Consider the following 56219-nt stretch of genomic DNA (forward strand, 5'->3'; position numbering starts at 1 on the left):
TTTCTTTGCGCGAACAAGGAAAAGTCACCTGCCGTGGGTCAGCCACCCACAAGTATGCGTCGCCGCAGGCGACACAAATTAAACGTCCACCACACATTGCGCCACCCATTCACCATTACTTTCCTGCGCCACCCGCAATGCAGTGTAGGTCGCGCCCTTGATCTCGACGGCCATACGATGTTTCGCGGTATCCATCGGCTCGCCCCAGGCGCGGGCGGTGAGCACATGGTCCTGCACGCGGACCTCGAAGCGACTGAAAAGCAGTTTGCGCGTCGCCATCTCATAAACCAGGGCATTGAGCCAGTCTACCAGCAGCAATTCGTCGTCCGGCGCCTGACGCTTGATTTCCACCATTTCCGTCGCGTTCACTTGTGTCGGATCGGTGATGACCGCGGTCATGGCGAGCGCTGCCTGCTCGAAGGCCTCGTCCCGGGTATTGCCGATGCCGCGTATGCCCATGTCGGCTTCGTGCGGAAAATGTTCCCAGCGCATGCTGCTCATGCTATGTGCTGCATGTCGGGAAATGATTGCATGATCGCTGCGACCGTTGTTTCGCTTACGTCCGTCCACTGCTCGTACGCATCTGCCACGGCAAAACTCATTCCCTGGCGAATGTTGGGACAGTACAGCGAATCGACCAGAGCGGCAATGCGCGCCACGGCTTCGGCATGTCCGGTCGGTACGGCGATGCTGACCTTGTCCGCTTCAAGGCGATGCAAGGCATCGACGGCAGTCTGCATCGTGAAACCGGAGGCCAGTCCATCGTCGACCAGGATGACGGCGTGCCGCGTGACATCGGGTAGACGGCGGTCTCCGAAAAGTTGGTTTACGCGGTGTGCGACTTTTTCCTTTGTTCGCGCGATGCCGGTCTGCACCACCGTTTCCGACAGGCCCAGCGCCGCGATCAGGTCCCGGTTGAGCCGCACGGTGCTATCGAAGGCCACGGCGCCGTATCCCGATTCCGTGTTCCATGGCAGCGTGATTTTGCTGACCACGGCCAGATCGAGCGCCAGCCCGAGCAGGCTCGCGATCTCCGCCGCTACCGGCACGCCGCCGGCCGGGATCGCGAGTATTAGCGTGTCCGTTCCCCGATGCTGTTCGAGCATGCCGGCCAGCACCACGCCAGCCTGCGTCCGGTCACGGAACACCCGCCCCCGGTTGCGCATTTCAGGAAGATCGAAAATCCTGCTCGCGGAGTCCGGCATAAAAATACGTATAACACCATTTTCCCGGCTGAAACATGACGGCCGTCAAACCAGAAGCCTGCGAGAATGAAACAGCCGGAGCGAAATCAGGCGGCGAAATTGGCCAGGCGTACCGGCAGCCGCCGCGCCCCCCAGTTGCCGGGCTTGGCCTCGAACACGCCGGCACAGGGAGTGCCGCAGGCCTTGCATTTGCCCTGGGCGTCGAGGTTCCACGCGGTCATGTTATACCAGTCGCGCCCGATAAGCCTGGTGCCGCAATGATGGCAATAAGTCGAATCGCCTGCTTCATTGTGCACATTACCGGTGTACGCGTAGCGCACGCCGTTTTTCACGGCGATCTCGCGCGCCTTGATGAGTGTGGCCGCGGGCGTGGGAGGGATGTCACGCATTTTCCAGTCCGGATGAAACGCGGTGAAATGCATGGGCACGTCGGGCCCGAGATTTTCCATCACCCATCGCGTCATTTCCTCGATCTCCTTCTCCGAGTCATTGAGGCCGGGAATGAGCAAAGTCGTGATTTCAAACCATACGCTGGTTTCGTGTTTGAGATATTTGAGTGTATCGAGCACGGGTTGCAGATGCGCACCGGTGACTTTCCAATAGAATTCCTCCGTAAACGCCTTCAAATCCACGTTGGCCGCGTCCATATATTGATAAAACTCATGCCGCGGCTCCTCGCATATGTAACCCGCCGTGACCGCCACGGACTTTATTCCCAGTTCGCGACAGGCGATTGCCACATCGATCGCGTATTCCATGAAAATTACCGGATCATTGTAGGTATAGGCCACACTGCGACAATCTAGTTCCTTGGCCGCTTTGGCAATGGTTTCAGGGGAGGCCTGATCCATCAGTGTGTCGAGCTCGCGCGATTTACTGATGTCCCAGTTCTGGCAGAATTTGCAGGCGAGATTGCACCCGGCCGTGCCGAAGGAAAGGACCGGCGTGCCGGGGAGGAAATGATTGAGCGGTTTTTTCTCGATGGGATCGACGCAATAACCGCTCGAACGCCCGTAAGTGGTCAACACGATCTGACCGTGATGGTTAGCGCGCACGAAGCACAACCCGCGCTGGCCCTCGTGGAGCTTGCAATAACGCGGGCACACGTCGCATTGCACCCGTCCGTCTTCAAGCCGGTGCCAGTATTTCGTCGGGGTTAGCGATCCCGTATCGAGGTTTTCCGCTGCCATAAACCGGTTGATATAAGCGGCTGCAAAAGGTTCAAATAAATATTCATCCTACGCCGATGATGTTTCGCTTGAAATGTGTTTCATTCGGATACATTGTAATGGTAGTTCTCCGGCGGAAAACAACATGCCAAGCGTGCGAAACCCGGCGGTGGCCGGCCTGTTTTACCCCCGTGACCCGCGTGAATTGCACGCGATGGTAGGGGAGTACCTCAGTTCGGCGCAGGCGGCGGGAGCGGTTCCCAAGGCCATCATTGCGCCGCATGCGGGTTATATTTACTCCGGCCCCATCGCGGCCTCGGCCTATTTGCGCATCAAGCCGGCGCGCGGGCGCATCACGCGCGTCGTGCTGCTCGGGCCGGCGCACCGGGTCGGCTTCCATGGGCTCGCGCTTTCCAGCGCCGATTACTTCCTGACGCCCCTAGGGCGCGTTCCCGTGGACCAGGAGGCGGTCGAAAAAATATCCCGTCTCCCCCAGGTGCACGAGATGGACGCCGCCCACGCGCAGGAACACAGCCTGGAAGTGCATCTGCCGTTTCTGCAGGAAGTGCTGGGAGAGTTCAACCTGGTGCCACTGGTCGTGGGGGATGCCGAACCCGGCGAAGTGGCCGAAGTGCTTGAGCTCCTCTGGGGCGGGCCGGAAACGCTGATCGTCATCAGCTCGGACCTCAGTCACTACCACGATTATAAAACCGCTCAAAAGCTGGATCGCGCAACCTCGCAGGCGATCGAGCAATTACGGCCGGAGGATATCCAGTACGATCATGCCTGCGGGCGCAACCCGGTGAACGGCCTGTTGCACATGGCGCGAAAACGGGGTCTCAAGGCCAAGACCGTCGATTTGCGCAACTCCGGTGATACGGCCGGAACGCAGGATCGGGTGGTGGGCTATGGCGCATACATCTTTGAGTAATATTTCCTTTATACTCGCGCCGCCGCACAAACAGCAGCTTCTGGAATTGGCGGGGGATTCAATCAGGAAAGGCTTGTGCGGCGAGACCCTCGATATCCGTCAGACCGATTACCCGGAACCGTTGCGTGTTCTGCGCGCCACGTTCGTCACTTTGCATGTCGACGAAAAACTCCGTGGTTGCATCGGCACCATCGAAGCGCGCAAACCGCTGGTAGAGGATGTGGCGAGCAATGCCTGGGGCGCCGCATTCCGGGATACGCGGTTTTCGGCGCTCACTTGGACGGAATATGAGCGCCTCGACATACACATTTCCGTATTGAGCCAGCCGGAACCGTTGCAGTTTTCCTCCGAGGAAGAACTGCTGGCGCAGCTGCGTCCGCGGGTGGATGGGCTGATCATCGAGGAAGGTTATCACCGCGGGACGTTTCTGCCATCGGTGTGGGAACAGCTGCCCACGCCACATGAATTCCTGCAGAACCTCAAGCACAAAGCCGGCCTGGCCCCCGATTACTGGTCGAGCCGCATCCGTGTGCGGCGCTACACCACCGAATCCATTCCTTGAGCGTGACGCCGCGCGATATTGATCCTTATCAAGGACGGATCGCCACAAAGGAATAATCTGGTTTTTTATCCAGGCCGGAGAGGGGTTTTGCCATGCGCTTCCGGGACCGCGCCGACGCGGGCGAGCAGCTTGCGCAGGCGCTGAAAAAATATCAGCGCCAGGACGGCGTGGTGTATGCCTTGCCGCGTGGCGGTGTGGTGTTGGGCGCGATCGTGGCGCGCGCCTTGGACATGCCGCTTGATCTCCTCATCCCCCGGAAAATCGGTCATCCCCTGCAACCCGAATACGCTATCTGTGCGATCGTGGAAAACGGCGAGATGGCGTGCAACCAGCAGGAAGTCGCGCGTGTGGATCCGAGGTGGTTCCAGCAGGTAGTGGCGGCCGAACGTCACGAGGCACGTCGCCGCCGCGAGTTGTATCTGGGTGGGCGTGAGCCGGAGCCGGTCAAAGGAAAGACGGCGATCATCGTGGACGACGGTATTGCCACGGGTCTTACCATGGAAGTCGCCATCCGCGACGCCAAACGCCGCAAGCCGGCGCAACTCGTGGTCGCGGTACCGGTGGCGCCTCCCGATACCGTGGAGCAGTTGTCGCGCGAGGTGGACGATTTCGTTGTACTGGATCGTTCTCGCCATTATCTGGGTGCGGTCGGCGCGTATTACGACTATTTCAACCAAACGACCGATGACGAAGTGATCGAGCTGCTGCGGTCAGCGGTGGCGGCAGAAAGGCGTAAAGTCCATGACCGGCGCTAGCCGCGTAGAACTAGTCAGGATCACCATGGATGCTAACGTCCATGAAGGCATGCTCGCGCTCCCGTCGGGGGCCAAAGGCATTGTGCTGTTTGCGCACGGAAGCGGCAGCGGCCGCCTGAGCCCGCGCAACAACTACGTCGCCGGCGTATTGCGCGAGCATGGCGTCGCCACGCTGTTATTCGATCTGTTGACGGAAGCAGAAGACCGGATTTACGAGAATCGCTTCGATATCGATCTGCTCACGCGGCGCCTGCTCCTGGCCACGCAATGGGCCGGTCAACAGGCAGCCACGCGCGAGCTGGTAATCGGCTATTTCGGCGCCAGCACCGGCGCGGCGGCGGCGCTCAAGGCGGCCGCCAACCTCGAGCCGAAGATTCGCGCCGTGGTGTCGCGCGGTGGTCGCCCCGACCTGGCGCTCGACGAACTTCCGCACGTGCAGGCGCCGACGCTGCTGATTGTGGGCGGTAACGACACGGCTGTAATCGATCTCAACCGTACCGCGTACCGGGAGCTGCGCGCTGAAAAGGAATTGAAAATCATCCCCGGTGCCACGCATCTGTTCGAGGAGCCCGGGACGCTCGAGCAGGTTGCCACCGCTGCGGCTCGCTGGTTCGAGCGGCATCTGACTGGAACAAGAACGGAAACATGAAACCGCTATCCAGGACTGAAACTGTTTTGGATCAGGAGGCAAGGGTCGCGCTCCTCCGGCAGAAGCAAACGTATCCGGAGAAACCGGCGCGCATTGAAGTCATCGAAACCCACATGTCATGGGTTTTCCTGACGCCGCACCATGCCTTCAAACTCAAGAAGCCGGTGCGTTACGATTATCTCGATTACAGCACCCTCGCGGCGAGAAAGAAGAACTGCGAAGAGGAAGTGCGGTTGAACCAGCGCCTCGCACCGGGCGTGTATCGGGGTATCGTTGCGCTCACGTTGGATACGCGGGGTGCAGCGCGGATCGAAGGACAGGGAGAGGTTGTTGACTGGCTCGTAAAGATGCGCCGGCTACCGGCGGAGCGGATGCTGGATTATCTGATCCGGCATCAGTCACTTGGGCCTGTGGAAACACATGCGGTTGCGGAAGTACTCGCCCATTTTTACCGGGAATGCGCTGCGTTGAAGATTGACGCCGGTGAATACCTCAGTCGTTACGAGCGCAATGTCCACGTCAATCATGACGCGCTGGCTAATCCGTTATACGGCCTGCCCGTTGCATTGGTCGAGGCCGTGCATGCGGCACAGAAGAAATTTCTGCAATGCACGCCGGCGCTGCTTGACCGCCGAACCGCGGAAGAAAGAATCGTCGAAGGTCATGGCGATCTGCGTCCGGAGCATGTCTGTCTTGAGTCACCACCGGTGATATTCGATCGTCTGGAATTCAATCGCGCATTCCGGGTTGTCGACGCGGTGGAAGAACTCGCGTTTCTCGCCATGGAGTGCGAACGCCTCGGCGCGCCGCGAATCGAGGAGGAGTTTTTCGCGGTGTACCGCCGGATCACCGGCGACTATCCACCGCCGCAACTTGTCTGTTTCTACAAAGCGTATCGCGCCTGTGTGCGCGCGCGGTTGGCGATCTGGCACTTGCACGATGCTGCGGAAAACGCCTGGCCCCGCTGGCGTCACGTCGCCGAGGAGTATCTGCTTCTGGCCGAAAGTTATACCGGGAAGTTTTGAATATGTAGGGCGGGTTAGCGCCTGCTTTTTGGCGCGTAACCCGCCATAAAGGTTACGGCAGGTTACGGCAAAAAACGCCTGACTCGCCCTACGTGAGTATTAAATTTCCAACAATTCCACCAGCGACCCGCCAGTGTGAATGCGCCGGATCGCCTCGGCAAACAACGGCGCGGCGGGCAGCACCACGAGCTTTTTTCGGGACAGTTCTGCATCGAGGCGCCACGGGGGGACGCTGTCGGTAACGACGATCCTGTCGAGTTCGGTCCCGGTCAACAGGTGAAGCGAGTCGCCGGTGAACAGGCCGTGGGTGGCGGCGGCAAAGACTTGTGTCGCGCCCCGATCGCGGCAGGCGATCGCGGCTTGCAACAGCGTGCCACCGGTGCTGATCAGGTCGTCGATGATAATCGCAGTTTCGCCAACGTCTCCCGCCAGCCTGCCGGTGCGCAACATTCCCCGCGCGCGCGCCTTTTCCATGAAGGCCAGAGTCGGTTCCTGGTCCAGGGTCCGCGCCAGCGCCTGACGGAAGCGTTCGGCCCGCTTGATGCCGCCGATGTCCGGCGACACCACCGTGACACGCGGCTCGGTCTTCAACAGCGGCGCCCAATGCGCCACGAACAGTTTCGTTGCTTCCAGATGGTCGGTATGGCAACGGAAGGCGTTCTGAAACGCCGCGAGATTGTGCACGTCCAGGGTGAGCACGCGGTCGGTGCCCACGGCCTCGAACAGCTGGGCCACGTAGCGTGTCATGACCGGGTCGCGCGTTTGGGTTTTGGCGTCTTTGCGCGCGTAAGCGAGATAGGGGACCACGGCCGTGACGCACGCGGCGGAGGCGTCCCTGAGCGCGCCGATGAAAAACAGCAACCGTAACAGTTTGTCGTTTCCGCTTTCTTTGGCATCCGCGTACAGTGACTGGATGACGAAAACGTCCCGGTTGCGAATATTCACCAGCGGGCGGGATTTGTGTTCACCGTCCTCGAATTCCCTTTCCTCGTGCTCGCTTAAATTAATACCGAGTCGCTGCGCCACGTTTTCGCCGAATGCACGGCTGGCGTGAAGGGCAAAAAGGACTGGTTTGTCGTGGTTCATCGCTTTTTCCGCCGGTTGGTTCCCCTGTAGAATCACTCTACATCCGATTCTATGCACTTATCTTTGACAGGGATCAATGACCGCCCGCCGGATATATAAAATGATACGCGGACAGATTCACCGCCGAAGATGAGGAGGCGCGTTATGCCGACATCCCTCAAACCCGTGGTATTACAATGGTATCGGCACCTGGACAAGGGCCAGCAGTTCTATGTGACCGCCATCGATGAAGAGGAAGGCACCATCGAAATCCAGCATTTTGACGGCGATGTGGAAGAAATGGATTTCGATGATTGGCATAATCTTGCCATCAAGACTATCGAGCCACCCGAGGACTGGACCGGGCCGATGGATGATGTCGAACGTGACGATCTCGGTTATACCGAAACGGGCATGACACCCGAAGACTGGGCCGAACCCCTGGGAGAAAAAGGCGAATCGACGGAGGCAGAGGCGGAAGCAGAGCGCCGCGAGGAAGAAGAAGGCACGGAGGAGTGATGACCGCAATTCTCCTGGGTTGGGCGATGCCACGGGATGGGTAGGAGTGTGCCGCTGAATCTGTAAAGGTACTTGTCAAAATGCCGCAGAAATACTGCCTTGTGTATTCCCGTCACGATAGCGCGTGTATCTCATCAAGATCGTTTTGCGCCGATAAATTACGTACGGTTCTGGGACCGCGCACGTTTTGATAATAATCAATGCAAATCTGCTTTTTGTTTATTAATCTAACTAACGTAATAATGTAACAGGGAATAGATATTATCTGCATTTTCCTAAAAGGAGGTTTTGTCATGGAAACCACGAAAGAAACCAGCAAGACTGAGGAAAAAAAGGAAATGTCGGCGTCGGAAAAAAGGCAGGAAATTCAGCAGTCCAAGCCGGGACACGCCATCAGCCTGTTCGATGACATGGATCGTCTGTTCGATAACATCATGCGACAGGGCTGGATACGACCATGGCGTTTCGAATCGCCCTCTTTCCCGGAACTCACGACGCTCGAGAGCAAACTGCCCAAGATGGATGTTATTGAACGGGATAACGAGGTTGTCGTACGGGCCGAGGTGCCGGGTGTGGACAAGAAGGACCTGGACGTCTCCGTCAGCGATAACACGCTAACGATCAAGGGCTCCACACGGCATGAGGAGAAGGAAGAAAAGGGCGATTACTACCGTCACGAAATTTCGACTCGTGCCTACAACCGCATGGTGGCGTTGCCCGCCGGCGTGGATGGCACCAAGGCGAAAGCGAGCTTCAAGGACGGCATGCTGGAACTGACGCTGCCCAAGACGGAAAAGGCCGAGCGGCACAGCATCAAACTGGATTGAGTGTTTTCCGGAGATGACAAGAAGCAATCCCATGGCGAGAAAAGCAAAGTCAGCGACGAAGGATACGGCCAGCATCAATCCCGGGGAGTCCATCTCCGCCGGGGAGCGTCAACGCATGATTGCCGAAGCGGCATACTTCCGTGCCATGCAACGCGGCTTCAACGGCGGCAGCTCGCTCGATGACTGGTTGGCGGCGGAAAGGGAAATCAACCGCCTGCTTCCATCACCACAGCAGCAGAAACAGGAGCGCGCGGCTTATGACAAGCTGCGCGCGGGCGTGACGAAAGTTCTTTCCGAAGCGCGCGACACGGTGAACGCCGAGACGTTGAAGCAGGCTTTCGAGCGGGCGACGGCGGAACTCAAAAAGACCGGAGAATATACCGCGGAGACTGTCGGCAAAATCACGACCACGTTGCGCAAGGACATGACCAGCGCCGCGATGAAGATGGGACCGAAATGGGAGGCCTTTTCGGAAAAATCATCCGATCTCTTCGGGGTGTGGCGGGACCGTGGCAGCGTGTTTCTCGGGCGCGCCGCCGAAGCGGTGGCCGACTGGTTGCACCAGGCGGGAAGCAAACTGGAACAGCAGATCTATCGTACGGGCGAGATGGTCGACAGCGGTACGTTCGAATGCACCGGCTGCGGCGAGCGCGTCGTGTTGCGTACCCCGGCGCACCTTCCACCCTGCGCCAAATGCCGCAAGATGGAATTCCGGCGCGTGTAGTCGCGCACACGGCTTCGCGCGGACAGACAGCGTCGGCCGAGGTATCGATGCCGGAGATGACATCCGTGGAAAAAGCGGTAAAGGCGGCGTTTGAACGCGACCGCCGTATCAACCTGCACCGCTATCCCATCCGGTTCGAATTCGACATTACCAAGGGTGCGCTCGCCCTCGAAGGTGAAGTCGAAAACATCATTGCCAAGAAGCGCGCGTTCGAGATCGCCAGCGAGGTAGAAGGAATCCAGGGCGTGATGGACCGCCTGACCGTGGCCCCCGGCGAAAGGCGGGGTGACGGCGCGATCCGTGATTCTCTCGTACGGGAATTACTGGAAGAACCGGCGCTATTGCTTTGCACCATTCGTGTCCATAACAAGGGATCCATGGAAACCGTGCGTGAGAGCACGGATACATCCGGCAATGTGATCAATATATCAGTGAATGAAGGCATCATACAGCTGAACGGGGCGGTGCCAAGCCTGTCGCACAAGCGCCTCGCCGGCGTGCTGGCATGGTGGACACCCGGTTGCCGGGACGTCATCAACGGCATGCAGGTGACGCCTCCCGAGACCGACAACGACGATGAGATTGCCGATGCGCTGCGCCTGGTGCTGGAAAAAGACCCACTGATCCATGCCGACCGGATCGGCATTCGCGTGAAGGACAGGGTCGTCACGCTGACCGGGCTGGCCGGCAACAAGGAAGAAAAGAAGATGGCGGAACTGGATGCGTGGTATCTGCTGGGCGTGAACAAGGTCGTGAACAACATTGATATACGCCGTTAACCTCCGGACTGCACATTTCGGCATCGCCTGCGCCAACAGAGGATAAGCACATGAAACTGCCATTACAGGTTGTATTCCGTAACATGGAGCCGTCCGCGGCGATCGAGGCGGCTGTCCGGGAGCGGGCGGGCAAACTCGACCAGTTCTATGAACACATCATGAGCTGTCGCGTGGTGATCGAGCTGCATCACCGGCACCACCATCAGGGCAATATCTACCACGTGCGCGTGGATGTGAAGGTGCCCGAGGCGGAGATCGTGGCAAGTCGTGAACCGGCCGAGCACCATGCCCATGAGGATGTGTATGTCGCCATACGCGATGCGTTCAATGCCGTGCGACGCCGGCTCGAGGACTATATCAGGCGCCGACGTGGCGTGGTGAAGGTGCACGAAACTCCGCCGCACGGGCGGGTGGTGGAGATTTATCCGGACCATGGCAGGATCGAAACGCCGGATGGCCGGCTCGTCTATTTTCACAAGAACAGCGTGGCCGGCGGGGATTTCGACCACCTTGATGTCGGGACGGAAGTCCGCTTCGTCGAGGAACCGGGCGAGCTCGGACCGCAGGCCAGCACGGTTCACGTTATCGGCAAGCACCACCTTGTCAGTTAGGCCGGACAGCTTCTGTCCTGCAACGATGGTCACCGCCTGTTTGCAAGCCGTCCACGGATGGAGGAGCGGCATATGTCTCCTGGGGGTACTCGCGATGAATGTTCCAGCCTATGCCGGCCCAAGCTCCGTGACGACGCGATCGGGAGACGCGCTTTCCCTCCCGGCACCACGCCAGGACAGCGAGTTCTCCATTGAGCGCGCATTGCATGAGCGCCGTTCCGTCCGTGAGTTCGGCAAGACTGCGCTGACGCAGGATGAGGTTTCGCAGCTCCTGTGGGCGGCCCAGGGCATCACGAGCCGCGACGGTTTGCGCACGGCGCCTTCCGCCGGCGCGCTTTACCCGCTGGAACTGTATTTGGTCGTGGGGATGGTCCGCGATCTCGATCCCGGGGTCTATAGATACGCACCGGCCGGGCACAAGCTCATGAAAATCATCGCCGGCGATCAGCGTCATAAACTAGCCTCGGCCGCCCACGGCCAGGATTGCGTGGCGGACGCGGCCGCGGTGCTGGTTTTCACCGCCGTCGAACGGCGCACCACACGCAAGTACGGCAGCCGCGGCGTGCGCTATGTGCACATCGAGACCGGCCACGCCTCGCAAAACGTCTTTTTGCAGGCGACGGCGCTGGATCTTGGTACGGTGGTGGTTGGCGCCTTTGAAGACGACGCGGTAGGAAAAGTGCTCCAGTTGCCGGAAGGCGAAGTGCCGTTATATCTCATGCCGCTGGGCCGTCCTTAAAAAGATTCACGCCCACGGGGAAAAAGCCCCGCGCGTGGCCGCGGGATCAAGCGATTCTGATAGCCGACGTCTCAGCCACGGCGGTAAATACCAAGCCTCTCCGCGTCCGGCCACGGCGTCAGTTCCGCGGTTCCCGATGGCAGGATTTCGCGGCGTCCGATGACCAGCGCGCCGCCGGGCGAAAGGCGGGCCAGTAGGCGCGCCAGGATATGCCGTTGCGTGCTCTCGTCAAAATACGTGAACACCAGATTGCGGCATAGGATCAGACTGAAACGCCCGTCCGGGAGCGCCGTGCGCACATCCTGTTGCACGAACTCGATCCCCCGGCGGTATTCCGGGTGCAGACAGTAGCCACCCGCCACGGGCTCAAAGGCCCGGGCGCGCCACGCTCCGGGCAGTCGCTTGAGACTGCTGGCGGGATAGCAGGCCTGGCGCGCGCGCTCAAGCATCTCCGGTAACACGTCGGTAGCAATGATAGGCAGCGATATTTCGCGATGAGCCGGCGCGACATGAAAGTGCCATACGAGCCTGAGCGTATAAGGCTCCTCCCCGGATGCGCAGCCTATGCTCAGCGCGCGCAGATCGCGGGCGGCGTGTTGGTGCGCGTCTCGCGCCAGTTGCGGTAACAGCGCGGTGCCAAGAAAATCGAAGACCGCCGTGTCGCGATAGAAGCTGGAGATGGTGATGGGGCAGAGCTCGTCGAGCGGTTCCCATTCCGCCGGGTGTTGCTCGAGATAGTCGCGGTAGGCCCGCGGTCCGGCGAGGCCAAGCGCCTTGCAGCGCCGGTCAATGCGCTTGCAGACTTGCGCACGCACCTTGCGGAATCCGGGCCAGCGCCGGTGGAGCCGTGGCAGCGCCCACTGCAGGAATTCAACGCAATCGGAGTCTTGCATAAAGCCGTGTCCCCCGCCGGGGAGGGCGGAATTGGACTCAGTCGATGCCCGGTGGAGCGAGGCGCTTGTGCATCTCGCCCAGCAATTGATCGCGCGCGAGGCGATCGGTGCGGCTGGCGCGCAATGCCGCGTCCTCCACGGTGAAGACGGAGGATTGCCAGCCGCTGTCGCGCGCGCATTCCACGCGCACTTCCCAGCGGTCGGCGCGCGGCTCGACCTCGAAGAGGTAAGAAGTCAGCCCCAGTTGCTCGAGCAGATTGCCTACCGTCTCCTTTGCCTCGGACAGATTCCTGGTAGTCAGATTCATAACGGCTCCTAATGTGCGCACGCCGTGTCAACGTTCCCACACCACGCGCAGGATGTTGGCTTCGTCCGTGTACTGGTAGCAGAGTTCCCCTTTATAGGCGCGATGCACCGCATCGCCTATGGAGCGCGCCAACTCCATGGCGGTCGTCGTGATCAGAACGTTGTCATCCTGCTGATTCACCAAAATGATTCGTCGCAGCGGATGCCCGGCTTTCTCGCGCGCCTCGACATTCTCAATCAGGTGGACGATTTCATCGCGATGCTCCTGCTGGAACGGCCCTCGCAACGTGAGATAGCCGCCGGGATAATGATCATGTATCCGGTGGCAGGCAGGGCAAAGGGTTTCGTGCGCGCACTTCGGTTTCTTGACCCACTGCCAACGCCCCTTGCGAAACACCGCGCCGCATTCGCGGCAAGCGGTGGGTTCCGGCAATTTACCTCTGGTTTTGCAGGTATCGTGCTCGTATTCCCCGATCAGGCGGTCACGACGGGTCGGGCGGGAACTTTTCCTGTTTATTCTTATTGCAGTTGTCATGGCTGCATCCTCCTTCTCGTCATGGCTATGATATTGTAATCATGCTCCGGGTTGATGGTACCTGCTTTGATGCAAGTCAAAGCTTCATCTTTAGCTGAAAAACACGCTGCAGGAGGTGACGCATGAACGAGCAGAAATGGAAATACCGCTTGGCCACGGACGTGCGTGACGCCTGTCTGAATGCGGCGCGAACGGCATACGAAAACGCCGGCATCAGCGGATTGTGCGAGGAAGGGCGCTGGGAATGCGCCCTCGATGCGATCCGGGCCCTCGATCTCGATGCGGTGATATCCGCATGTCGTTCGACTGAGCATGTAACGAAAGACTAGATACGAAAATGCCGTGCCGGCCTGAAGTACGGCGCAACTTGTCATCGACGGAGGGCGCAAGTACCATGCGCTTTTCTCAGCAATCTTTCAGGTCTGCGAGCTATGTTTCACGGAAGTATGGTGGCCCTGGTCACGCCCATGAAAGACGACGGGGCGCTCGACTGGACGGCGCTTCGCCGCTTGGTTGAGTTTCACATCGAAAACGGCACCGACGCGATTGTCGCGGTCGGGACCACCGGCGAATCGCCGACGCTCGACATGGACGAGCATTGCGAGGTCATCAGCAAGACCGTGGAATATGCCGAGCGGCGGGTGCCGGTGATCGCGGGGACGGGCGCCAATTCCACCACCGAAGCGATCGAGCTGACGCGCTGCGCCGAGAAAGCCGGCGCCGACGCCTGTCTGCTGGTGACACCTTACTATAACAAGCCGACACAAGAGGGGATGTACCGGCATTTCAAGGCCATCGCCGAGGCGGTGCCGGTACCGCAGATACTATATAATGTGCCCGGACGCACCGCCTGCGACTTGCTGCCCGAAACCGTCGAACGTCTGGCCGCAATCCCCAATATCGTGGGCATCAAGGAAGCCACGGGCAATATGGACCGCGCGCGCGAGATTCTGCAACGATGCGGCGAAAAAATCGATCTTTATTCCGGTGACGACGCCACGGCGCTCGAATGCATCCTCCTCGGGGGCAAGGGCGATATCTCGGTTACGGCCAATGTCGCACCCAAGCTGATGCACGAGATGTGCAAACTGGGTCTCGATCGGAAGGAAAACGAAGCGCGCGCCATCAACGAGCGCCTGATGGGATTGCACAAGAATCTGTTCATCGAGGCCAATCCGATCCCGGTGAAGTGGGCACTTAATGAAATGGGGCTGATCAAAGGGGGCATCCGGCTGCCGTTGACGCCGCTGTCAGCGACGCATCACGAGACAGTGCGCCAGGCCATGCGGTTGGCAGGGGTAATTTCCCGATGACAAGTCGTTTTATCGAAACCGAGGTTTAATGACGAGACGAACCTTCGCTATCCTGGTTTGCATTCTGGCATCACTGGCCGTGGGCGGCTGCCAGACCATCGCCGAAAAACGCAAGATAGATTACAAATCGACGCGCACGCTCCCGCCGCTCGAAATCCCCCCGGATCTATCTTCGCCGGATACCACCAAGGGTCCGCTGGCGTCAGCTCCGCCGAGTACCGCAACCTACTCGGGATTCGTCACGGAGCAGGGCGCGCAGACCAAGTCGACGGTCGGCGGGGATGTGCTTCCGGATTTCAGCAACCTGCGCATAGCCCGTGACGGCCAGATTCGCTGGCTCGTGGTCAAGTTGACACCCGAGCAAGTCTGGCCCAAGGCGCGCAATTTCATATTGAATAACGGTTTGCTCATCGACAAGGAAAATCCGCAGACGGGAATACTGGAAACCGACTGGGCCGAAAACCGCGCGCAAGTCGGAACCGCCACCCAAATGATACTCGCCAAGGCGCTCGGTTCGCTCTACTCAACCGGCACGCGCGATAAATACCGCATCCGTCTTGAAGACGGCGCCGAGCCCGGCACCACCGAAATATACCTGAGCCACCGCGGGATGGAGGAAGTCATTGTGAGCAGCGAGGGCTCCGGCGTGGGCCAGACGAAATGGCAATCGCGTCCGCCGGATCCGGGCATGGAAGCTGAGATGTTGCGGCTGCTGATGGTCAGCCTCGGCGCGAAGCCAGAGCAGGCACAGACCGTGCTGGCCTCCGCCGCCGCGGCGCCGCCGCCGGCACAGCGCGCGACGTTGACCCGCGAGGGCGATGCTGCCTCGCTAATTTTGCTAGAGGACTTTGAGCGCGCCTGGCGGCGTGTCGGCCTGGCGCTCGACCGGACCAGCTTTACCGTGCAGGACCGTGACCGGTCGAAAGGCGTTTATTATGTCCGCTACATCGATCCGGACACTGCCGGGAAGAAAAAAGGCTTTTTTGGACGTCTGTTCAGCGGCAAGGAAAACGAAACAAAAAATGAGTATCAGATTCTCGTCAAGGGTGAAGCTTCCGAAAGCCGGGTGGAAGTGCTGAACAAAGACGGCACCCCGGAGCAGTCCAACACGAGCGGGCGGATATTGACGCTACTTTACGATCAACTGAAATAACGGCTGGTGGCTAAGCAAAAATCGGGAAGTCGAACGCGGGCAGTGCGGAACGGACTGCGTTTTGCGATTCTCGGCAGCGGCAGCCGTGGAAATGCCGCCCTGATCGAGTGCGGCCGCAGCCGGTTGATGCTCGACAGCGGCTTCTCGGCCCGCGAAACCGAAATGCGCCTCGCACGCTACGACCGCGATCCCGACGGTCTCAACGCCATACTGATTACCCATGAGCACGGCGATCATTGCCGCGGAGCAGCGAGCTGCGCCAACCGGTTCGGCGTTCCGGTGTGGATGACCGCCGGCACGTATTCCGCCCTGAAGCATCAGTTCGACGAAAAAGCCGATATCCGCCTGATCAATCCGCATGAACGCTTCGCCATCGGGGACATCGAGGTTCAGCCCTTTCCCGTGCCGCACGATGCCCGCGAACCGTGCCAGTTCACTTTCTCGGACGGTAACGCGCGCTTCGGTTTTCTCACCGACATCGGTTCCATCACCGCGCACGTCGTGGAGGTGTTGCGCGACTGCGCGGCGCTGGTGCTCGAATGCAACCACGACACGCGCATGCTGCGCGACGGACCCTATCCGCCGGCACTCAAGGCGCGCATCGCCGGCGAACAGGGTCACCTCGACAACGACACGGCGGCGGATCTGCTGTCGCGGGTCATGTCTCCGCGCCTGCGGTACGTGGCGGCCGCGCATCTCTCCGAGACCAACAACACGCCTGATCTGGCGCGCTCGGCGTTGTCGCAGGTAATGGGCTGCTCGCCTGCGTTCATCGATGTCGCCGAGCAGGAGGAGGGTCTCGCCTTCTGCAACGTTTCCGAAGTCTGGTTATAAACCGACCGGCATGACACGCGGAAAATCCGACGCATCCCCTACGCCGGCGCACGCGGGCCCGCCGATTCTGTCCCTGACCGGGGGCCCGGCTCTGTCGCCGTTTCGCCGCGACAAGTTGCTGGCTGAATTGCGCACGCCGATCCCCGCCCTGGAACGTATATCTGCGGTTTACCGGCATTTTGTCGCGCTTGCGGGCGAACTCGCGGCCGGCGAGCGGGCGGTGCTCGATCGCCTGTTGACATACGGGCCCCGGACGGACGCATCGGCGCTGCCGGACGGTGACCGGCTCCTGGTCGTCCCGCGGCTGGGCACGATTTCGCCGTGGTCCACCAAGGCGACCGACATCGCCCACAGCTGCGGGCTGAAGCAAATCCGCCGCATCGAACGCGGCGTAACGTGGTACTTCGGCAAAAGCGACGGCCGTCCGCTGGGCGCGACCGAGCGCGAGCGTATCGCGCCGCTGATTCACGACCGCATGACGGAAAATATCCTTTATGACCTGGCGCAGGCTGCGGCGCTGTTCCGCCATGACGCGCCCGCTACCCTGCGCGTCGTGGATCTGGCCGCGGGCGGACGCGCGTCGCTGGAACGGGCCAACCGCGAATGGGGACTCGCGCTCTCGGAAGATGAAATCGATTACCTGCTGGAGCATTTCACGCGCCTCGGGCGCCAACCCACCGACGTCGAACTCATGATGTTCGCGCAGGCCAACTCCGAGCACTGCCGCCACAAGATTTTCAACGCCGACTGGATCGTCGACGGCAAGCGCCAGGGCGATTCGCTGTTCGGCATGATCCGCCACACCCATGCCGCGAATCCGCGCGGCACCCTGATCGCCTACGAAGACAATGCCGCGGTGATCGAGGGCGGACGCACCGGCCGTTTTTTTCCCGAACCGGGCAGCGGCGTGTACCGCTATCACGAGGACGACACGCACATCCTCATGAAGGTCGAGACGCACAATCACCCGACCGCGATCGCCCCGTTTCCGGGCGCGGCCACCGGTTCGGGCGGCGAGATCCGCGACGAGGGCGCCACCGGCCGCGGCGCCAAACCCAAGGCCGGCATCACCGGCTTTTCGGTTTCGAACCTGCGCCTTCCCGGCGCGGAACAGCCGTGGGAGCAGGATTACGGCAAGCCCGGCCGCATCGTCTCGGCGCTCTCGATCATGCTGGAAGGACCGGTCGGCGGGGCGTCCTTCAATAATGAATTCGGCCGCCCGAACATCGGCGGCTATTTCCGCACCTTCGAAATGGCGGTCGACGGCGAGGTCCGCGGTTATCACAAACCCATCATGCTCGCGGGCGGGATCGGCAACATACGCGGGCGGCATATCCACAAGCATCCGGTTCCGCCGGGCGCCAAGCTCATTGTCATCGGCGGCCCGGCGATGCTCATCGGCCTCGGCGGCGGCGCGGCTTCGAGCATGGCCACGGGCACCAGCCATGAGGAGCTCGATTTCGCCTCGGTGCAGCGCGCCAACGCCGAAATGCAGCGCCGCTGCCAGGAAGTGATCGATCAGTGCTGGGCGCTGGGCGAGGACAATCCCATTCTCTCGATCCACGACGTCGGCGCCGGCGGCCTGTCGAACGCGTTGCCCGAACTGGTGAACGGCGCGGGCTGCGGCGGTGCGTTCGATTTGCGGGCGGTGCCGAACGACCAGCCCGGCATGTCGCCCATGGAAATCTGGTGCAACGAGGCGCAGGAGCGTTACGTGCTCGCGGTGGAGGAAAAAGAATTCGAAACCTTCCGCGCGCTGTGCGAGCGCGAGCGCTGCCCCTACGCCGTGGTCGGCCAGGCCACGAAAGCACAGCGTTTGGTGCTGGAGGACAGCCGGTTCGCCCAACAGGGCGGGCGCATGAGCCAGCCGATCGACATGGAGCTGTCGGTGCTGCTGGGCAAGCCGCCGAAAATGCGGCGCGATGTGAAACATCGCCGGCAGAAACTCGAGCGCTTCAACACCAAGGGCATCGATCTCAAGGAGGCCGCCTACCGGGTATTGCGGCTGCCGACGGTGGCCAACAAGTCATTCCTTATAACCATCGGCGATCGCACGGTTTCGGGCCTGGTGTGCCGCGACCAGATGGTCGGCCCGTGGCAGGTGCCGGTGGCCGACGTGGCCGTCACCGCCAGCGGCTACGACGGCTATACCGGCGAGGCCATGGCCCTGGGCGAGCGCACGCCGCTCGCGCTCATCGATCCCGCGGCCAGCGGGCGCATGGCGATCGGCGAGGCGCTCACGAATCTCGCCGCCGCGCGCATCCAGAAACTCCCGGACGTGAAGCTTTCCGCCAACTGGATGGCCGCCGCCGGCCACCCGGGCGAGGACGCGGCGCTCTACGACACTGTGCGCGCGGTGGCGCTCGAACTCTGCCCGGCGCTCGGCATTTCCATTCCGGTCGGCAAGGATTCGATGTCGATGAAAACCGTGTGGCGGCACGCCGACGGCGGGGAGCGCGAAGTGATCGCGCCGCTGTCGCTGATCGTATCCGCGTTCGCGCCGGTGATGGACGTGCGCCAGACTCTGACGCCGCAACTGCGCACCGACAAGGGCGAGACCGATCTTATCCTGGTTGATTTCGGCAAGGGCGCCAACCGCCTCGGCGGCTCGGCCTTGGCGCAGGTGTACGGCAAGCTCGGCGACGTGGCCCCGGACGTGGACGATCCGCGGGTGCTGCGGCTGTTCTTCCACGTGGTGCAGGCCCTGAACGAACTCGGGTTCGCGCATGCCTATCACGATCGTTCCGACGGCGGCCTGTTTGCCACCGTCTGCGAGATGGCCTTCGCCGGGCGCACCGGCGTGCGCATCGACCTGAGCGATTTGGGCAGCGACCCCATCGCGGCGCTGTTCAACGAGGAGCTGGGCGCGGTGTTGCAGGTCCCGCGCGCGCGGCGTGAAGGCATTACCGGCGCGCTCAAGCAGGCCGGCCTCGCGCGCCACACCCACCTCATCGGCACCCTGACCGCCGACGACATCGTCAGCTTCACCCACGATCACCAGGAAATCTTCTACGACTCGCGCGTGAACCTGCAGCGCGCCTGGTCCGAGACCACGTACCGTCTGCAATCGCTGCGCGACAATCCGCAGTGCGCGCAGGAGGAATACGACCGCATCCTGGATGCGACCGATCCCGGCCTGAGCGCGCATCTGACGTTCGACCCGGAGGAAAAAATCGCCGCGCCCTTAATCGGCCGCGGAGCGAAGCCACGCATCGCAATCCTGCGCGAGCAGGGCGTCAACGGCCAGGTGGAAATGGCCGCGGCCTTCGACCGCGCCGGCTTCACCGCCGTGGACGTGACCATGAGCGACATCATCGCCGACCACGCCAAGCTTGCGGACTACAAAGGCTTTGCCGCCTGCGGTGGATTCTCTTTTGGCGACGTGCTCGGCGCGGGCGAGGGCTGGGCGAAATCGATCCTGTTCAATTCGCGCGCGCGCGATGAATTCGCGGCGTTTTTCGCCCGCCCCGACAGCTTTGCGCTGGGCATCTGCAACGGCTGCCAGATGATGTCGAACCTGCGCGAGATCATCCCGGGCACGGAGCGCTGGCCGCATTTCGTGCGCAACACCTCGGAGCAGTTCGAGGCGCGCGTGGCGCGGGTGCAGATTCCGCAGAATCCGTCGATTTTTCTCAAGGACATGCTCGGTTCGATGCTGCCGATCGCGGTGGCGCACGGCGAGGGGCGCGCGGAATTCCGCGAGCCCGCGCACGTCGACCAGGTGATTCTGAACAAGGAAGTCGCGCTGTGTTTCGTGGATAACCGCGGCAATCTCACGCCGACCTATCCGTACAATCCCAACGGCTCGCCGCACGGCATCTGCGGCCTGACCACGGCGGACGGGCGCTTCACCATCATCATGCCGCACCCCGAGCGCGTGGTCCGCGCCATCGCCAACTCCTGGCGCCCGGATGAATGGGGCGAGGACGGGGCGTGGATGCGGATGTTTCGCAATGCACGAGTATGGGTAGGGTAATTTCCATTATTGCTTGACGGTTTGACCGAATGGTTCCAGAATAGAACCATATTGGAACCACCAATAAGGTATCCCATGTCCGTGAACCTCTCAATCAAAAATGTCCCGACGCAACTGGCCAAAAGGCTGCGGCTTCGCGCCGCGAGGCACCGACGTTCTTTGCAAGGCGAGCTTATGGTTATTCTTGAGGAAAGCCTGACGGCAAGTGAACGTCTCACCGCCGACGAGGTCCTGCGCAAGACGCGAAAACTGGGTCTGCGTACCCGGTCCGAATCCGCGGCCATGATTCGCGCGGACCGCGATGCCCGATAAAGTCATTGACGCCTCCGCCATGGCGGCGTTGGTGTTCGGTGAACCGGAGGCTGATGAGATTGGTGACCGGATTCGCGGGGTAAATTTACATGCCCCGGTTCTCATCGATTTCGAAGTGGCCAGTGTTTGCCTGAAAAAACTGCGGCAGTACTCCAAACAGCGCGCTGCTTTGCTCGCGGGCCACGCTCTGGCCAAGCAGATGGCGGTCCAAAAACATTCAGTCGATACTCAGGAGATCGTGTTGCTGGCGGAGCAAGCCAAGTTAACTGCTTACGATGCGGCGTACTTATGGTTGGCCGGATCGCTTAGGGCGGAGCTTGTAACGTTGGATAAGCGGCTTTCGCGTGTCGCGAAATCGCTTATTCGGTGAATTTTCAAATCAAAGCCGATGAAATGCCAGTTCAAGATTGAAGTCGCCAACGTCTCCAAGCATGGATTCTGGATTCTCCTGGGCGAGGAAGAACTGTTTGTTCCGTTCTCCCAGTTTCCATGGTTCAAGGATGCCCCGGTAAGCCAGCTACTCAACGTCCAGTGGCCGCAACCGCACCACTTGTATTGGCCTGATCTTGATGTTGATTTGGCCGTGGAATCCATTCGCCACCCTGAAAAATTCCCACTGGTATCGAAACAGATCAAATGATTAATGGTGTGCTTGGCGCACCCCGGTCATTCAAGCCATGAAAATCCAATACTTCCAGGACACGGACACGCTTTATATCGAGCTCAAGCCCGTTGAGGTTAGCGAAACCAAGGACTTGGATGAGGACACCTTGCTTGACCTCGACCGCAACGGAAACATTTGCGGCATTACCATCGAGCACGCCAGCAAACTGACTGACATTCCCCACTTCACGTTCGAACAGATAGCGGCGTAATCCGCCCGCAACGCAATGTTGTCGTCAGCCCGGCGAAAGCCGGGGTCCAGGTAGTGAATGAACAAAAGCCGCCGAAAGGCGGCTTTTGACTTTGAAAAACTAATTGCGGGTGGCTCCGCCCCTGCACCCTGGGTGGCTTTCTTTTGTTCGGCCAAAAGAAAGCCACGAAAGAAAAGGCCGCCCGAAGCCGCCGAATACTTCCTGCGCTTCTCGCCCACCTCGGCGCTCGCCTAACTCGCCGGGCGCACACAACGCGCCTCGGGCTCGATCAAAAGTCTCGCGACACCCCCGAGACGGGCTGCGATGCTCGGCGGCGGCTACGGGGCGTTAAAACATCAACTTTCTCCATGCCCTGCTTGACTGATGGGTCGGGAAGGACAACCATGCCAAAGTTAGATATCAGCATAGGAGTCGCGCGTGTCTTATTACATTTATGAGAATTGGCAGGCGGGACCACATAAGGCCGTTCTACATTCCGGCTCCTGTGGATTTTGTAACAATGGTCGCGGTCTAGCTGGAGGGTCAGATCCTAAGCACGGGAAGTGGCACGATCCGATTGCCTCGTTAACTGACGCCCGCGCGGAGCTGAGGACTATGCGTGTCGAGACCAGAAAAGAGTGTCGCTGCATTTCACCGCCGAGAAAATAAGGAGTCAGGCTGAGCTAACCATGCGTTTGGGCCATCGGACTTGCCAACTTGCATGTGTAAATATTGCGTAACTAAAGAAGTGAAAAAATCACTTAATTAACACATAGATTCAAAATTTCTAGGAGGAGAATGTGAATTTAATACATTCACAGTTCACTATAAGTGAAATAAAAGACATGCTGGATCGTAAAGATCTTATCGTAAATATAACGTACCAACGGTCACCAAATATTTGGCCTCCTAATGCAAAATCATATTTTATAGATACGATTCTTGAGGGTTATCCGTTTCCAAAGGTTTATTTTTATGAGACATATGATGATAAACGTAAAAAACCAAAACGAGAAATTGTAGATGGCCAGCAGAGAATTACTACATGCATCGCTTTTCTAAATAACGAGTTCGCTCTTTCTTCTACATCTAAGCGTTTTGCAGGATTTCGTTTTGAAGATCTTTCTGATGAAGATCAACGGAGATTTTTAATGATGCCTGTTCAGGTCGATATTATTTTGTCGGCTGAGCGCTCAGAGTTGTTGGAGATGTTTAGAAGAATCAACGCATATACTGCGCCACTTAATCCTTCAGAAAAACGTCACGCAGAGTTCCAAGGAAAGTTTAAATGGTTCATAAATGAGTTGGCTGATGAATTCAGCCCATTACTGGAAGAATATGGCATTTTGACATCGAAACAAATACTTCGTATGGCAGATACTGAATTTCTCACAGAGTTTTGCATAGTTATCGATAGAGGGATTGTTAACAGGGAACAACGTGGCTTATCTGCAATATACAAAAAATTTGACATGGAATTTGCGCAGGAGGCTGACTATCGTTCAAAAATTTCTGATTTTTTTGAGCAACTGCGAACAACACTAAGTCCGCTGCGACAAACTTTTATGATGAAATCGTATGTGGTTCACTCGCTTTTTTGTGCGCTGACTCAGCGAAAATATGGGATACCCGGAGGTGAACAGTCGGTTGGTATTCATACTGATGGATCTTATTTTGTCAATTTGCAACAAACTCTATCTAATCTGCGCCAACTAGCGGATGCTCATGAGACTCAAGATGTGGTTGGTCAGTTTAAGAATTATGTTGAAGCCTGTCTTAGCACTACACACAGGATTTCACAACGTACGGCGCGAAGTCGCGCAATTGCTCAGGCATTAACATAGTTATTTTTACGCCTGATTCTAGCCATGGTTAGGCTGGAAAAGCTGTATAAAAAACTTTCACTGCAATTGAACAGATTGCAGACAAGAGCTGTTGATATAGAAGTGAAGTTGGGTTCTGTCGAACCATGGCGGACCCGTTATATGACTGAAAGTCTTATTCAAGATTTATGGCATACGTGGTGTAGTTTTGTCAGAGAGTTAGTTATTTCATCTTGCACAGGCTGCATTACAAGAAATGGTTCTATCATTCCTGCGAGATTAGCAAATAATTCATGGCAGCGTCTTGGGTATGAAGCCAAACAAGCTGTGTATGGTAATAATATTTCTCCGGGACGCCTTCTTAAGTCAATTCGGCAAGAGCCAACTTGGGGCGATCAAAAGAATATAATTCCGATTTTAAGTGTGCTTGCACCTGCAAATAAAAACGAGTTGATTTCTGCGTTTGGTTTACCGCTTCGCGGGCCAAGGCATCTACAAATAGTACGTAATGCATGTATGCATAAGCATGGCGAGATCATGTTGGATATGAGGACCATACAAATTTACTACCTTGCCAGTAATGTAAAACAACCAAGTGAGCTCGTTTGGCATACAGAAGCTGCAAGCAAACAAATTGCATTTTTTAGGTGGTTAGATGATCTTAAAATCATTGCAGATGTGGGCACATCTCTTCCTTAATGGTAAGGGACGTTAGAGGACTGACAACGTTCTATCTATATTCTTTATGTTTGATTTGATTTTGTCATCTCTCGTAATGGTGAAATCTTATGGAACCCCGTCTCAGTTTTGTAACTCTCGGCGATCCTGATCTCCAGTGTGCAATGCGGTTTTGTGAGAACGTCCTAGGCCTGCTCTTAATACCGTAATGTTTCCCGGAAATATACAAACGAAAAAGTATTGGTTAATTGTATTTCTCTTTATCTCTCATTTATTGTTCGCGGCCGATCTGCCGAACAACTCTCATTCGAATAATTCTGGCACGGGTTGGGAATGCGATCGTGGATATTACAGATCGGGCCAAAGGTGCGTGAAAGTCATCGTCCCCGAAAATGCCAGCATTGATATATACGGCACTGGATGGTCCTGTAACCGAGGCTATTACAAATCGGGACAGAAGTGCGTAAAAGTAATATTGCCTGAAAACGCTGGTATTGATATTTATGGTAGCGGTTGGTCGTGCAATCGAGGTTTTTACAAGTCAGGCCAGAAATGCGTAAAAGTCGTTGTCCCCGAGAATGCTGGTATTGATGTTTATGGCAGCAGTTGGGTATGTAATCGAGGCTATTACAAGTCAGGCAACAAGTGCGAGAAAGTAATTGTGCCTGAAAACGCTGGTATAAATGTTTACGGAAGTGGCTGGTCGTGTAACCGCGGTTACTACAAGTCTGGACAGAAGTGCGTGAAAGTCGCCATTCCAGAAAATGCAAGCATAGACATTTATGGTAGTGGTTGGGTTTGTGATAAAGGTTATAAGAAGTCAAATAATAAATGCTCTCCCATGACGCAAGCAGAACTTCAAAAGCAAAAGGAGCTAGAACAGGCCGTCAAAGAAAGGATGCGTCAGCAAAGACTCCAAGGAGTAAGGGGAGATGACTGTGAGATGGAATTTAAGACGAACGCAGAGGTTTGTGTTGAAATTACAGGCGGAGATCTAGATTGCAATAAAAGTTTCTCAGGCGATTACTATCGCGATTGCGATGTAGTATTAAATTACGAAGTTAAGACTGACTATTCAGGCGGTTCATACTTGGATGTGGAAGTGGAATGCAATGTAGAAATTGAATACAAAGGTAGAGAAACCTATTCAACGCAATCTGACTCAGCTTCTAAAGATGAATCGTACAATTTGTATGCTTATGGGAGCGATAGTGAAACGATGAGATTTAATTTCTCATTCAGTTCTTACAAAGAAATTACTAGCGTAAAAATAAGCTCAGCAAAATGCGAAATCGAAAGTGTAAACTTGTGGTAATAAAGTATGAAATGCGTTCTGAGTGAATTTGCATATGGAACCTCGTCTCAGCTTTGTAACGCTCGGCGTTGCTGATCTCAACCGCACTAGGCTCCCCCGGCACTTAGCGAGCGAAATTTGAGCACTTACGCACGCTGGCTCGGGTTCGCGATCCAGGGCTGAAAAACCTAGGATTTTCCGTGCCCTGCTTGACTGCATTCGCGGGAGGGACGTACTGGCTCACGCTACAAAAACCCGAGTCAGAGAGCAATAGTTTCTAAAATTATTAGCGAAAAATCCTCTCTGACCCGGATTCGCGCACAACCTGATTCAGTACGTCGAAGATTCACGCCACTATCTCGGGTCGATCAATTTATACTGTATTATGTCGTCTTATTTTAGTTAGACCGGAATAAATATATGGAAGAACACTTGCTAAAGCTGATGGAAATTTATCAGTATCAAACTGAGCTAGTGGATAAAGGGTGGCAATATTTTTCAATTGTAACGCTAGGTATTCTCGGTTTTACGATTGGAACGGAAAAACTTGAATTGCGGTTTACTCATAAACTATTAATTGTCGTAGGTTACATAGTGTTTTCTGTCGGCAACTTAATTGCGATATTAAGCGCACAGCGTCTTGCCGTCCGCTTTACATCATTACTGAATATAGAAATACAAAAGCTTAATTTGGAGCCACTTATAGGAATGTATAAGCCGTTTTCTGTATTTCAGCTAGCCGTGTTTTATATTTCTATCTTAATCGTTGTTATTGGAATTGTTCTCTACATTGGTTGGGAGAGAGATGGACGATCTAACAAGCGCTTGCAACCAACGCCACGAAAAACACGGCGCAGCTAAAGCGTCTCGTTAGGCAACCCCCAGCGAAGGTCAAGCGCGCATGATCCGCAAACTGCCCTCTGGCATAGAAAAAAAGGGGTCGGAGTGAATTTTCTTATGGAACCTCGACTCAGTTTTGTAACGCTCGGCGTTTCTGATGGAAAAATAAAGTTATGGATTCGGTTCTGGACGCTGTAAAAGGCGCAGTTATTGCCATAGCCGCTAGCCTGATGATAGCAATAGTATTTGCTTATTTGTTTCGCCTTCCTATTCCAATGGGTGGGATGATCGGACCATTTGGAAAATTCAGCAGTTAAGATATGAGCGCTATTGAAGTTTTGCAGAGTGTTTTTGTGGCGTGGGTATTCTACGGTATATTTGGAGGCCTGATCATATTAGTTCTATGTGGCGCAATTACAGGAATTATTATTGGCAAAAAATATTCAGGTTCAAAACATAACAAAAATAAAATGATCATTTTGTGGTCAAGCGTAATAAGTGCTATACCGGTTTTCTTGCTTTCGGTTTTAGACTTCATCATTGGTCCGTGGTAAAAAACTAAACAACGGTTGGAGAATGAGGTGAAATTATGGATTTAACAGGATTGTTAATTTTTTTGGCGATCGGTGCCTTGGCAGGATGGTTAGCGGGACTTTTTATGAAAGGTCATGGTTTTGGTCTGCTCGGAAATATTGTTATTGGTATTGTAGGCGCTGTAATTGGTGGTTTTGTATTTGGTTTACTGGGTATCACGGCAGGTGGATTGATTGGTTTAATCGTTACCGCAACGGTTGGGGCGGCATTGCTGCTATTCATCGTCGGAATACTTAAGAAGGCATAACAACCTAACATTTCTCAACCGCGTCATGTTCCACCGCCACTTCGCGAGCGAGATTTAAGACTATTCCAACGTTGAATTCTCTCTTTGTTGTAGGCTGCTAACCACATTTTGCAGGCTCCAACTCGACTTCGTGGTATTGTCCAGTTCATAATTTGTGCAGTGACCTAAGCCTCTGATCCTACCTATGGAGCAGCCCACGGCTACTACGGGATTACCCCGCGTTCCGCGCGAGTCCTACCCTGACCTCGAGCAAGTCTTCGGGGACATCCTCACGAACGCGATGCGGTTTTGCGAAGCGGATTCGGGTTGCCTTTTTCTTCGTGACACGGCGGGATTCGAGGCCATCTGCATTCACGGTGCGACCCCCGCTTACTCGGAATATCTGCGCCGGGTTCCGCTCCGGTCCGGTCCCGGTACACTGATTGAATGGCTGGCGGCGCAACCGAAAACGCTTCACCTTCCGGACCTGGTCGCAGAAACTGCGTACCGGCAGCGCGAACCCGATTGGGTCGCGGCGGTAGAACTGGAAGGGGCGCGCACGGCACTTCTTGTCCCCATGCTCCACCGCGAAGTCGTGATCGGGGCCGTCACGTTATATCGTCGAGAGAGGCGACCTTTTACGGACGAGCACGTGGCGCGCGCGCAAATCTTCGCCGAACAGGCGGTGATCGCGGTCGAGAACGTGCGCCTGTTCCAGGAGCTGCAGTTACGGAATCACGAACTTGCCACGGCCCGCGAGCAGCAGATAGCGACAGCCGAGATCCTGCGGGTAATCAGCGGCTCGCCGTCCGACGCGCTGCCGGTGTTCGAGACGATCGTGCACAATGCGGTTGCGCTGTGTGGAAGCCTCTTTGCCAACGTGTTTCGTTATGACGGCGAACTGTTGCACTACGTCGCCAGCCGTAACACGGGACCAAGCTACGTGGAATTGCTTCAGATGAAGTACCCCATGCGTCCCGACATTTCGCAGATATCCGGGAGAGTAATACTCAGCAAATCGGTCGTCAGCTTCGAGGATATTCGTACCGATCCGAACTACGACCAACGATTCCCTAAGGCGATGGGCTGGCGGCGGGTACTGGGTGTGCCGATGCTGCGGGAGGGCAAGCCAATCGGTGTCATCGTCGTCGGCTGGGTCGAGTCCGGACCGGTCCCGAAGGAACAAGAAGAGCTGCTAAGGACCTTCGCCGACCAGGCAGTCATCGCGGTCGAAAACGCCCGTCTCTTCGACGAGCTTCAGAGCAAGAGCCGTCAACTAGAGCTCGCCAATACATACAAATCGCGCTTTCTCTCCGCCGCGAGCCACGACCTGCGGCAGCCGCTTCATGCCTTGAACCTGTTCGTGGCCCAATTGCGCACGGAGCTGGATCCGACTGAACGGGACCACCTCGTCGCCCGGATTGAAGCTGCCGTCAACGCGATAAACGAGTTAATCAATGCGCTGCTCGACATGTCAAGGCTTGACGCCGGTAAGCTGGAGCTGAACATAACGGAATTTCCAGTCGAGAAACTTCTCCGGCGCATGGAGACGACGTTTGCCGAAGCCGCGCGCGAGAAGGGGCTGCGGTTGAGCGTCGTATCGAGCAACACCTGGGTCCGCAGCGATTTCATTCTGCTTGAAAGAATCCTGCTCAACCTGGTATCCAACGCGGTGCGCTACACGGAGCGCGGTGGAATTGTAATCGGTTGTCGCCGTCGCGGCGAGACGGTGCGCTTGGAGGTGTGTGACAGCGGAATTGGCATTGCGGAGGATCAACAGCAGAATATTTTTGACGAGTTCTATCGACTCGCAGCCGCGGATCGGGAGCGTCAATATGGGCTTGGCCTCGGACTTGCGATCGTGGATCGGCTGGGCAGTCTCCTTGACCATCCGATTGAATTGAAGTCGCACCCCGGGAAAGGTTCGCGGTTTATGGTTTCGGTTCCGGTAGTGCCGGAACGGCTCGGTCAGGCTGAAGTTCCGGTGTCATCAGAAACCATCGCCGATACGATGGACGGCAAATTGATCGTCGTGATAGACGACGATGCGCTCGTTCTCGATGGCATGCGCGGGCTCTTGCGAAGTTGGGGCTGTGAGGTAGAAACCGCGGTATCGGACACGGCGGCACTCGCACGGCTTGAGGAGATTGGCCAACATCCTGACTTGATCATTTCCGATTATCACCTTCCCAACGGAAAGACCGGCTTTGAGGCCATCGAATGTTTGCGTAACACGATGGGTGATGCAATTCCGGCGTTCCTCATTAGCGGTGACACCGCGCCCGAGAGGATACGCGAGGCCCGCGCGAGCGGTTACTATCTACTGCACAAGCCGGTGCACCCGGCCAAGCTGCGCGCACTGGTCCAGCAGTTGCTATCGGTTTCCCCCGCTACGGCTTAGCCGGCGGTGGTCGCGGAGTATCGAACGCAAGCCCGAGGCGATTGACCGTGACAATCGCCTGTGCGCGGCTCGACACTTTAAGCGTGCGCAGGATGGCAGTGACATGAATCTTGACAGTCGCCTCCGCGAGCCCGAGTTCCCGACAAATCAGTTTGTTGGATTTTCCCTGTACCATGAGCGCCAGCACATCGAGCTGGCGTTCGGTAAGTCCCAGATCCGCCGGTGACTTTGGCGCCGACAAGTTCGTATTCGGCTCTATGCTCCCGGGTGCCGCATTGAGCAGTTCCGGCGGTATGTATCGTCCGCCCGAGAGCACCAGCCGCAGCGCACTAACCATTACCGCATTATTCGCCGATTTGGGGATGAAGCCCATCGCGCCGAGATCGAGCGCCGTGCGCATGGTGGCGGCATCCTCCTGAGCTGAGAGGATCACGACCGGAAGCGTGGCATGTTTGCGCCGCAGTTCCGCGAGCGTTGCGAACCGGCTAGTGCCCGGAAGATTCAGGTCGAGCAGCAGCAGGTCAAGATCGACATGTTCGTTGACCAGATGAAGAACGCCCGCGCCATTCTGCGCCTCGAGCAAGATGACATGTTCGTCGAGTTGCTTTAGTACATGCCGTAGCGCTTCACGAATCAATTCGTGATCGTCTGCGACCAGAATTTTCATGGCACCAGACCTCCTCACGGCGCGAAAAGCGATACGTACTTAGGTATTACGACGAAGTAATTACAGTCCTTTTACGCGCACGGGACAAGAGGTGCAACTTACCCCGTGCCGCTGCCATTTCCGCTCACTGTGCCGTCCCTGCGACTTTGGTTTTAGTTCTTGAGCCTGATTTCGGAATCCCCCTTTCGTGAGCATACTCAATCGCGTTTCAAACGAGGTGCGAATTCATCTATTCATCAGGACAACCGACTAATTTGGAGGAATATATGAGTGACGAAATCAAATGTAAATCTAGTGTCAGCAAGAAGATGGAGCCGAAACAGCCGATGTCCCGGCGTAAATTCCTGACGGCGACCGCCGCTACTGTTGGCGGTGCGGCAACGATCGGTTTCCCCATGGTCTCGCGTGCCGAGACGATTACGGTGAAAATGCAGGGCGCCTGGAGCGCCACCGACATCATCAACGAGTTCGCCCAGGAGTTCGTTGACCGTGTCAACCAAATGTCGGGCGGGCGACTGCACATCGATTACCTCGTGGGCGGCGCGGTGGTGAAGCCGTTCGAGGTGACGGATGCGGTGAGCAAGGGCGTGCTCGATGCCGGCCACACGGTGCCGGTGTACTGGTACAACAAGTCGAAAGCCGCGTCCTTGTTCGGCTCCGGGCCGATCAACGGCATGGACGCGCACATGACGCTATCCTGGATCTACCGCGGCGGCGGGCTGGAATTGTACCGGGAACTGCTGGAGAAACTCGGTCTTAACTATGTCGGGTTCTTCGCGATGCCGTATCCGACCCAGCCGCTCGGCTGGTTCAGGAAGCCGATCACGGACGCCAAGCAGTTGAAAGGCCTCAAGTACCGGACCGTGGGTCTCGCGGCCGACCTGTTCGAGGAGATGGGCGCGAAAGTAACACAGCTGCCGGGCGGCGAAATCGTCCCGGCGCTCGAGCGCGGTGTAATCGAAGCGTTTGAGTTCGCCAACCCAACCTCGGACAGCCGCTTCGGCGCCCAGAAAGTGCTCAAGACCTACGAGATGGGCAGCTTCCATCAGGCGATGGAGTTCGAAGAGATCATCATCAACAAGAACAAGTGGGACTCGTTGCCCAAGGACCTGCAGGCGATCTGGCAGTACGGCGTCGAGGCGGCGAACTCGGCCAACTACTGGACCGCGATGGCCAACTACCCGAAGGACCTGCAAACGCTCATCCACAAGGACAAGGTCAACGTCGTCCGCACGCCGAAGTCGATCTTCAAGGCGCAGCTTAAGGCCTGGGACAAGCTCACCAAGCGGCTCTCGGACGAGGACCCATTCTTCAAGAAAGTGGTGGAATCGCAGCGCGCGTGGGCCAAGGACCTCTGTTACTACTGGTTCCTGAACGATGCCGACTTCAAAATGGGTTACGAACACGTGTTCAAGACAAAGCTTCCCGTTTGAGGATCAAGCTGAGTCAATGGCAGTGACGCTTGGGGCGGCGCAGATGAACGGCCGCCCCTTTTTTTGCGCCCGGTAGTGGAGCGCATGGTTAGCCGGCTGTTATTAAGATATATTCAGACACGATTCGCGGCGCGAGGAGACCGCGCATTCACAACGTTAACCGCACCATGTTCCACCGCCACTTTGCGAGCGACACTTGAGAACAGACCCGCGCGGGCCCGGGATCGCGATCCTGAGGACGAAAAAACCCAGGATTTTCCATGCTCTGCTTGACTGCTTTCGCGGGAGGAACAAACTGGTTCACTTCCGACATCGCGAGGTGAAGGTCATGAATATTTTGATCGTTGGTGCCACGCGCGGCATTGGGCGACAGCTGCTTGAACAGGCGTTGGCGTCCGGGCATGCTGTTACCGCCCTGGTTCGTAATCCTCAAAGGCTTGCAATACAACATGAGCGGCTTAGGGTTATCCAGGGCGACATTCTTGATTTCGATTCGGTCGCGCGCGCGATGGCCGGTCAGGAGGCGGTGTGTTGCACGATCGGCGTTAAAGTGCCGTGGGTACGGGTGACGGTATTCTCGGAAGGAACAAAAAATCTGCTTCAGGCCATGCTCCAGACCGGGGTCAAGCGGTTAATCTGCGTGACCGGCATTGGCGCGGGCGACAGCAAGGGACACGGCGGTTTTCTGTATGACTATCTCTTTCTGCCTTCTGTAAACAGGCCGATCTATGCCGATAAAGACCGCCAGGAAGCCCTGATCGAGGCCAGCGACGTCGACTGGACCATCGTCAGGCCCGGTTTCCTGACCAATGGCCCGCTAACAAAAAATTATCGAAAGCTGATCAATCTGGCAGGGGTAACGGCAGGCTGGATTTCTCGTGCCGATGTCGCCCACTTTATTCTCGAAGAACTTGCGTCCAGGCAATATCTGCATCAAACACCTTTATTGACTTCCTAAATATGGCCTCCCATCAGAGAATAAGGAATCATGCAGAAATTGAAAATAATGCCGCAGTAACTTAATTCTTTTTGACTGTTGCAGATAGGTTAATGAAGAAAGATGCCATCGATATGAAAATGGCCGCCTTCCACAGCTTCAATCTGATTATGTCCCACCGGCACTGAGCGGGCGCAATTTGAGAACTTACCCACCTTGGCCCGGGATCGCGATCCTGCTCATCATCGCGACCAAGGCTATCTGAAATAGGAGGCTGAATATGCGCACACAAGCTGAGCGGGCCCGGTTGTTCCGGGCGCTGCACGAACGACCGGGGATTTTCATCATGCCCAATCCCTGGGACGCGGGCACGGCGAAGCTCTTTGCCTCGCTTGGTTTCGAAGCATTGGCGACCACCAGCCTGGGATTGGCAAACTCCCTCGGCCGCGTCGACGGCACGCTTGCCATCCGTCGTGAAGAGCTGATCGCCAACTGCCGGGACATCGCGTCGGCGACGGAGCTTCCCGTGAACGCCGATCTGGAAAATGGATATGCCGATGATCCCGGCGCAGCCGCCGCGATTATCCGGCTGGCCGCCGATGCCGGCGTCGTGGGTGGCTCGATGGAAGATGCCTCGGGCAATCCCGCCAGACCCATTTACGACTTCAACCTTGCCGTCGAGCGTGTTGCCGCCGCAGCCGAGGTTGCGCGCGCTCTGCCGTTCCCGTTCACGCTCACCGCGCGGGCCGAGAACTATCTGCACGGCCGCCGTGATCTCGACGACACCATCCGCCGCTTGCAGGCGTTCGCGGCGGCGGACGCCGACGTGCTTTTTGCGCCGGGTTTGCGTGATCTCGAAACAATCCGGCAAATCGTTGCAGCTGTGCCGAAGCCGCTCAACGTCGTGATGAGCGCGGCGGACCCCGACATCACCGCGCGGGAGTTGGCCGACGCCGGCGTCAAGCGCATCAGCGTGGGAGGCGCGCTATCCCGGCTGGCCTTCGCGGCGGTGCGCGACGCCGCAGTGGCGATGCGCGATGCCGGCTCGTTCCAATGGGTCCGCGACACGGTGCCAACCAAGGATCTCAAGGCGATATTTCAGCGCTAGACCCGGAGCAGGTCTAACATGGCGATCTATTCAGACGTTGAAGTTTTGAAAGTCGCCGATGACGGCAAGTTCACCAAGAGCGCGGAGTTTTTTTCGAAGTACTCATGATCTCAACGGTATCTAAGAGTCGCCTGACATGGTGACCGGGCTAACGAAAACGGGGCCTTGCGGCCCCGTTTTCGTCGATGCAAGAAGGTACGTTACATACCGGCGAGGCCGGCTTGGGAAACCTGCTCGTCTTGGTCTGCGGTGGCGCCACTGGTTCCGATGGCGCCGATGACTTTGCCGTCCTGCATGATCGGCAGTCCGCCGCTGACCGCGGACATACCCGCTAAGGTTAAGAGGCCGTAGCTGCCATTAGCCACTGCATCTTGGAACACGCGCGTCGAACGGCGATACATGGCGGCGCTGCGTGCCTTGTAAATCGCGACCTCGATGCTTCCGGTTTGGGTATGGTCGAGCTTTTCGAAGTAGACCAGAAAACCGTGCGTATCGACGACGGAAACGGCGACATTCCATTTGTTTTTAATTGCCTCCGCCATGGCCGCCGCCGTCATCTTTTTCGCGGTGGCGAGATCGATTGACGGGCCGTACGGCGGACGTTAGTTTGCGAAGGTGCTTGCTACGCTGAATGCCAGCATCGCGGCACCGAACATACAAATTAAAGATTTCTTGAGCAACATGATTTTTCTCCTAGGTAAGTGGGGACAGCCGTGAGCACGATACGGTAAGCGGGATAAGATTGTAAATATGGTTGTTAATGAACAAATGGTATCAACACGGCGGGCGGGCAAAAGACTGTGCGCCACTTGGCAGCTCGCCGGTAAACTCTTATAAAGTCGCGCCGCAGTTTTGTATCGTTCTGTGTTATTGATCTCCAGCGCGCATTACGGTTTGATAATGAATTGTTGCAACTTCCTCGGCAATCCACGCAGAATAGAATAATGGGTCTGAGCCAATTAATGCTTTAGAATTGCTTCTCAGCAACGTTTAACCACGCCGCGCCCGCCGCGACTGGACGACGCGCCAAAGAGACAGGGATCGAAAACCATGAAGACCAAAGCCGCGGTCGCCGTCGCTGCAGGCAAGCCGCTCGAGATCATGACCGTCGATCTCGATGGACCCAAGGCCGGTGAGGTGCTCGTGGAGTTGAAGGCGACGGGAATCTGCCACACCGACGAATTCACCCGCTCCGGCGCCGACCCCGAGGGGCTCTTTCCCGCGATCCTCGGCCACGAAGGGGCGGGTATCGTCGTGGACGTGGGGCCCGGTGTCACGACGGTAAAGCAGGGCGATCACGTCATTCCGCTCTACACGCCGGAGTGCCGCCAATGCAAATCGTGCCTGTCGCGCAAGACCAATCTGTGCACCGCGATCCGCGCCACCCAGGGCAAGGGTGTGATGCCGGATGGCACGAGCCGCTTCTCCGTGGGCGGCAAGCCGCTCTATCACTACATGGGCTGCTCGACATTCTCGAATTACACGGTGCTGCCGGAGATCGCGGTCGCCAAAATCCGCGAGGACGCGCCCTTCGACAAGGTGTGCTACATCGGCTGCGGCGTGACCACCGGCATCGGCGCCGTGATCAACACCGCCAAGGTCGAACCGGGAGCGAACGTCGTCGTGTTCGGCCTCGGCGGCATCGGACTGAACGTGATCCAGGGCGCCCGGATGGCGGGCGCCGACAAGATCGTCGGTGTCGATATCAATCCACGGCGCAAGCCGCTCGCCGAGAAGTTCGGCATGACGCACTTCGTGAACCCCAAGGAAACCGGCGGCGATCTCGTGCCGCACCTCGTGGCCCTCACCGACGGCGGCGCGGACTACAGCTTCGAGTGCGTCGGCAACGTCGAGCTCATGCGCCAGGCCCTCGAATGCTGCCATCGCGGCTGGGGGGTCTCGGTGATCATCGGCGTCGCCGGCGCCGGCCAGGAGATCAAAACGCGCCCGTTCCAGCTCGTCACTGGACGGGTATGGAAAGGAACCGCGTTCGGCGGCACGCGCGGGCGCACTGACGTGCCGAAGATCGTCGACTGGTACATGGAGAAGAAGATCAACATCGACGATCTGATCACGCACGTGATGCCGCTGGAGCGCATCAACGACGCCTTCGATCTCATGCACAAGGGCGAGTCGATCCGCTCGGTCGTGACTTATTGAGACGACGGCTTCCTACGAACCGCTTACATCTAGATGACTAAGCTAAAAATAATATTTTTGTGGGTCGGTTTACTGGGTTCACTACCCGCTACCGGTTTTACCGGTCTCAGTATTGTGCTCTACGCACGGCTGAGCGCTGTTGCGCCGGAGCGTTGGCCGCCCGATAAGGCCGGTCTTTGGACGTATAGCGCTTTGGCCCTGATGGTGCTGTTTGTATGCCTCTTTATCTATTGCCTCGTGTCGCTCATCAAAGAGTCCAACCGAAGGTAACGAGAATAATAAATTACTGGATAACTTCGCGAGCACAATTTGAGAAGTGACTCACGCTGGCTCGGGATCGCGACCCAAGAATCCAGTTCTTGCCCCCATTTCACCAGGCGAAAGCAACACCCCGGGTTGACGGGTTGCCCAACCATCGCTTCCAGCCGCGCGTCCGCCACCAACGGTCACGCGGCAGAAGCGAAGCCGTTAAACGCAAAGATTGACTGGTTCAGTCTCCTATTTTTTCGCACGATGCGAAAAATAGGGGCGGGAAAAATGCTGCCGAACTATATGATTTCTCGTGAAGCGACTACAATTGCATCCTAGCACTGCTATATTTCTGATTAGAGTCCTCGAGGAGTTTCTTGTGCGTACTACTTATAAAATTCTGAGCATGGGCGCCTCTTACGGCTCGCTCTTGGGAATCAAACTCGCGCTCGCGGGGCATACGGTGAAGCTGGTATGCCTCCCTGCTGAGGCGGAGTTGATCAACAAAGAAGGCGCCATCGTCCGTCTGCCGGTCAAGGGCCGCGACGGGCTGGTTGAAATCAACTCGAAAAAACTGCCCGGACAGTTGTCCGCCGGCGGCACCACGGCCTTCAAACCAGCCGATTTTGATTTGATCGTACTGGCGATGCAGGAGCCGCAGTATGGCTCACCCGGCGTGCGCGAACTGCTGGACGCGGTGGCCAAATCCAAAGTTCCCTGCATGTCGATCATGAACATGCCGCCGTTGCCTTACCTGGCGCGCATTCCGGGTATCGATGCCAAGGCGTGCCGAGGCTGTTACACCAATCCTGCCGTATGGGACAGTTTCGATCCCAAGGTGATGACGTTGTGCAGCCCGGATCCGCAGGCGTTTCGTCCGCCGGAAGAAAAAGTCAATGTCTTGCAGGTCAGGTTGCCCACCAATTTCAAGTCGGCCCGCTTTGATGCGGCGGCACACACTGCCATCCTGCGCCAACTGGAGTCGGATATTGAAGCTGTCCGCTTTGATGCTGGCGACGGCAAAATAGAATTGCCCGTCAAGCTCAAGGTGCACGATTCACTCTTTGTGCCGCTGGCAAAATGGAGCATGCTGCTCGCGGGCAACTATCGCTGCGTGCAAAAAGACAGGATGATACCGATCAAGGAAGCCGTGCATTCCGATATCGAAGCATCGCGGTCGGTTTACAACTGGGTTGCGAAGTTGTGCCTGTCCCTGGGCGCAGACGAGAAAGACATGGTGCCGTTCGAAAAATACGCCAACGCGGCGCTCTCGCTTGCGAGCCCGTCCTCGGCGGCGCGTGCGCTGGCTAACGGCGCACCTTACATCGAGCGGGTTGACCGTCTGGTGCAGACCATAGCGGCGCAAAAGGGCATGCAGTCCGCCACCGTCAACCGCACGGTCAAGTTGGTCGACAGCTGGCTGGAGGCCAATCGAAGCAGAAAACGACCCGGAGAGGCAGCTTCTGCGCGGTAGCAATCCTAATTGCAATATTTTTCAAATTTTATTTATCACCGCGTTATCTGCTCAAATAAATTATGAGGCGAAATCGCGTTGAAATGATTTAATCATATGGCGCCTCGACCCGGTATTGTAACGCTCGCCATTTCTGATCCCACCCGCGCCATGGTCCACCGGCACATCACGAGTTCAATTTGAGATCTTATCCACGCTGGCTGGGGATCGCGATCCTGCTCGTCATCGCGACCGTCTTCGCCTTGAACCACGTCGCGGCGCGCGTTGCCTTCGATCACGGCACCAGCGTCGTCACGGGCGTGGTGTTCCGCTCGGGCGGCACCGCGTTGGCCTTGCTCGCGTTGCTCTTTATCCTGCGCACGCCGATCCGGCTGCCCCCGTTGACGACGCGGCGCGCGCTCGTGATCGGCGCGCTGATCGCGCTGCAGAGCTATTGCCTCTACGCCGCGGTCGCGCGGCTTCCGGTCGCGCTCGCGCTGCTCACCTTCAATATCTATCCGATGGTGTACACGTTTATCAGCTGGGCCGCTGGCGTCGAGCGCCCCTTGCCGAGCGCACTCGTCGCCATGGTCGTTGCGCTGTTTGGCCTCGCGCTCGCCCTGGACATCGCGCACACCGGCGAAGCGCTCACAGATCGTTGGGCCGAGATCGGCGTGGGAGTCGCGTTCGCAACCGGGGCATCGCTGGTTTTCGGTTCGGTGCTGTTCCTCAACGCGCGCTGGCTGCACGGCGTCGATGGCCGGGTGCGCAGTTTGCTGACGATGGCAAGTTGCAGCGTGATAGCCCTTGCCGGCGCCACCGCAACCGGCGCGTTCGCACTGCCGCACGACGGCACCGGATGGCTCGGCCTCTCGCTGCTTACCCTCTTTTACGGCTCGGCTATCACTGTCTTCTTCGTGGTCCTGCCGCACATGCGTGCGACGAGCGATGTAGCCGTGCTCAATTTCGAACCGGTGGCGCTGGTCTTTCTCGGCTGGGCGATCCTCGGACAGACCCTTGCCCCGACCCAGATCGCCGGCGCGTTCGTGGTTGTCGGCGCCATCATCGCGCTCGGCATGGCGAAGCACTAGAATGCTCTCTTGGTAAGAATCTTATTCTGCCATTAAGGAGAAAGTGCCATGTCAAGTGTCGGTTACCATGAACCCATATCTGAACTCACCGCTGAAGTCTGCGATATGCATCGTGCCATTGTCTCGTTAATGGAAGAACTAGAAGCAATCGATTGGTACAACCAGCGGGCCGGTGCATGCAAGGATCCAGCGTTGCAGGCAATACTCGAACATAATCGTGATGAGGAAAAAGAACATGCATCCATGGTTCTGGAATGGATACGCAGGAAAGATCCGGTTTTCTCGAAAGAACTGAAGGATTATTTGTTCACTGAGAAATCGAACGCTCATAAATAGATTATCCTTATTATTCTCTTGTAGAAAATAATGTCATTGTGAGAACAGCAGAGGGTTTTGATTAATCCCATGGAACCGCGTCTCAGCTTTGTAACCCTCGGAGTCTCCGATCTTAAGCGCGCGACACGGTTCTACGCGGAAGTACTGAAACTCCCCAGAATATCCACGCCGCCGGAAGTTGCTTTCTTCGAGCTCGGCAAGACCTGGCTCGCACTGTATCCACGCGAGCTGCTGGCGGCGGACGCCGGGGTTCCCGCGGCGGGCTCGGGGTTTCCCGGTTTCTCGCTGGCGCACAATGTCCGCACGGCGGCGGAGGTGGATGCGCTGCTGAAGGAAGTCGCGGCCATGGGCGGTCGTATCGTGAAGCCGGGCCAACGCGCGGATTGGGGCGGGTATACGGGATACTTCGCCGATCCCGACGGGTTTCTCTGGGAAGTCGCGTGGAACCCGCAATTTCCACACACCTGAATTCGGAAAAATGACCCGGGAAGCAATCCTGCTGGTGTATGACAAGCAATGTCCGGTGTGCGATAACTATTGCCAGCTGGTGCAGATCCGGGAAACGCTCGGTGAGTTCAAGCTCATTGACGCACGCGAATCGAGCCCGCTGATGGATGAAATCACCTCCCGGGGATGGGACATCGATCAAGGCATGGTGTTGAAAATGGGCGATGAACTGTATTACGGATCAGACGCCATTCATGCCTTGGCGCTGATCAGCAGCCGTTCGGGAATCTTTAATCGTTTCAACTACTGGATGTTCAAATCTAGGAAACTCGCTCACTTTTTTTATCCCATCCTGCGGTTTTTCCGAAATCTCTTGTTGAAGCTGCTGGGCAGGTCAAAGATAAACAATCTCAGGCTGGAAAATAACGTCTGGTTCTGATTTCTCAAATATTGATTGTCTCTAATTTGGAAAGATTCCCACGCGCTGAAACCGTGACGTGATTGAGCTTATGGTGCCGGCGTGGAATACCGCGCGTGGATGGCCTTGATGCCATCCAGAGTTTTTTTATCCAGCGTAATTTTGATGCTATCGATATTGCGTTTGAGTTGCTCCATCGTGGTGGCACCGATGATGGTTGATTTGACGAACCACCGCTGACGCACGAAGGCCAGCGCCATTTGGTCCGGTCCGATCCCGTGCTGCTTCGCCAGCGCCACGTAGTCCGCCGTCGCGTGCGCCACGGTCGGACGGCGGTTGCGCGGCTGAAATTCGGCGAACTTGACCATGCGCGCGTTGGCCGGTTTCGCGCCGTTCAGATATTTTCCGGTCAACACCCCGCCGGCGAGCGGACTGTAGGCGAGCAGCGGAATGTTTTCGCGATAGGTCGCCTCGGCGAGATCCAGATCAAATTGCCGGCTCGCGAGGTTGTAGATATTCTGGATTGAAACCGGTCGCGGGAGTTCGTGCTGGCGCGCCAGCCAGCTGAACCGGCACACCCCCCAGGATGTTTCGTTGGACAGCCCGTAGTAGCGAATCTTTCCGGCCTTCATGAGCTCGGCCATGGTTTCGATCTGCTCCAGAATGGGCACGGTCTCGGTCTCCCTTCCCGGATCGAACCGGGTTGCACCGAAACTCTGCACGTTGCGGTCCGGCCAGTGGATTTGATAGAGGTCGAGGTAATCGGTTTGCAGGCGCGCCAAACTGCCGTGCAGCGCCTCGATGATGTTCTCGCGCGAGATGGCTGTGTGACCGCCGCGCAGCCAGTCGCGCCGGCCGGGCCCCGCGATCTTGCTCGCCACGATGAGCTTGGCGCGCGGCTGGTGTTTCAACCAGGTGCCGATGTACTGCTCGGCCCGGCATGCCGTCTCGGCGCACGGCGGCACCGGGTACATCTCGGCGGTGTCGATGAAGTTGATGCCATGCGCGATGGCATAATCGAGCTGTTCGTGCGCCTCCGCTTCCGAGTTTTGTTCCCCCAGGTCATGGTGCCGAGGCAAATCTCCGACACCCGCAAGTCTGAATCGCCCAATTGATTATGTTTCATGTTGATTTATCGTTCCTGCTGTACTCATCGCGTACCCGCGCCAGCGTTTCTCGTTGCGGTAAACAAACTTAACGCCAAGTGTCACACCAGTCCAGTGTTTTGTCGGGGATGGATTACGCAATCCACATTGGAAAATAAAGCGCAGACTGTACTTTTCAACCCGTTTAGGTGGGCATGCGCGTATTCGTCTATAATTTTCCCAGCGATTACACAAGGTCAATTGCGATGAAAAAGGCATATTTAATATTGGTGGTCGGCATTGCGGCGCTGCTCACGGTAAATGTCTCCGCCGCGGAAAATCTTTTACCCGCTAAAAAAGCGGACATAAAGAAATTGCTGGAAGTCACCGGATCGTTGAAAATCGCCAAGAACATGTCGGAGGCGGTGGTGAACCAGATGTCTCGGGCCCTTAAACAGGCCCGCCCGGATGTCCCGCCGGAAACGTTCGACATCATTCATGATGAAGTCAATAAAACCATATCCGAAGCCATGGTCGCCAAGGGAGGTTTTATCGACCTGATGATTGTGCTTTATCATAGGTACTATACGCATGCCGATATCAAAGGGCTGTTGGCATTTTACCAGTCGCCGCTGGGGAGAAAAGCGAGTTCGCTGGGGCCGGTAATGAGCCAGGAAGGATTTGCGATCGGCCAGCGCTGGGGAGAAAGCCTGGGCCCGATTATCGATCGACGCGTGCGGGCGCGTATCAGGGATAAAGGAATCGATATATAACAACCGATAAATAAGTTTTTTGTCGATATACAAGCTTAGGCTCCTGCGGAGCGGCCGGGCGCATTCAACCTGATGAGGGTTCATTGAATGACCAAAACCCGCTACGCCGATATCAAGTCGTTTATTTCCAAGGACGGTTCCGTCATCCGCGAGCTGATGCATCCCGCGGCGCATGGCAATGCAAACCAGAGCTTTGCCGAGGCGATCGTCACGCTGGGGAAGGGCACTCGGCTGCACCAGCATCATCGCAGCGAGGAAATCTATCATGTCACTTCCGGCGAGGGCCGGATGGTATGTGGTGACGAGGTATTCATCGTCCACAAGGGTGATACCATCTGCATCCCGCCGGGGACCCCGCACCGGGTGGACAATACCGGCAAGACCGAGTTGCGAATTCTGTGCAGCTGCTCCCCGCCGTATTCCCACGACGATACCGAACTCCTCTAAATAGACCGGCCCCTGTTTCTCTACGTCGTACGGCGGCAAATCCTGCCGAATTCCGCCTTCCGTCGGACACCCGGGAGCTGCACGCCGCAAAAAATTCAATAAGGGCGGGAATTTAGACATTCCTGCTCCATTCCCGTTATTGGCACGGGTTGTGCTCAATCTATCTGCAATTCGATTCGGAAAATTCTGAACAATGCGGATGAGCGGTATGACAGGGGTGGCCAAGAGTCTAACGGGGTTGGGGTTATTGGCCCTGATTGGCTTCGGTGGGGCGGCCGAGGCGGCGGTGTATATTTATGAGCTGCCGGACGGATCACGACTGGTGACCAATTATCCGATCAACAATAAAAATTACCGGGTGGTGCACACCAGCGAAGATTTCCATGGTATCGGCAGACTGGCCGCGCAGAAGAACAGCCCGGTATTTCGCGAATCACCCTCCACTTATGACCGGCTGATTCGCCGTTATTCAGAAGAACACGGCGTGGAATTTGCGCTCGTCAAGGCGATCATGCAGGCGGAATCTTCCTTCAATCCTTATGCGGTGTCACACAAAGGCGCGCGCGGCTTGATGCAAATGATGCCGGAAACCGCCAGCCGTTACGGCGTGCGGGACATTTATAATCCGGGGGAGAACATCCGCGCCGGAGTCAAACACCTTAAATATCTGTCCGAGGTGTTCGACAATAAATATACCGACGTTATCGCCGCCTACAATGCCGGCGAAAACGCGGTAAAACAGTATCGCGGCATCCCGCCTTATGAAGAGACCCGGAATTACGTAAAGAAAGTATTGCAGTTCAAGCGCCAGTACGCATCGAAATACCGGTATAGCAAGGTCGGCAATCGCTCCTCAGGAAGCTGATCAACCTTTATTCCGCGTTCAGTCGCGCTAGTTTAATTGGATCCGCTGACCCCAGGGAACCTGCCCTTTTCCTTTCACCAGCCACAACACCGGATAGGACGGTTCGTGTTCGGGAAACTCACCCTTGGCATCGGTGAAATAAAGCAGCAAATTGGGCGGGCGGTCCTGTTCGTCCGCCCATTCAAAGACCGGGGTGAATTTCGTGCCGCCACCTCCCTGGAATTGCTTCGGCAATCCGACCTCATCCCACGGTTCAAATGTCCAGGGACCGTCCTCGGCCAGACGCTCGTCGCAGGCAAGCAAGACGATACGGGCACCGACCTGACCTTTGATGGCGTTTATTTCGCTCAGAAACTCCCGCATTTCCTCGTCCGATATCGAGCCGCTGGTATCGAGCGCGACGACAAGATCAACGTTACGGCTGTGCAAGCCTGGCAGAATGGCCGAGCCTTCGCGGCGCGATGGATGGGCGAAGCTGTAATCGTCGTGCGTTGTCTGTGTCATGTAGTGCGCCAGCAGCAGGCGCCACGGCAATTGCGGTTGCAGGAGCTGATCCACCTTGCGCGCAATGGAACGGCTGAGCTTTCCCATCTTTCTCGCATGGTGGGCGGCCGCCGCCAACCGCTGTTTCCACTGTTTCTCGAGCAATTCACGTTCCGGAGCGGAAAGCGGAGTGGGTGGCAAAGCGCCGCCTTGGCTTTCACCGGAAGCATCGCGATCTCCCGAATCGCCCATCGCCGCTTTACTCATCCCCCCGTGACCGTTGGTGCCGGAGGGTAGGCCGTCTTGATCAAAAATATGCCGGTCCAGCGTTCTACCCGAATCGTTTTCCCGAATGTAGGGGTAAATTTCCTCGGCGCTCATGTCCCGGTACGCTTCCCGAAACAGGGCGCCCGGAGGGGGCGTAAGACCGTCAGCCGTCAGCAGGGGGTTAACGGCGAAATCGCAGGCAAGGTCCCAACGATGTTGGTGGCGATGCTCACGACGCGAGAAGTGTGACAGCGCGCAGTGCAGCGCCTCATGCGCCAGGACGAATTTGGTTTGTTCGAATGTCAGCGCGCGGATGTAACCGGGATTGTAAAAGATGGATCGCGCGTCGGTCGCGGTGGTGGGACACCAACCGGGATCGGCCTCAACGAGCGGCAGGCGCAACACCAGAGCGCCGAGAAAGGGTTTGTCGATGATGAGCCAGGTCCGCGCGGCAACCAGCTTGTCTTCGACGGCGTCGCTTTTGGGGGCGTTGGAATTCACAGGATTAACAGGATTTTTCAGGATTAACAGGATTTATTTCTGGAGTTTTTGACTCATGTGGCTTGCGATATTCGCGGAATTTACGTTTTACGGTAACACTATTACCAAAATTTAAAAGCAAACCTGTGTTACGTCCTGTAGCTGCCAGATAGTTAACCAACTGCATTTCATGTTCTGACACTAAATGCTAAGCAGCTTTCAATTCGCAGATAACTCTGTTCTCGACAAGAATGTCAGCGAAATACTCTCCGACGTGCTTTCCTTCATAGTGAACTGTTATGGGAAATTGCTGTTTAACATCAAGTTCCAGTTTCTGTAGTTCAATGATCATTGCATTTTCATAAACTTTCTCTACAAATCCGGCGCCAAGCTGCTGGTGGACCCTGAAAGCGCAAGCTATGATTTTCTCGGTAATATCCTTGTCCTCCAGCATCTCTTTTCTCATCCCCAATTACCAATTTAATCCTGTAAATCCTGAAAAATCCTGTTAATCCTGTCAAATCTATTATTTCGCTTTAGCGGCGGCCGGAGATTTCTGCCACATATCGAAAATCATCACGCTGGCGATCTTCTTGGCCCATTGTGCGAATTGCGGCAGCGAAAATAATTTTTCGCCGACGGCGCGTTGCATGTCAGAGACCAGCATGACGCCCATCTCACGGCTTGGGAGACGGCCGGCGTAATCCAGAATATTGCCGAACACCTTGGCTTCGTCGGCAGTGCCCTTGGCGCGGACGGCGCGCCCGACCAGCGCGGTGGCCACGGCGTACTGCAAATCGGTTTCTGCCGGAACGGTCGCCGACGTGCCGTTGATAATCGCTTCGATGTCCGGAAGATTTTCAATATTGTCGATGAAGGCCTTCAGCTCCACCCCTCCCGCGGGCCCCACGCAGGCCTCAATCGCTCCCAGCAGCAATTCCGGTCGGTCGCCGAATTTGGCCAGCGCGCGATGCGCGAATTCCCACGAACGTGGCGATGGAAACGCCACGGGGTTGTGTGCCGGATCGAAATCGAACAGCAGCTCCGGACGAAAACGAAGAAAGGCGATGACGCGCTCGTCGATCCGGTTGGCATACGCCCAGGCAACCCAGTCATCGAGGTGCGTCTCGACCGCGAAATGGGAAAAGCGGTTGGCCAGCGGGGCGGGCATGCTGTACGTGACACCGCGGTCACCTTGACGGTTGCCGGCGGCGAAGACCGCCCAGCCTTTCGGAACTTCATAGGCGCCGAGACGGCGATCGAGGATGAGTTGATACGCGGCCGCGGAAACGGTTGGCGCCGCGGAGGTGATTTCGTCGAAAAACAAAATACCCTCGGCACCGTGGCGCTCGGTATTCGGCAACATCGCCGGGACCGCCCATTCCACGACATCACCCACGCGGAACGGGATGCCACGCAAATCGGTTGGTTCCATTTGCGACAGACGGATGTCGATTACCGGAACGTCATATTTCCTGGCCACTTGCGCCACCATTTGCGACTTGCCCACTCCGGGCGGGCCCCACAACATGACCGGCGTGTGGTAACCCTCGCGGGCGCTCAGGAATTCACGTTCGAGTACGGCGAGGATCAAGGCTGGGCGCATGCAATCTCCGGTAGATGGGCGGATGAATGACGAATTCGCCAAGTATAAATTCACCGCCGCCGAGCGTCCATGCAAATGCGCGCCAGACGGGAATATTCCGGATAGGGCGCGTGGATTTTCCGGAAACCGTTTCCGCCGCCGTGTGCCGGCGTCAGATCTCGATCTGCGTGCCGACCTCGATGACGCGGTTGGCGGGGAGGTTGAAGTACTCCACGGGGCTGCCAGCGTTGCGCGCCAGGGTGGCGAACAGGCGCTCGCGCCACAGCGCCATGCCTTCGTAGCGGATGCTCGGGATCACGGTCTCGCGACTCAGGAAGAACGAGGTCTGGAGCGGCTGGAATTCCATGTCCTGCTCGCGGCACAGTTCGAGCGCCTGCATGATGTCCGGCTTGTCCTTGAAGCCGAAGTGAACGGTGATCTGAAAGCAGTTGTTCCCCAGGTTCACGATGTGCACGCGCTCCTTAAGCGGCATCCATGGGACGTCCTTGATGATGACCGTCAGGAAGACCACGCGCTCGTGCAGCACCTTGTTGTGCGCCAGATTGTGCAGCAGCGAGTGCGGGACGCTGCCCGGCGTCGAGGTCATGAATACCGCCGTGCCGGCCACCCGCGCCGGCGGGTTGCGCATCAGGGAATCCAGGAACGCCTCCAGCGGCACCGAGGATTGCCGCAGGCGCGAAAGCAGGATCTCGCGCCCGCGCCGCCAGGTGACCATGAGCACGAAGATCGCCGACCCGACTATCGCCGGGAACCAGCCGCCGTCGAAAACCTTCAGCAGGCTGGCGGAAAAGAACGCCACGTCCACGATGACGAAGAAACCGGTGCTGACGGCCGCCACGATCACGGGAAAACCCCAGCCGTAACGGATCACGAAGAAAGTAAGGATGGTGTCGATCAGCATCGTGCCCACCACCGCCACGCCGTACGCCGAGGCGAGGTTGGAGGAGGAGCCGAAGCCGATCACCGCGGCGATCACCGCGGCGAGCAGGATCCAGTTCACGCTCGGAATGTAGACCTGCCCGATCTGCCTCACCGAGGTGTGCTGGATGTTCATGCGCGGCAGGAAGCCGAGCTGGACCGCCTGCTTAGTGACCGAATAGGCGCCCGAGATGACCGCCTGCGAGGCGATCACGGTGGCGGCGGTGGCGAGCGCGACCATCGGGTACAGCGCCCAGGCGGGGTAAGCATGGTAGAACGGGTTTGCAATCGCTCCAGGGTTGGCGATCAACAGCGCCCCCTGGCCGAAGTAATTCAGCACCAGCGCCGGCAGCACCAGGCCGAACCAGGCGAGACGGATCGCGCGCTTGCCGAAGTGTCCCATGTCGGCGTAGAGCGCCTCCGCGCCGGTGAACGCGAGCAGCACCGCGCCCAGCACCACGAACGAGGCGAAGCTGTGGCCAGTGACGAAGCCAAGCGCGTGCGCGGGGTTCAGCGCCCACAACACTGCCGGGTTCCGGGCGATGTTGTACACGCCCACGGCGCCGAGAGAGAGAAACCACAAGGCGCAGATCGGCCCGAACAGGGCGCCGACCACCGCGGTGCCATGGCGCTGGAAAGCGAACAACGTCACCAGCACGATGACCGCGATCGGAATCACATAAGGCTTGAACGTCGCGGTGCCGACCTCGAGTCCTTCGACGGCGGACAGCACCGAGATCGCCGGCGTCAGCACGGCATCGCCGTAGAACAGCGCCGCGCCGATCACCCCAAGGAGCAGGATAATCGCGTGCAAGCGTGACGGGTTCCTTACGGCCGAGGAAGCCAGCGCCAGCAGCGCCATGATGCCGCCCTCGCCATTGTTGTCCGCGCGCAGGATGAGCGTCACGTACTTGAGCGAGACCACGATCATCAGCGCCCAGAAGATCGTCGAGAGCCCGCCGAGGACGTTCGCCACATTGAGGGGGATTCCGTGTTCGGGACTGAAGGTCTCCTTGACGGCATAGAGCGGGCTGGTGCCGATGTCGCCGAAGACGACGCCGAGGGCCAGCAGGGTGAGCGCGGCAGTCGAGGAATTTTGTGCGGGGACGTCGTTATCCAATTTGTTATTCCCGGAAAGCACGAATGCGCGCGCATGTTACTCTCGTGTTACAGGATTGCAAGCCGATCAAATCATTGCAGGCACGGCACGGCGATCCCGCGGGTGCATATCGTCAAATCAAACGGTTGCATGGCGTAATCATGCAAGCAATTGCGACCGTCCGGTGCGCTGGCGAGTCCTGGCGCGTTTCCCGCTGGCGTGTTTCTTGCCGGCACCCCGGTGTTCCGCGAGGAGAATTGGCTCACGCGCCGGCCTCACAATCGCACGGCATTGTCCATTCAGCGCCGGTTGCATCCTCGCGGCATGCCTCTCGTGATCATGCCGATGCAGTTGGATGTCCGATGATATGCTTTGTATGTCGATTGAGAATGAGAAGATTTGCCGGGTGCGAAATCACTCCGATTGATATACTCTGCAAAAATCACCATGAGAAATAACCTTACTCGTTGTCGTCGGGCTTCAATTCATGAATTCATTCCCATTCCGGACAAGCCGTTCGCACGTTTACATTCATTACAGCGGAACCTTGCCTCAGCTTTCGGGAAATTCATGACGGAAATCCCCGCGGTTGATTTTGCCGGCGTGTCGTCCCATGCCTAAATCCGTCAAGCAGCGGAATATTACCGCGAACCTCGGTTCACGGACGCCTTTAAGGGACCTGCGGGACCGTTTGCGTCATCTGTTTTTCGGTCCGGCGCGCGATCCGATGGCGCCGGACACTTATCAACACATAACCATGATCGCCTTTCTGGCGTGGGTCGGGCTCGGCGCGAACGGGTTGTCGTCCTCGGCATACGGTCCCGAACTCGCTTACCGGGCGCTGGGTGAACATACCGAACTCGCCTTGTTTATCGCGATTGCCACCGCGATGACCGTGTTCGTCATCGCCTTGTCCTACAACCAGGTAATTGAAATCTTTCCCAGCGGGGGTGGCGGCTACAAGGTGGCCACGCGCCTGCTCGGAAAACGCGCCGGGTTGATCTCAGGAAGCGCCCTGGTGGTGGATTACGTTTTGACTATCGCCATCTCCATTGCCGCGGGCGCCGACGCGCTATTCAGTTTCCTGCCGGTGTCGTGGATAAGTTATAAGCCACAGGCCGCGACATTGGCGCTGCTGGCGCTGATGGTTCTGAATCTGCGCGGTGTCAAGGAATCGATCAAGGTATTGCTGCCGCTCTTCGTGGGTTTTGTGGTCACGCATGCATTCCTGATTATTTATGGCGTGGCACGGCATTCTGGAAATATAGGTGGCTTGTTCCCGGAAAGTATCGCCGGCGCGCAGTCGCTCACCGGTGAGATGGGGATTTTCTTTGTGATTGCGCTGTTTGTGCGCTCCTATGCCATGGGCGGCGGAACCTACACCGGCATCGAGGCGGTGTCGAACAGCGTCAACATGCTGAAAGAGCCGCGCGTGCGAACCGGCAAGTGGACCATGTTTTATCTGGCAGTATCGTTGTCCTTCACCGCCGCCGGCATCATCCTGCTCTATTTGTTGTGGCGCGTGCAGCCGGTCGAGGGGCAGACGCTGAATGCGGTGGCCTTCGGGGCCATCCTGGCCGACTGGCCGTCCTGGGGCGGTTTGAAGCCGGGCGAGACGTTGCTGGTGCTGACGCTGGTGTTCGAAGCCGGGCTGCTTTTTGTCGCCGCTAATGCCGGATTTCTCGGTGGTCCCACGACGCTCGCCAGCATGGCCGTCGATCATTGGGTTCCGCATCGCTTCGCGCAACTTTCCGACCGGCTGGTAACCAAGAACGGCATCCTGCTCATGGGCGGGGCGGCGTTCGCGGTGCTGCTGTGGAGCGGCGGCCGTGTCGACCTGTTGATCGTCCTCTACACCATCAATGTGTTCCTGACTTTCTCGCTGACCTTGCTCGGCCTGTGCGTCTACTGGTGGAAAAACCGGAATTCGCTGAACGGCTGGTTGCCGCGGCTGGGGCTGACGCTGTGGGGGCTCGTCGCCACATCCGGGATACTGATTGTGGTAATGGTGGTGAAATTCTACGAAGGCGGATGGATTGCGGCGCTCATAACAGGGTCGCTGATAGCCGTGTGTGAACTGGTACGCAATCACTATAGCAAGGTCCGCATGCGCCTGATCGTGCTCGATAAAATCCTGACGCAGATTCCGGGAACCGAAGCGAAAAAATCCCCACCCGCAATCCGTGAAGGCGAACCCGCGGCGGTTTTTTTCGTTTCCAGCTACCGGGGGGTCGGCATCCACACGCTGCTTAATTCCCTGCGCCTGTTCCCGGGGCGTTTCAAGAATTTCGTGTTCTTGAGCGTGGGAGAAGTGGACACCACACGCATGCGGGGCGATCAGACCCTGACGGATCTCAAGCACCATGTGGACGAACAGTTGCAGAAATATGTCGAATTTTGTCATGTCCACGATATGGCCGCCGCGGGCTATTCCGGTTACGGTACCGATCCGGTGGAAGCGGCCGTGAAGCTGGCGGATGAAGTGCTGGAGCGCTTTCCCGGCAGCGTGTTTTTTGCCGGCACCCTGGTGTTCCGCGAGGAGAATTGGCTCACGCGCCTGCTGCACAACTATACGGCGCTGGCGATTCAGCGGCAGCTGCATATCAAGGGGATGCCCCTCGTGATCATGCCGATGCAGGTGGATAATGAATAATTATTTTTTGCGGCTCGACGGGACCGAACCCGCTCGCCGGAAATCCTTGACCGGAATGATCAGCTGCTGACGGCCTGCAGTTGCTCCTTTTCCTCCTCCTGCAATTGCAGCGCCCACATATGGGCGTAGGCGCCGTTGCGCGCCAGCAGGTCGGCATGCGACCCGCGCTCGATTATCCGTCCGTGATCCAACACCAGAATCTGGTCGGCGTCCATGACGGTGGAAAGCCGGTGCGCGATGACCAGCGTCGTGTGGTCGGTGGCTATTTCCAGCAGTTCGGCCTGAATGGCCTTTTCGGTACGCGAATCGAGGGCCGAGGTCGCTTCGTCGAATACCAGTATCGGCGGATTTTTCAGCAGCGTGCGTGCGATGGCCACGCGCTGCTTTTCCCCTCCGGAGAGCTTGAGTCCCCGCTCGCCCACCAAGGTGTCGTATCGGTCCGGCAGCGATTCGACGAACTGGTCGATGTGTGCCGCCCGCGCGGCCTCGATAATCTCGTCGCGGGTTGCCTCCGGCCGACCGTAGGCAATGTTGTAATATATGCTGTCGTTGAATAGCACCGTGTCTTGCGGCACGATACCGATGGCCCGGCGCAGGCTTTTCTGTGTCACGGCGCGGATGTCCTGGCCGTCGATCAAAATCCGGCCGGATGTGACATCGTAGAATCGGAACAGCAATCGCGACAAGGTGGATTTGCCCGCGCCGCTGGCGCCAACCACGGCTACTTTGTGTCCCGCCGGAATGTCGAAACTCACGTCTTGCAGGATCTGGCGCCGGCTTTCGTAGCTGAAGCTGACGTGATCGAAGCGTATGGCCCCATTGCTCACCTTCAATTCCGTCGCCTCGGGACTGTCGCTGATTTCGGTATGCCGCTCCAGCAATCCGAACATGCGTTCCATGTCAGCCAGGGAATGGCGGATTTCACGGTAAACGAATCCGAGAAAATGCAACGGCATGTAGAGCTGTATGAGAAAGGCGTTGACCAGCACCAGATCACCGATGGTCATGTTCCCCCTTACCACGCCTTGCCCCGCCATCAACATGAGGATTGTGACGCCCGCGGCGATGACCGCACCTTGTCCGGTATTCAGCCACGAAAGCGAGGTCTGATTACGGACCGCCGCCTGTTCCCAGGATTGGAGCGTGTCATCGTAACGCCGCGCCTCGAAACCTTCGTTGTTGAAGTATTTAACGGTTTCGTAATTGAGCAGGCTGTCGATGGCGCGCGTGTTGGCCTTGGAATCCATCTCGTTCATGTTACGGCGGAATATCATGCGCCATTCGGTGACGATTAGCGTGAAAACGATGTACACCACGAGTGTCGCGAGCGTCACGATGCAAAACCATGGGTCGTATTTGAGCAGCAGGATGATGGTGACAAATCCGATTTCAAGCAGGGTGGGCAGGATGTTGAACAGCATAAAATTGAGCAGGAAGCGGATGCCGGCGGTACCACGCTCGATGTCGCGCGACATACCGCCCGTCTGCCGTTCGAGGTGAAAGCGCAGAGAAAGATTGTGCAAATGCTCGAAAACATTCAGTGCGACGCGCCGGATCGAACGCTGGGTCACCTTTGCGAAGACCAGATCGCGCAGTTCGCCGAATGTCGAGTTGGCCAGTCGCAGCGCGCCGTAGGCGAGCAGCAGATAAACCGGCAAAGCCAGCATGGCCTTGGTGGTATCGAGCGCGTCGACGATTTCCTTCAGTACCAGCGGAACGGAGACGTTCGCCACCTTCGCCAGGGCAAGAAAGATCAGTGCCAGAACAACGCGCCCACGAAATTCCCACAGGTAGGGCAATAGCGATTTTATGGTTTTCCAATCGTTCCGACGGGCGGGGGGATTTCCGTAGTGTCGCAATCGCATTGTAATGGTGGTGTTGCAGGAACAGTCGTGAATGAATTCTACATGATCTGTGTGTGCATCCTCTAATATCTGCCGGAAAACACGGTGGTGGGGGACCAATCGCCCTGATTCGTGGATGGGTTCTTACCGCTAATCCAAGCGGAAAGCAGGTTGTGTTACCCTGTCGGCGAGGAGTCTGGAACATGGTCATGAGGTCCGATCCCCGCAGGAAAGACATGAAATACAAGGGACGCCTGGTGTTGTTCTGCACCGGGATCCTGCTTTGCCTGTCAACCGTATCGGTTCCGGCGGCGGAAAAAGCGGCGCTTCGCGGAGTAGGCCAGTTCGAAGTTCCTGGATGGTTCAAGCGTTCCTTCCTGGAACTGAATCAGGATGTCATCGAAGCGGCCCGGGAGGGAAAGCGGCTGATGGTTTATTTCGGCCAGGACGGCTGCCCGTACTGCGCGGCACTATTCAACAATAATTTCAGTCAGCCGCATATTCTCGAGTATACCCGCCGCCATTTTGACGCTGTTGAAATCAATATCTGGGGGAGCCGGGAAGTAATCGATTTTTCCGGCACCGTCCTCCCCGAGAAGGAATTCGCCATCAAGCAACGTGTTCGGTTTACGCCCACGCTCCTGTTTTTCAATGAAAAAAGCGAGGTGGTTTTGCGACTCAATGGTTATTATCCACCACACCAGTTTCTGGCCGCGTTACAGTTCGTGGCGGAAAAACAGGAAACGAAAATGTCTTTTCGCGAGTATCTCGCGAAGCACGCACCACTTCCCTCAAGAGGCGTTCTGAACCGGAAAACTTTTTTCGCCAAACCGCCGTATGACCTGGACAAGAAATCGCCGGGGAAACCGGTCGCGGTATTGTTTGAGCAAAAAGATTGCGCCGGCTGCGATCAACTGCACGATGAAATATTGGTTCTTCCGGAAACGTTAAAACAGCTGAAACACTATGACGTGATACAACTCGATCGCTGGAGCGCCACGCCAGTCACCACACCCGGGGGGAAGCGGACCACCGCCCGTCAATGGGCGGCAGATCTCAGTATCGCTTATGTACCCACGATCGTTTTATTCGATGACGGAGAAGAAGCGATTCGAATCGAGGCGCTCAACAAAAGTTTTCATGTCCAGTCGGTGCTGGATTATGTCGCCTCCGGCGCCTACAGAAACCAGCCCCAATTGCAGCGCTTTATCCAGCAGCGCGCGGATCATTTGCGCTCACAGGGTGTAGAGGTGGATATCTGGAAATAGGGGTAAACTTTGCCGGTATCGGGTATTTCACCCGCGACTGGCGGAATTTGCTTTGGTCCGCTACTTGTTATCCCACTGAATGGCGCTGATCAACCCGTCGCCCACCCAGTGTTTGAGATAACCCGCGGCATGCTGCGCGACATTTTGCGCATCAATCCATTCGCACAGGCCTTCGCACAGGTCCGCAAATGAATTTCCGGATCGGGCCGAATCCAAGGCCCACGCCTCATCCACGGTCAGCGAGCGGAAGTAGGTTTTTAGTTCCTGTCGCCAGACAAGCCAGGTGATCGGCCATTCTTCCGGCTCGGGTTTTTCAGGAACCTGCTCCGCCTTGATGGCTTTCCAGATCAGGGGAGCATTCCAGCGCAATTCCACGAGGCGCACGCTGGCGTGCAACTGAAATCGCATATCGGGCCAGGCATCCGGCGGTATCGCCGCGACCTCATCAAGCGGCATGACCGGGCTGTCCGGCGCGTCGGATGCCTCGGATATCGCCCATTCCAGCGCCGCCATTTCGCTCACATAGGGCTTATCCCGGAATACATCGGCTGTCGATAGAAATTCGGGCAGACGATGACCGAAATAGCGAATGGAAAAATGCCGGGAAGGATGGGCTTCGATATAGGCGAGGCCCAGACTTCTGAATGCTTCGTCACCGATCCAGATGTGTAGCACGGGAAAATTGCTATCGAGCGCTTCGAGCAATCTCAAACGGTAAGCATCGTAATAGATGGCGAGACGCTGTCGCGCACTGACCTTCGCGGTGCCGGTGATGCGTTGCAGCATGGCATCGCCGCCGCGCAAGAGATACGACTGAAAAACCGATTGCAGGTTTCGCAGTGGATTCATGACAAATCGGCTGATGCCGTGAATTCGCGTTGTGCCTGAAAGGCCGTGGAACGCGCATGCTGCAGTTCATCCAGCAGCTCCGACAAAGGCGGGATGTTGTCGTCACGTTCGATCATGGTTGACACATCGCCGAAACGGCGGACAGCCTCGGCGTAAAGTTCCCACACCGGATCGATTACCGGTTCATCATGCGTATCGATGATGTAATCGCCGTGATTCTGGTGTCCGGCGAGATGGAACTGCCATACCCGCTCGATGGGAATAGCCTCTATATAGCTGCTCGGGTTGAATTCGTGATTGAAGCTGCTGACATAGATGTTATTGATGTCCAGCAGTATCAGGCAATCCGCCCGCTCCGATATTTCCCGCAGGAATTCCCATTCGGTCATTACCGATTCCGGATAGGTCAGGTAGCTCGACACGTTTTCAATCAGGAACCGGCGGCCCAGGAAATCCTGCACCTCGCCGATGCGCGCGGCCACGTGTTTGATCGCTTCTTCGGTATACGGCAACGGCAGCAGATCGTGGGCGTTTATGCCTTCGACCCCCGTCCAGCATAAATGATCGGAAATCCACGCCGGTTCGATACGATCAGCGAGGGCCCTGAGTTGGCGAAGATAGTCTTTGTTGAGCGGATCCCGGGATCCGATCGACAGCGAAACCCCGTGCATGGCCAGCGGGTAGCGGGCGCGGATGCGGTCGAGATAATGCAGCGGTTTGCCGCCGGGAACGAGATAATTCTCCGATATGATTTCGAACCAGTCGACTGCCGGGGATTCGTTCAGAATGGTGTCGTAATGCGCGGGACGTAATCCCAGACCAAATCCCAGGTAGGGTCGTGCTGTTGTACGGTGGATATGGGTCATGGATGGACCGGGAATCGTAATTCTATTGTAAGCCGGAAGCTACCGGAAAATATGACATCATTTTCCGCGGCAAGTTCCTGGCGCTCAGCCCGCAACCCTGTCCGCGCGCCGTAAATTCAATGCACGAGCTTCTTGTACTTGATTCGATGCGGCTGCACGGCCTCCGCACCCAGGCGTCGCTCCTTTTCGATCATGTAATCGGCATAGTTGCCCTCGAACCACACCACCCGGCTGTCGCCTTCGAATGCAAGAATATGGGTGGCGATGCGATCGAGAAACCAGCGGTCATGTGAAATAATCACCGCGCAGCCGGCGAAATCGACCAGCGCTTCCTCGAGCGCACGTAAGGTATCCACGTCGAGATCGTTCGTCGGTTCATCGAGCAACAAAAGATTGCCGCCGCTTTTCAGGAGTTTTGCCAGGTGCACGCGATTCCGCTCACCGCCGGAAAGATCCTTTACCTGTTTTTGCTGGTCCGGTCCACGGAAATTGAACCGGCCGACATAGGCACGTGACGGTATTTCAGACTTGCCGATGGTCATGATGTCATGACCTCCGGATATTTCCTCCCAGACGGTTTTATTGCCATCCAGCGCGTCGCGGCTCTGATCCACGTAGGCAAGCTGAACGGTTTCGCCGATTCTCAATTTTCCCGCATCCGGTTTTTCCTGGCCGATGATCGTGCGAAACAGGGTTGTCTTGCCGGCTCCGTTCGGGCCAATCACGCCGACGATACCGCCACGGGGCAGGTTGAAACTCAGATTCTCGATGAGCAGGCGCTCGCCATAACCTTTATTCAGATCCTCCGCCGACACGACCACGTCT

General features: G+C 57.2%; 60 protein-coding genes and 2 pseudogenes (1 of these 62 running past the window's edge). 44 read left to right on the forward strand and 18 right to left on the reverse strand.

What is annotated here, in order from left to right; translation table 11 throughout:
* Positions 1-78: 78 nt before the first annotated feature.
* The 3 genes from WD823_RS12385 to amrS all read right to left on the reverse strand — a co-directional run bounded on the left by WD823_RS12385 (position 79) and on the right by amrS (position 2395).
* Positions 79-501 (reverse strand): archease, encoded by a 423-nt coding sequence (locus WD823_RS12385; RefSeq protein ID WP_368429809.1) that lies wholly within the window; start codon positions 499-501, stop codon positions 79-81.
* Positions 498-1205, reverse strand: coding sequence for a phosphoribosyltransferase (locus tag WD823_RS12390; RefSeq protein ID WP_368429810.1), 708 nt, complete (start codon positions 1203-1205; stop codon positions 498-500). The genes WD823_RS12385 and WD823_RS12390 overlap by 4 nt, the downstream gene beginning before the upstream one ends.
* Positions 1206-1291: 86 nt before the next feature.
* On the reverse strand, positions 1292-2395 hold the full coding sequence (gene amrS, locus WD823_RS12395; protein WP_368429811.1) for an AmmeMemoRadiSam system radical SAM enzyme: 1104 nt from the start codon (positions 2393-2395) through the stop codon (positions 1292-1294).
* A 124-nt stretch (positions 2396-2519) separates the two neighbouring features.
* Here amrS and amrB point away from each other — a divergent pair, with 124 nt between their 5' ends.
* The 5 genes from amrB (at position 2520) to WD823_RS12420 (ending at position 6296) form a co-directional block, all read left to right on the forward strand.
* On the forward strand, positions 2520-3305 hold the full coding sequence (gene amrB / locus WD823_RS12400; protein WP_368429812.1) for an AmmeMemoRadiSam system protein B: 786 nt from the start codon (positions 2520-2522) through the stop codon (positions 3303-3305).
* Complete coding sequence (gene amrA, locus WD823_RS12405) at positions 3283-3867, forward strand: AmmeMemoRadiSam system protein A (RefSeq protein ID WP_368429813.1); 585 nt, start codon at positions 3283-3285, stop codon at positions 3865-3867. Before amrB ends, amrA begins: the two co-directional genes overlap by 23 nt.
* Positions 3868-3959: 92 nt before the next feature.
* Positions 3960-4622, forward strand: coding sequence for a phosphoribosyltransferase (locus WD823_RS12410; RefSeq protein ID WP_368429814.1), 663 nt, complete (start codon positions 3960-3962; stop codon positions 4620-4622).
* 25 nt (positions 4623-4647) lie between these two features.
* Positions 4648-5271, forward strand: coding sequence for a dienelactone hydrolase family protein (locus WD823_RS12415; protein WP_368429815.1), 624 nt, complete (start codon positions 4648-4650; stop codon positions 5269-5271).
* Positions 5268-6296: a hypothetical protein gene (locus tag WD823_RS12420; RefSeq protein ID WP_368429816.1), complete on the forward strand. Its 1029-nt coding sequence runs from the start codon at positions 5268-5270 to the stop codon at positions 6294-6296. The genes WD823_RS12415 and WD823_RS12420 overlap by 4 nt, the downstream gene beginning before the upstream one ends.
* 99 nt (positions 6297-6395) lie before the next feature.
* Here WD823_RS12420 and WD823_RS12425 read toward each other — a convergent pair whose 3' ends face one another.
* Entirely contained in the window at positions 6396-7382 is a 987-nt protein-coding gene (locus tag WD823_RS12425; protein ID WP_368429817.1) for a ribose-phosphate diphosphokinase, read from the reverse strand.
* A gap of 144 nt (positions 7383-7526) precedes the next feature.
* Between WD823_RS12425 and WD823_RS12430 the strand changes: the two genes are divergently transcribed.
* From WD823_RS12430 to WD823_RS12455, 6 genes are all read left to right on the forward strand, one after another.
* Entirely contained in the window at positions 7527-7880 is a 354-nt protein-coding gene (locus WD823_RS12430) for a DUF6763 family protein (RefSeq protein ID WP_368429818.1), read from the forward strand.
* A 293-nt stretch (positions 7881-8173) separates the two neighbouring features.
* Positions 8174-8707, forward strand: coding sequence for an Hsp20/alpha crystallin family protein (locus WD823_RS12435; protein ID WP_368429819.1), 534 nt, complete (start codon positions 8174-8176; stop codon positions 8705-8707).
* Positions 8708-8738: 31 nt separating this feature from the next.
* Positions 8739-9431: a DUF2934 domain-containing protein gene (locus WD823_RS12440; RefSeq protein WP_368429820.1), complete on the forward strand. Its 693-nt coding sequence runs from the start codon at positions 8739-8741 to the stop codon at positions 9429-9431.
* Entirely contained in the window at positions 9401-10210 is an 810-nt protein-coding gene (locus WD823_RS12445; protein ID WP_368429821.1) for a BON domain-containing protein, read from the forward strand. Before WD823_RS12440 ends, WD823_RS12445 begins: the two co-directional genes overlap by 31 nt.
* A gap of 50 nt (positions 10211-10260) precedes the next feature.
* Complete coding sequence (locus WD823_RS12450; RefSeq protein WP_368429822.1) at positions 10261-10821, forward strand: HPF/RaiA family ribosome-associated protein; 561 nt, start codon at positions 10261-10263, stop codon at positions 10819-10821.
* 94 nt (positions 10822-10915) lie between these two features.
* A complete protein-coding gene (locus WD823_RS12455) occupies positions 10916-11560 on the forward strand; it encodes a SagB/ThcOx family dehydrogenase (protein WP_368429823.1) in 645 nt (214 codons plus the stop codon).
* A 71-nt stretch (positions 11561-11631) separates the two neighbouring features.
* Here WD823_RS12455 and WD823_RS12460 read toward each other — a convergent pair whose 3' ends face one another.
* The 3 genes from WD823_RS12460 to WD823_RS12470 are packed head-to-tail and all read right to left on the reverse strand — an operon-like array spanning position 11632 to position 13294.
* A complete protein-coding gene (locus WD823_RS12460) occupies positions 11632-12453 on the reverse strand; it encodes a protein-glutamate O-methyltransferase CheR (protein WP_368429824.1) in 822 nt (273 codons plus the stop codon).
* 37 nt (positions 12454-12490) lie between these two features.
* Entirely contained in the window at positions 12491-12760 is a 270-nt protein-coding gene (locus WD823_RS12465; RefSeq protein WP_368429825.1) for a hypothetical protein, read from the reverse strand.
* Between the two features lie 27 nt (positions 12761-12787).
* Entirely contained in the window at positions 12788-13294 is a 507-nt protein-coding gene (locus WD823_RS12470) for a BCAM0308 family protein (RefSeq protein ID WP_368429826.1), read from the reverse strand.
* 122 nt (positions 13295-13416) lie between these two features.
* Here WD823_RS12470 and WD823_RS12475 point away from each other — a divergent pair, with 122 nt between their 5' ends.
* From WD823_RS12475 to WD823_RS12560, 18 genes are all read left to right on the forward strand, one after another.
* Positions 13417-13623: an acetyltransferase gene (locus WD823_RS12475; protein WP_368429827.1), complete on the forward strand. Its 207-nt coding sequence runs from the start codon at positions 13417-13419 to the stop codon at positions 13621-13623.
* Positions 13624-13725: 102 nt separating this feature from the next.
* Entirely contained in the window at positions 13726-14607 is an 882-nt protein-coding gene (gene dapA / locus WD823_RS12480) for a 4-hydroxy-tetrahydrodipicolinate synthase (protein ID WP_368429828.1), read from the forward strand.
* A gap of 28 nt (positions 14608-14635) precedes the next feature.
* Positions 14636-15760 (forward strand): outer membrane protein assembly factor BamC, encoded by a 1125-nt coding sequence (bamC, locus tag WD823_RS12485; RefSeq protein ID WP_368429829.1) that lies wholly within the window; start codon positions 14636-14638, stop codon positions 15758-15760.
* A 6-nt stretch (positions 15761-15766) separates the two neighbouring features.
* Positions 15767-16594, forward strand: a complete 828-nt coding sequence (locus WD823_RS12490; protein WP_368429830.1) for an MBL fold metallo-hydrolase — start codon at positions 15767-15769, stop codon at positions 16592-16594.
* 10 nt (positions 16595-16604) lie between these two features.
* Positions 16605-20570, forward strand: coding sequence for a phosphoribosylformylglycinamidine synthase (purL, locus tag WD823_RS12495; RefSeq protein ID WP_368429831.1), 3966 nt, complete (start codon positions 16605-16607; stop codon positions 20568-20570).
* A gap of 75 nt (positions 20571-20645) precedes the next feature.
* Positions 20646-20882 (forward strand): hypothetical protein, encoded by a 237-nt coding sequence (locus tag WD823_RS12500; protein ID WP_368429832.1) that lies wholly within the window; start codon positions 20646-20648, stop codon positions 20880-20882.
* The gene (locus tag WD823_RS12505; RefSeq protein ID WP_368429833.1) at positions 20872-21252 is read left to right on the forward strand and encodes a type II toxin-antitoxin system VapC family toxin; all 381 of its coding nucleotides are present in this window, start codon (positions 20872-20874) and stop codon (positions 21250-21252) included. Before WD823_RS12500 ends, WD823_RS12505 begins: the two co-directional genes overlap by 11 nt.
* A gap of 18 nt (positions 21253-21270) precedes the next feature.
* Positions 21271-21522, forward strand: a complete 252-nt coding sequence (locus tag WD823_RS12510; RefSeq protein WP_368429834.1) for a DUF2442 domain-containing protein — start codon at positions 21271-21273, stop codon at positions 21520-21522.
* Between the two features lie 37 nt (positions 21523-21559).
* Entirely contained in the window at positions 21560-21757 is a 198-nt protein-coding gene (locus WD823_RS12515) for a DUF2283 domain-containing protein (protein ID WP_368429835.1), read from the forward strand.
* A gap of 57 nt (positions 21758-21814) precedes the next feature.
* Positions 21815-21991, forward strand: coding sequence for a hypothetical protein (locus WD823_RS12520; RefSeq protein ID WP_368429836.1), 177 nt, complete (start codon positions 21815-21817; stop codon positions 21989-21991).
* Between the two features lie 545 nt (positions 21992-22536).
* Positions 22537-23580, forward strand: a complete 1044-nt coding sequence (locus tag WD823_RS12525) for a DUF262 domain-containing protein (RefSeq protein ID WP_368429837.1) — start codon at positions 22537-22539, stop codon at positions 23578-23580.
* 24 nt (positions 23581-23604) lie between these two features.
* Complete coding sequence (locus WD823_RS12530) at positions 23605-24258, forward strand: hypothetical protein (protein ID WP_368429838.1); 654 nt, start codon at positions 23605-23607, stop codon at positions 24256-24258.
* A gap of 349 nt (positions 24259-24607) precedes the next feature.
* On the forward strand, positions 24608-25552 hold the full coding sequence (locus WD823_RS12535) for a hypothetical protein (protein WP_368429839.1): 945 nt from the start codon (positions 24608-24610) through the stop codon (positions 25550-25552).
* Between the two features lie 399 nt (positions 25553-25951).
* On the forward strand, positions 25952-26392 hold the full coding sequence (locus WD823_RS12540) for a hypothetical protein (protein WP_368429840.1): 441 nt from the start codon (positions 25952-25954) through the stop codon (positions 26390-26392).
* A 152-nt stretch (positions 26393-26544) separates the two neighbouring features.
* Positions 26545-26688, forward strand: coding sequence for a hypothetical protein (locus tag WD823_RS12545; RefSeq protein WP_368429841.1), 144 nt, complete (start codon positions 26545-26547; stop codon positions 26686-26688).
* Positions 26689-26691: 3 nt separating this feature from the next.
* Positions 26692-26925: a hypothetical protein gene (locus WD823_RS12550; RefSeq protein WP_368429842.1), complete on the forward strand. Its 234-nt coding sequence runs from the start codon at positions 26692-26694 to the stop codon at positions 26923-26925.
* Between the two features lie 35 nt (positions 26926-26960).
* Complete coding sequence (locus WD823_RS12555) at positions 26961-27212, forward strand: GlsB/YeaQ/YmgE family stress response membrane protein (RefSeq protein WP_368429843.1); 252 nt, start codon at positions 26961-26963, stop codon at positions 27210-27212.
* Positions 27213-27396: 184 nt separating this feature from the next.
* Positions 27397-29592: a NahK/ErcS family hybrid sensor histidine kinase/response regulator gene (locus tag WD823_RS12560; protein WP_368429844.1), complete on the forward strand. Its 2196-nt coding sequence runs from the start codon at positions 27397-27399 to the stop codon at positions 29590-29592.
* Here the strand turns inward: WD823_RS12560 and WD823_RS12565 are convergent.
* Positions 29582-30259: a response regulator gene (locus WD823_RS12565; protein WP_368429845.1), complete on the reverse strand. Its 678-nt coding sequence runs from the start codon at positions 30257-30259 to the stop codon at positions 29582-29584. The genes WD823_RS12560 and WD823_RS12565 overlap by 11 nt on opposite strands.
* Before the next feature lie 266 nt (positions 30260-30525).
* Here WD823_RS12565 and WD823_RS12570 point away from each other — a divergent pair, with 266 nt between their 5' ends.
* The 3 genes from WD823_RS12570 to WD823_RS12580 all read left to right on the forward strand — a co-directional run bounded on the left by WD823_RS12570 (position 30526) and on the right by WD823_RS12580 (position 33737).
* The gene (locus WD823_RS12570) at positions 30526-31692 is read left to right on the forward strand and encodes a TRAP transporter substrate-binding protein (RefSeq protein WP_368429846.1); all 1167 of its coding nucleotides are present in this window, start codon (positions 30526-30528) and stop codon (positions 31690-31692) included.
* 328 nt (positions 31693-32020) lie between these two features.
* Positions 32021-32650, forward strand: coding sequence for an NAD(P)-dependent oxidoreductase (locus WD823_RS12575; RefSeq protein ID WP_368429847.1), 630 nt, complete (start codon positions 32021-32023; stop codon positions 32648-32650).
* A gap of 259 nt (positions 32651-32909) precedes the next feature.
* Positions 32910-33737 carry an isocitrate lyase/phosphoenolpyruvate mutase family protein gene (locus tag WD823_RS12580; protein ID WP_368429848.1) on the forward strand — a complete coding sequence of 276 codons (828 nt, stop codon included), beginning with the start codon at positions 32910-32912 and terminating at the stop codon, positions 33735-33737.
* 200 nt (positions 33738-33937) lie between these two features.
* On the opposite strand, the gene WD823_RS12585 is transcribed toward WD823_RS12580, so the two are convergent.
* Positions 33938-34318 (reverse strand): heme-binding protein, encoded by a 381-nt coding sequence (locus WD823_RS12585; RefSeq protein WP_368429878.1) that lies wholly within the window; start codon positions 34316-34318, stop codon positions 33938-33940.
* A gap of 469 nt (positions 34319-34787) precedes the next feature.
* Between WD823_RS12585 and WD823_RS12590 the strand changes: the two genes are divergently transcribed.
* From WD823_RS12590 to WD823_RS12615, 6 genes are all read left to right on the forward strand, one after another.
* Positions 34788-35897 carry an S-(hydroxymethyl)glutathione dehydrogenase/class III alcohol dehydrogenase gene (locus WD823_RS12590; protein ID WP_368429849.1) on the forward strand — a complete coding sequence of 370 codons (1110 nt, stop codon included), beginning with the start codon at positions 34788-34790 and terminating at the stop codon, positions 35895-35897.
* A gap of 655 nt (positions 35898-36552) precedes the next feature.
* Positions 36553-37620, forward strand: coding sequence for a hypothetical protein (locus WD823_RS12595; protein WP_368429879.1), 1068 nt, complete (start codon positions 36553-36555; stop codon positions 37618-37620).
* 179 nt (positions 37621-37799) lie between these two features.
* Positions 37800-38690 carry an EamA family transporter gene (locus WD823_RS12600; RefSeq protein WP_368429850.1) on the forward strand — a complete coding sequence of 297 codons (891 nt, stop codon included), beginning with the start codon at positions 37800-37802 and terminating at the stop codon, positions 38688-38690.
* Positions 38691-38738: 48 nt separating this feature from the next.
* Positions 38739-39026 carry an encapsulin-associated ferritin-like protein gene (locus WD823_RS12605; protein ID WP_368429851.1) on the forward strand — a complete coding sequence of 96 codons (288 nt, stop codon included), beginning with the start codon at positions 38739-38741 and terminating at the stop codon, positions 39024-39026.
* Between the two features lie 69 nt (positions 39027-39095).
* A complete protein-coding gene (locus WD823_RS12610; RefSeq protein WP_368429852.1) occupies positions 39096-39494 on the forward strand; it encodes a VOC family protein in 399 nt (132 codons plus the stop codon).
* A 10-nt stretch (positions 39495-39504) separates the two neighbouring features.
* On the forward strand, positions 39505-39912 hold the full coding sequence (locus WD823_RS12615; RefSeq protein WP_368429853.1) for a DCC1-like thiol-disulfide oxidoreductase family protein: 408 nt from the start codon (positions 39505-39507) through the stop codon (positions 39910-39912).
* A 68-nt stretch (positions 39913-39980) separates the two neighbouring features.
* Here WD823_RS12615 and WD823_RS12620 read toward each other — a convergent pair.
* Positions 39981-41017 (reverse strand): annotated as a pseudogene (locus WD823_RS12620) (NADP(H)-dependent aldo-keto reductase).
* A gap of 225 nt (positions 41018-41242) precedes the next feature.
* Here WD823_RS12620 and WD823_RS12625 point away from each other — a divergent pair.
* The 3 genes from WD823_RS12625 to WD823_RS12635 all read left to right on the forward strand — a co-directional run bounded on the left by WD823_RS12625 (position 41243) and on the right by WD823_RS12635 (position 43061).
* Entirely contained in the window at positions 41243-41749 is a 507-nt protein-coding gene (locus WD823_RS12625) for a DUF2059 domain-containing protein (RefSeq protein WP_368429854.1), read from the forward strand.
* 87 nt (positions 41750-41836) lie between these two features.
* Positions 41837-42196 carry a cupin domain-containing protein gene (locus tag WD823_RS12630; RefSeq protein ID WP_368429855.1) on the forward strand — a complete coding sequence of 120 codons (360 nt, stop codon included), beginning with the start codon at positions 41837-41839 and terminating at the stop codon, positions 42194-42196.
* Between the two features lie 217 nt (positions 42197-42413).
* Positions 42414-43061 (forward strand): lytic transglycosylase domain-containing protein, encoded by a 648-nt coding sequence (locus WD823_RS12635; protein ID WP_368429856.1) that lies wholly within the window; start codon positions 42414-42416, stop codon positions 43059-43061.
* Positions 43062-43088: 27 nt separating this feature from the next.
* On the opposite strand, the gene WD823_RS12640 is transcribed toward WD823_RS12635, so the two are convergent.
* The 4 genes and pseudogenes from WD823_RS12640 to WD823_RS12655 all read right to left on the reverse strand — a co-directional run bounded on the left by WD823_RS12640 (position 43089) and on the right by WD823_RS12655 (position 47935).
* The gene (locus WD823_RS12640; protein WP_368429857.1) at positions 43089-44312 is read right to left on the reverse strand and encodes a VWA-like domain-containing protein; all 1224 of its coding nucleotides are present in this window, start codon (positions 44310-44312) and stop codon (positions 43089-43091) included.
* Between the two features lie 4 nt (positions 44313-44316).
* Positions 44317-44757, reverse strand: a pseudogene (locus WD823_RS12645) (GxxExxY protein).
* A gap of 60 nt (positions 44758-44817) precedes the next feature.
* The gene (locus WD823_RS12650; RefSeq protein WP_368429858.1) at positions 44818-45897 is read right to left on the reverse strand and encodes an AAA family ATPase; all 1080 of its coding nucleotides are present in this window, start codon (positions 45895-45897) and stop codon (positions 44818-44820) included.
* A 151-nt stretch (positions 45898-46048) separates the two neighbouring features.
* A complete protein-coding gene (locus WD823_RS12655) occupies positions 46049-47935 on the reverse strand; it encodes a potassium transporter Kup (RefSeq protein WP_368429859.1) in 1887 nt (628 codons plus the stop codon).
* Positions 47936-48085: 150 nt separating this feature from the next.
* Between WD823_RS12655 and WD823_RS12660 the strand changes: the two genes are divergently transcribed.
* Together WD823_RS12660 and WD823_RS12665 are read left to right on the forward strand one after the other, a co-directional pair.
* Positions 48086-48280 (forward strand): hypothetical protein, encoded by a 195-nt coding sequence (locus WD823_RS12660; RefSeq protein WP_368429860.1) that lies wholly within the window; start codon positions 48086-48088, stop codon positions 48278-48280.
* A gap of 247 nt (positions 48281-48527) precedes the next feature.
* Positions 48528-50567 carry an APC family permease gene (locus WD823_RS12665; RefSeq protein WP_368429861.1) on the forward strand — a complete coding sequence of 680 codons (2040 nt, stop codon included), beginning with the start codon at positions 48528-48530 and terminating at the stop codon, positions 50565-50567.
* Positions 50568-50626: 59 nt separating this feature from the next.
* Here the strand turns inward: WD823_RS12665 and WD823_RS12670 are convergent, their stop codons facing one another.
* Positions 50627-52432: an ABC transporter ATP-binding protein/permease gene (locus WD823_RS12670; RefSeq protein WP_368429862.1), complete on the reverse strand. Its 1806-nt coding sequence runs from the start codon at positions 52430-52432 to the stop codon at positions 50627-50629.
* A gap of 188 nt (positions 52433-52620) precedes the next feature.
* Between WD823_RS12670 and WD823_RS12675 the strand changes: the two genes are divergently transcribed.
* Positions 52621-53679, forward strand: coding sequence for a thioredoxin family protein (locus WD823_RS12675; protein ID WP_368429863.1), 1059 nt, complete (start codon positions 52621-52623; stop codon positions 53677-53679).
* Positions 53680-53739: 60 nt separating this feature from the next.
* Here the strand turns inward: WD823_RS12675 and WD823_RS12680 are convergent, their stop codons facing one another.
* From WD823_RS12680 to ettA, 3 genes are all read right to left on the reverse strand, one after another.
* Complete coding sequence (locus WD823_RS12680) at positions 53740-54528, reverse strand: DUF2063 domain-containing protein (protein WP_368429864.1); 789 nt, start codon at positions 54526-54528, stop codon at positions 53740-53742.
* On the reverse strand, positions 54525-55394 hold the full coding sequence (locus tag WD823_RS12685; RefSeq protein ID WP_368429865.1) for a DUF692 domain-containing protein: 870 nt from the start codon (positions 55392-55394) through the stop codon (positions 54525-54527). The genes WD823_RS12680 and WD823_RS12685 overlap by 4 nt, the downstream gene beginning before the upstream one ends.
* Before the next feature lie 116 nt (positions 55395-55510).
* A protein-coding gene (gene ettA, locus WD823_RS12690; protein WP_368429866.1) for an energy-dependent translational throttle protein EttA crosses the window boundary here: on the reverse strand, positions 55511-56219 show its 3' portion. The gene runs 968 nt beyond the window's last position; 709 of the gene's 1677 nt are visible here — the last part of the coding sequence; its start codon lies off the right edge, out of view; its stop codon occupies positions 55511-55513.

Source organism: Sulfuricaulis sp., assembly GCF_040901545.1.
Classification (GTDB): Bacteria; Pseudomonadota; Gammaproteobacteria; order Acidiferrobacterales; family Sulfurifustaceae; genus Sulfuricaulis.

Coding starts and splice junctions, on each gene's coding strand:
- WD823_RS12385 (WP_368429809.1), bottom strand. CDS start 501: ATGAGCAGCATGCGCTGGGAACATTTTCCGCACGAAGCCGACATGGGC.
- WD823_RS12390 (WP_368429810.1), bottom strand. CDS start 1,205: ATGCCGGACTCCGCGAGCAGGATTTTCGATCTTCCTGAAATGCGCAAC.
- amrS (WP_368429811.1), bottom strand. CDS start 2,395: ATGGCAGCGGAAAACCTCGATACGGGATCGCTAACCCCGACGAAATAC.
- amrB (WP_368429812.1), top strand. CDS start 2,520: ATGCCAAGCGTGCGAAACCCGGCGGTGGCCGGCCTGTTTTACCCCCGT.
- amrA (WP_368429813.1), top strand. CDS start 3,283: ATGGCGCATACATCTTTGAGTAATATTTCCTTTATACTCGCGCCGCCG.
- WD823_RS12410 (WP_368429814.1), top strand. CDS start 3,960: ATGCGCTTCCGGGACCGCGCCGACGCGGGCGAGCAGCTTGCGCAGGCG.
- WD823_RS12415 (WP_368429815.1), top strand. CDS start 4,648: ATGGATGCTAACGTCCATGAAGGCATGCTCGCGCTCCCGTCGGGGGCC.
- WD823_RS12420 (WP_368429816.1), top strand. CDS start 5,268: ATGAAACCGCTATCCAGGACTGAAACTGTTTTGGATCAGGAGGCAAGG.
- WD823_RS12425 (WP_368429817.1), bottom strand. CDS start 7,382: ATGAACCACGACAAACCAGTCCTTTTTGCCCTTCACGCCAGCCGTGCA.
- WD823_RS12430 (WP_368429818.1), top strand. CDS start 7,527: ATGCCGACATCCCTCAAACCCGTGGTATTACAATGGTATCGGCACCTG.
- WD823_RS12435 (WP_368429819.1), top strand. CDS start 8,174: ATGGAAACCACGAAAGAAACCAGCAAGACTGAGGAAAAAAAGGAAATG.
- WD823_RS12440 (WP_368429820.1), top strand. CDS start 8,739: ATGGCGAGAAAAGCAAAGTCAGCGACGAAGGATACGGCCAGCATCAAT.
- WD823_RS12445 (WP_368429821.1), top strand. CDS start 9,401: ATGCCGCAAGATGGAATTCCGGCGCGTGTAGTCGCGCACACGGCTTCG.
- WD823_RS12450 (WP_368429822.1), top strand. CDS start 10,261: ATGAAACTGCCATTACAGGTTGTATTCCGTAACATGGAGCCGTCCGCG.
- WD823_RS12455 (WP_368429823.1), top strand. CDS start 10,916: ATGAATGTTCCAGCCTATGCCGGCCCAAGCTCCGTGACGACGCGATCG.
- WD823_RS12460 (WP_368429824.1), bottom strand. CDS start 12,453: ATGCAAGACTCCGATTGCGTTGAATTCCTGCAGTGGGCGCTGCCACGG.
- WD823_RS12465 (WP_368429825.1), bottom strand. CDS start 12,760: ATGAATCTGACTACCAGGAATCTGTCCGAGGCAAAGGAGACGGTAGGC.
- WD823_RS12470 (WP_368429826.1), bottom strand. CDS start 13,294: ATGACAACTGCAATAAGAATAAACAGGAAAAGTTCCCGCCCGACCCGT.
- WD823_RS12475 (WP_368429827.1), top strand. CDS start 13,417: ATGAACGAGCAGAAATGGAAATACCGCTTGGCCACGGACGTGCGTGAC.
- dapA (WP_368429828.1), top strand. CDS start 13,726: ATGTTTCACGGAAGTATGGTGGCCCTGGTCACGCCCATGAAAGACGAC.
- bamC (WP_368429829.1), top strand. CDS start 14,636: ATGACGAGACGAACCTTCGCTATCCTGGTTTGCATTCTGGCATCACTG.
- purL (WP_368429831.1), top strand. CDS start 16,605: ATGACACGCGGAAAATCCGACGCATCCCCTACGCCGGCGCACGCGGGC.
- WD823_RS12500 (WP_368429832.1), top strand. CDS start 20,646: ATGTCCGTGAACCTCTCAATCAAAAATGTCCCGACGCAACTGGCCAAA.
- WD823_RS12505 (WP_368429833.1), top strand. CDS start 20,872: ATGCCCGATAAAGTCATTGACGCCTCCGCCATGGCGGCGTTGGTGTTC.
- WD823_RS12510 (WP_368429834.1), top strand. CDS start 21,271: ATGAAATGCCAGTTCAAGATTGAAGTCGCCAACGTCTCCAAGCATGGA.
- WD823_RS12515 (WP_368429835.1), top strand. CDS start 21,560: ATGAAAATCCAATACTTCCAGGACACGGACACGCTTTATATCGAGCTC.
- WD823_RS12520 (WP_368429836.1), top strand. CDS start 21,815: ATGAACAAAAGCCGCCGAAAGGCGGCTTTTGACTTTGAAAAACTAATT.
- WD823_RS12530 (WP_368429838.1), top strand. CDS start 23,605: ATGGTTAGGCTGGAAAAGCTGTATAAAAAACTTTCACTGCAATTGAAC.
- WD823_RS12540 (WP_368429840.1), top strand. CDS start 25,952: ATGGAAGAACACTTGCTAAAGCTGATGGAAATTTATCAGTATCAAACT.
- WD823_RS12545 (WP_368429841.1), top strand. CDS start 26,545: ATGGATTCGGTTCTGGACGCTGTAAAAGGCGCAGTTATTGCCATAGCC.
- WD823_RS12550 (WP_368429842.1), top strand. CDS start 26,692: ATGAGCGCTATTGAAGTTTTGCAGAGTGTTTTTGTGGCGTGGGTATTC.
- WD823_RS12555 (WP_368429843.1), top strand. CDS start 26,961: ATGGATTTAACAGGATTGTTAATTTTTTTGGCGATCGGTGCCTTGGCA.
- WD823_RS12560 (WP_368429844.1), top strand. CDS start 27,397: ATGGAGCAGCCCACGGCTACTACGGGATTACCCCGCGTTCCGCGCGAG.
- WD823_RS12565 (WP_368429845.1), bottom strand. CDS start 30,259: ATGAAAATTCTGGTCGCAGACGATCACGAATTGATTCGTGAAGCGCTA.
- WD823_RS12570 (WP_368429846.1), top strand. CDS start 30,526: ATGAGTGACGAAATCAAATGTAAATCTAGTGTCAGCAAGAAGATGGAG.
- WD823_RS12575 (WP_368429847.1), top strand. CDS start 32,021: ATGAATATTTTGATCGTTGGTGCCACGCGCGGCATTGGGCGACAGCTG.
- WD823_RS12580 (WP_368429848.1), top strand. CDS start 32,910: ATGCGCACACAAGCTGAGCGGGCCCGGTTGTTCCGGGCGCTGCACGAA.
- WD823_RS12590 (WP_368429849.1), top strand. CDS start 34,788: ATGAAGACCAAAGCCGCGGTCGCCGTCGCTGCAGGCAAGCCGCTCGAG.
- WD823_RS12595 (WP_368429879.1), top strand. CDS start 36,553: ATGGGCGCCTCTTACGGCTCGCTCTTGGGAATCAAACTCGCGCTCGCG.
- WD823_RS12605 (WP_368429851.1), top strand. CDS start 38,739: ATGTCAAGTGTCGGTTACCATGAACCCATATCTGAACTCACCGCTGAA.
- WD823_RS12610 (WP_368429852.1), top strand. CDS start 39,096: ATGGAACCGCGTCTCAGCTTTGTAACCCTCGGAGTCTCCGATCTTAAG.
- WD823_RS12615 (WP_368429853.1), top strand. CDS start 39,505: ATGACCCGGGAAGCAATCCTGCTGGTGTATGACAAGCAATGTCCGGTG.
- WD823_RS12625 (WP_368429854.1), top strand. CDS start 41,243: ATGAAAAAGGCATATTTAATATTGGTGGTCGGCATTGCGGCGCTGCTC.
- WD823_RS12630 (WP_368429855.1), top strand. CDS start 41,837: ATGACCAAAACCCGCTACGCCGATATCAAGTCGTTTATTTCCAAGGAC.
- WD823_RS12650 (WP_368429858.1), bottom strand. CDS start 45,897: ATGCGCCCAGCCTTGATCCTCGCCGTACTCGAACGTGAATTCCTGAGC.
- WD823_RS12665 (WP_368429861.1), top strand. CDS start 48,528: ATGCCTAAATCCGTCAAGCAGCGGAATATTACCGCGAACCTCGGTTCA.
- WD823_RS12670 (WP_368429862.1), bottom strand. CDS start 52,432: ATGCGATTGCGACACTACGGAAATCCCCCCGCCCGTCGGAACGATTGG.
- WD823_RS12675 (WP_368429863.1), top strand. CDS start 52,621: ATGAGGTCCGATCCCCGCAGGAAAGACATGAAATACAAGGGACGCCTG.
- WD823_RS12680 (WP_368429864.1), bottom strand. CDS start 54,528: ATGAATCCACTGCGAAACCTGCAATCGGTTTTTCAGTCGTATCTCTTG.
- WD823_RS12685 (WP_368429865.1), bottom strand. CDS start 55,394: ATGACCCATATCCACCGTACAACAGCACGACCCTACCTGGGATTTGGT.